The 55,339-nt window shown below is 68.2% G+C and carries 51 protein-coding genes, 2 pseudogenes and 1 riboswitch; of the genes and pseudogenes, 40 read left to right on the plus strand and 13 right to left on the minus strand.

Translation table 11 applies throughout. The features are described 5' to 3' along the window. Window positions 1-496: 496 nt before the first annotated feature. Window positions 497-2,107, plus strand: coding sequence for a Fic family protein (locus AVHM3334_RS09245; protein WP_284411637.1), 1,611 nt, complete (start codon window positions 497-499; stop codon window positions 2,105-2,107). Between the two features lie 8 nt (window positions 2,108-2,115). Beyond that, window positions 2,116-2,544: a hypothetical protein gene (locus AVHM3334_RS09250; protein ID WP_284411639.1), complete on the plus strand. Its 429-nt coding sequence runs from the start codon at window positions 2,116-2,118 to the stop codon at window positions 2,542-2,544. 56 nt (window positions 2,545-2,600) lie between these two features. Here AVHM3334_RS09250 and AVHM3334_RS09255 read toward each other — a convergent pair whose 3' ends face one another. Then, entirely contained in the window at window positions 2,601-3,062 is a 462-nt protein-coding gene (locus AVHM3334_RS09255; protein WP_284411641.1) for a TonB-dependent receptor domain-containing protein, read from the minus strand. Further along, on the minus strand, window positions 3,017-4,207 hold the full coding sequence (locus tag AVHM3334_RS09260) for a TonB-dependent receptor (RefSeq protein WP_284411643.1): 1,191 nt from the start codon (window positions 4,205-4,207) through the stop codon (window positions 3,017-3,019). Before AVHM3334_RS09260 ends, AVHM3334_RS09255 begins: the two co-directional genes overlap by 46 nt. Before the next feature lie 380 nt (window positions 4,208-4,587). Between AVHM3334_RS09260 and lgt the strand changes: the two genes are divergently transcribed. The 7 genes from lgt to AVHM3334_RS09295 all read left to right on the plus strand — a co-directional run bounded on the left by lgt (window position 4,588) and on the right by AVHM3334_RS09295 (window position 13,350). Beyond that, on the plus strand, window positions 4,588-5,409 hold the full coding sequence (gene lgt / locus AVHM3334_RS09265; RefSeq protein WP_284411644.1) for a prolipoprotein diacylglyceryl transferase: 822 nt from the start codon (window positions 4,588-4,590) through the stop codon (window positions 5,407-5,409). Between the two features lie 374 nt (window positions 5,410-5,783). Further along, the gene (locus AVHM3334_RS09270; protein WP_284411645.1) at window positions 5,784-6,470 is read left to right on the plus strand and encodes a GntR family transcriptional regulator; all 687 of its coding nucleotides are present in this window, start codon (window positions 5,784-5,786) and stop codon (window positions 6,468-6,470) included. Then, window positions 6,467-7,921 carry a malonyl-CoA decarboxylase gene (locus AVHM3334_RS09275; RefSeq protein ID WP_284411646.1) on the plus strand — a complete coding sequence of 485 codons (1,455 nt, stop codon included), beginning with the start codon at window positions 6,467-6,469 and terminating at the stop codon, window positions 7,919-7,921. The genes AVHM3334_RS09270 and AVHM3334_RS09275 overlap by 4 nt, the downstream gene beginning before the upstream one ends. A gap of 146 nt (window positions 7,922-8,067) precedes the next feature. Continuing rightward, the gene (locus tag AVHM3334_RS09280) at window positions 8,068-9,063 is read left to right on the plus strand and encodes a Bug family tripartite tricarboxylate transporter substrate binding protein (RefSeq protein ID WP_284411647.1); all 996 of its coding nucleotides are present in this window, start codon (window positions 8,068-8,070) and stop codon (window positions 9,061-9,063) included. 73 nt (window positions 9,064-9,136) lie between these two features. Continuing rightward, the gene (locus AVHM3334_RS09285) at window positions 9,137-10,003 is read left to right on the plus strand and encodes an enoyl-CoA hydratase/isomerase family protein (RefSeq protein WP_284411648.1); all 867 of its coding nucleotides are present in this window, start codon (window positions 9,137-9,139) and stop codon (window positions 10,001-10,003) included. An 8-nt stretch (window positions 10,004-10,011) separates the two neighbouring features. Next, the gene (locus AVHM3334_RS09290) at window positions 10,012-11,601 is read left to right on the plus strand and encodes a malonate--CoA ligase (protein ID WP_284411649.1); all 1,590 of its coding nucleotides are present in this window, start codon (window positions 10,012-10,014) and stop codon (window positions 11,599-11,601) included. 147 nt (window positions 11,602-11,748) lie between these two features. Further along, window positions 11,749-13,350 carry a sensor domain-containing diguanylate cyclase gene (locus AVHM3334_RS09295; protein ID WP_284411650.1) on the plus strand — a complete coding sequence of 534 codons (1,602 nt, stop codon included), beginning with the start codon at window positions 11,749-11,751 and terminating at the stop codon, window positions 13,348-13,350. A gap of 144 nt (window positions 13,351-13,494) precedes the next feature. Here the strand turns inward: AVHM3334_RS09295 and AVHM3334_RS23895 are convergent. Continuing rightward, window positions 13,495-14,118, minus strand: a pseudogene (locus AVHM3334_RS23895) (LysR substrate-binding domain-containing protein); the annotation flags it as partial. Here AVHM3334_RS23895 and AVHM3334_RS09305 point away from each other — a divergent pair. From AVHM3334_RS09305 to AVHM3334_RS09315, 3 genes are all read left to right on the plus strand, one after another. Further along, on the plus strand, window positions 14,031-14,807 hold the full coding sequence (locus tag AVHM3334_RS09305; RefSeq protein WP_284411651.1) for a sulfite exporter TauE/SafE family protein: 777 nt from the start codon (window positions 14,031-14,033) through the stop codon (window positions 14,805-14,807). The pseudogene AVHM3334_RS23895 and the gene AVHM3334_RS09305 overlap by 88 nt on opposite strands. A 157-nt stretch (window positions 14,808-14,964) precedes the next feature. Next, entirely contained in the window at window positions 14,965-16,263 is a 1,299-nt protein-coding gene (locus AVHM3334_RS09310; protein ID WP_284411652.1) for a cyclic di-GMP phosphodiesterase, read from the plus strand. 20 nt (window positions 16,264-16,283) lie between these two features. Next, window positions 16,284-18,731, plus strand: coding sequence for a sensor domain-containing protein (locus AVHM3334_RS09315; RefSeq protein ID WP_502869889.1), 2,448 nt, complete (start codon window positions 16,284-16,286; stop codon window positions 18,729-18,731). Window positions 18,732-18,998: 267 nt separating this feature from the next. Here the strand turns inward: AVHM3334_RS09315 and AVHM3334_RS09320 are convergent, their stop codons facing one another. Continuing rightward, window positions 18,999-19,409: a cell division protein ZapA gene (locus AVHM3334_RS09320; protein ID WP_284411655.1), complete on the minus strand. Its 411-nt coding sequence runs from the start codon at window positions 19,407-19,409 to the stop codon at window positions 18,999-19,001. Then, the gene (locus AVHM3334_RS09325; RefSeq protein ID WP_092745479.1) at window positions 19,406-19,627 is read right to left on the minus strand and encodes a DUF904 domain-containing protein; all 222 of its coding nucleotides are present in this window, start codon (window positions 19,625-19,627) and stop codon (window positions 19,406-19,408) included. Before AVHM3334_RS09325 ends, AVHM3334_RS09320 begins: the two co-directional genes overlap by 4 nt. A gap of 65 nt (window positions 19,628-19,692) precedes the next feature. Then, a riboswitch (cobalamin riboswitch) is annotated at window positions 19,693-19,938 on the plus strand. A gap of 93 nt (window positions 19,939-20,031) precedes the next feature. On the opposite strand from AVHM3334_RS09325, the gene AVHM3334_RS09330 reads away from it, so the two are divergent. From AVHM3334_RS09330 to AVHM3334_RS09385, 12 genes and pseudogenes are all read left to right on the plus strand, one after another. Beyond that, window positions 20,032-21,909 (plus strand): TonB-dependent receptor domain-containing protein, encoded by a 1,878-nt coding sequence (locus tag AVHM3334_RS09330; protein WP_284411658.1) that lies wholly within the window; start codon window positions 20,032-20,034, stop codon window positions 21,907-21,909. A gap of 22 nt (window positions 21,910-21,931) precedes the next feature. Continuing rightward, window positions 21,932-23,386, plus strand: coding sequence for a nucleotide-binding protein (locus tag AVHM3334_RS09335; protein ID WP_284411660.1), 1,455 nt, complete (start codon window positions 21,932-21,934; stop codon window positions 23,384-23,386). Further along, window positions 23,383-23,991 (plus strand): bifunctional adenosylcobinamide kinase/adenosylcobinamide-phosphate guanylyltransferase, encoded by a 609-nt coding sequence (locus AVHM3334_RS09340; protein WP_284411662.1) that lies wholly within the window; start codon window positions 23,383-23,385, stop codon window positions 23,989-23,991. The genes AVHM3334_RS09335 and AVHM3334_RS09340 overlap by 4 nt, the downstream gene beginning before the upstream one ends. 77 nt (window positions 23,992-24,068) lie before the next feature. After that, complete coding sequence (locus tag AVHM3334_RS09345; RefSeq protein WP_284411799.1) at window positions 24,069-24,938, plus strand: ABC transporter substrate-binding protein; 870 nt, start codon at window positions 24,069-24,071, stop codon at window positions 24,936-24,938. Continuing rightward, entirely contained in the window at window positions 24,935-25,951 is a 1,017-nt protein-coding gene (locus AVHM3334_RS09350; RefSeq protein WP_284411664.1) for a FecCD family ABC transporter permease, read from the plus strand. The genes AVHM3334_RS09345 and AVHM3334_RS09350 overlap by 4 nt, the downstream gene beginning before the upstream one ends. After that, entirely contained in the window at window positions 25,948-26,730 is a 783-nt protein-coding gene (locus AVHM3334_RS09355; protein WP_284411665.1) for an ABC transporter ATP-binding protein, read from the plus strand. The genes AVHM3334_RS09350 and AVHM3334_RS09355 overlap by 4 nt, the downstream gene beginning before the upstream one ends. Before the next feature lie 128 nt (window positions 26,731-26,858). Further along, on the plus strand, window positions 26,859-27,428 hold the full coding sequence (gene cobO, locus AVHM3334_RS09360; RefSeq protein WP_284411667.1) for a cob(I)yrinic acid a,c-diamide adenosyltransferase: 570 nt from the start codon (window positions 26,859-26,861) through the stop codon (window positions 27,426-27,428). A gap of 182 nt (window positions 27,429-27,610) precedes the next feature. Beyond that, window positions 27,611-28,285 carry a 5,6-dimethylbenzimidazole synthase gene (bluB, locus tag AVHM3334_RS09365; RefSeq protein ID WP_284411801.1) on the plus strand — a complete coding sequence of 225 codons (675 nt, stop codon included), beginning with the start codon at window positions 27,611-27,613 and terminating at the stop codon, window positions 28,283-28,285. Beyond that, window positions 28,285-29,292 carry an adenosylcobinamide-phosphate synthase CbiB gene (gene cbiB / locus AVHM3334_RS09370; protein WP_502869886.1) on the plus strand — a complete coding sequence of 336 codons (1,008 nt, stop codon included), beginning with the start codon at window positions 28,285-28,287 and terminating at the stop codon, window positions 29,290-29,292. The genes bluB and cbiB overlap by 1 nt, the downstream gene beginning before the upstream one ends. Then, window positions 29,283-30,314, plus strand: a complete 1,032-nt coding sequence (locus AVHM3334_RS09375) for an aminotransferase class I/II-fold pyridoxal phosphate-dependent enzyme (RefSeq protein ID WP_284411669.1) — start codon at window positions 29,283-29,285, stop codon at window positions 30,312-30,314. The genes cbiB and AVHM3334_RS09375 overlap by 10 nt, the downstream gene beginning before the upstream one ends. Before the next feature lie 85 nt (window positions 30,315-30,399). Further along, a pseudogene (locus AVHM3334_RS09380) lies at window positions 30,400-31,185 on the plus strand (HipA family kinase). Then, the gene (locus AVHM3334_RS09385) at window positions 31,172-31,564 is read left to right on the plus strand and encodes a DUF3037 domain-containing protein (protein ID WP_284411671.1); all 393 of its coding nucleotides are present in this window, start codon (window positions 31,172-31,174) and stop codon (window positions 31,562-31,564) included. The pseudogene AVHM3334_RS09380 and the gene AVHM3334_RS09385 overlap by 14 nt, the downstream one beginning before the upstream one ends. Window positions 31,565-31,690: 126 nt before the next feature. On the opposite strand, the gene AVHM3334_RS09390 is transcribed toward AVHM3334_RS09385, so the two are convergent. Both AVHM3334_RS09390 and AVHM3334_RS09395 read right to left on the minus strand, forming a co-directional pair. Next, window positions 31,691-31,828, minus strand: coding sequence for a DUF3224 domain-containing protein (locus AVHM3334_RS09390; RefSeq protein WP_284411672.1), 138 nt, complete (start codon window positions 31,826-31,828; stop codon window positions 31,691-31,693). Next, on the minus strand, window positions 31,804-32,025 hold the full coding sequence (locus AVHM3334_RS09395) for a hypothetical protein (protein WP_284411674.1): 222 nt from the start codon (window positions 32,023-32,025) through the stop codon (window positions 31,804-31,806). The genes AVHM3334_RS09390 and AVHM3334_RS09395 overlap by 25 nt, the downstream gene beginning before the upstream one ends. 126 nt (window positions 32,026-32,151) lie before the next feature. On the opposite strand from AVHM3334_RS09395, the gene AVHM3334_RS09400 reads away from it, so the two are divergent. The 3 genes from AVHM3334_RS09400 to AVHM3334_RS09410 all read left to right on the plus strand — a co-directional run bounded on the left by AVHM3334_RS09400 (window position 32,152) and on the right by AVHM3334_RS09410 (window position 36,291). Further along, window positions 32,152-33,624: a cobyric acid synthase gene (locus tag AVHM3334_RS09400; protein WP_284411676.1), complete on the plus strand. Its 1,473-nt coding sequence runs from the start codon at window positions 32,152-32,154 to the stop codon at window positions 33,622-33,624. 77 nt (window positions 33,625-33,701) lie between these two features. Continuing rightward, entirely contained in the window at window positions 33,702-34,790 is a 1,089-nt protein-coding gene (gene cobT / locus AVHM3334_RS09405) for a nicotinate-nucleotide--dimethylbenzimidazole phosphoribosyltransferase (protein ID WP_284411678.1), read from the plus strand. 370 nt (window positions 34,791-35,160) lie between these two features. Then, on the plus strand, window positions 35,161-36,291 hold the full coding sequence (locus AVHM3334_RS09410; protein WP_284411680.1) for an alginate lyase family protein: 1,131 nt from the start codon (window positions 35,161-35,163) through the stop codon (window positions 36,289-36,291). A 77-nt stretch (window positions 36,292-36,368) separates the two neighbouring features. Here the strand turns inward: AVHM3334_RS09410 and AVHM3334_RS09415 are convergent, their stop codons facing one another. From AVHM3334_RS09415 to AVHM3334_RS09425, 3 genes are all read right to left on the minus strand, one after another. Then, window positions 36,369-36,752 carry a hypothetical protein gene (locus AVHM3334_RS09415; protein WP_284411682.1) on the minus strand — a complete coding sequence of 128 codons (384 nt, stop codon included), beginning with the start codon at window positions 36,750-36,752 and terminating at the stop codon, window positions 36,369-36,371. Window positions 36,753-36,838: 86 nt separating this feature from the next. Continuing rightward, window positions 36,839-37,198 (minus strand): hypothetical protein, encoded by a 360-nt coding sequence (locus AVHM3334_RS09420; protein WP_284411684.1) that lies wholly within the window; start codon window positions 37,196-37,198, stop codon window positions 36,839-36,841. 1 nt (window position 37,199) lies between these two features. After that, a complete protein-coding gene (locus tag AVHM3334_RS09425) occupies window positions 37,200-38,087 on the minus strand; it encodes a DUF6402 family protein (RefSeq protein ID WP_284411686.1) in 888 nt (295 codons plus the stop codon). Window positions 38,088-38,364: 277 nt separating this feature from the next. Between AVHM3334_RS09425 and AVHM3334_RS09430 the strand changes: the two genes are divergently transcribed. From AVHM3334_RS09430 to AVHM3334_RS09455, 6 genes are all read left to right on the plus strand, one after another. After that, the gene (locus AVHM3334_RS09430) at window positions 38,365-39,591 is read left to right on the plus strand and encodes an ABC transporter ATP-binding protein (RefSeq protein WP_284411688.1); all 1,227 of its coding nucleotides are present in this window, start codon (window positions 38,365-38,367) and stop codon (window positions 39,589-39,591) included. Between the two features lie 11 nt (window positions 39,592-39,602). Then, window positions 39,603-40,886: an ABC transporter substrate-binding protein gene (locus AVHM3334_RS09435; protein WP_284411690.1), complete on the plus strand. Its 1,284-nt coding sequence runs from the start codon at window positions 39,603-39,605 to the stop codon at window positions 40,884-40,886. Between the two features lie 89 nt (window positions 40,887-40,975). Further along, a complete protein-coding gene (locus AVHM3334_RS09440) occupies window positions 40,976-41,899 on the plus strand; it encodes an ABC transporter permease (protein ID WP_284411692.1) in 924 nt (307 codons plus the stop codon). A 92-nt stretch (window positions 41,900-41,991) separates the two neighbouring features. After that, on the plus strand, window positions 41,992-42,888 hold the full coding sequence (locus tag AVHM3334_RS09445) for an ABC transporter permease (RefSeq protein ID WP_284411693.1): 897 nt from the start codon (window positions 41,992-41,994) through the stop codon (window positions 42,886-42,888). Next, entirely contained in the window at window positions 42,885-43,682 is a 798-nt protein-coding gene (locus AVHM3334_RS09450; RefSeq protein ID WP_502869887.1) for a GntR family transcriptional regulator, read from the plus strand. The genes AVHM3334_RS09445 and AVHM3334_RS09450 overlap by 4 nt, the downstream gene beginning before the upstream one ends. A 46-nt stretch (window positions 43,683-43,728) precedes the next feature. Continuing rightward, window positions 43,729-44,502 carry an aspartate/glutamate racemase family protein gene (locus AVHM3334_RS09455; RefSeq protein WP_284411807.1) on the plus strand — a complete coding sequence of 258 codons (774 nt, stop codon included), beginning with the start codon at window positions 43,729-43,731 and terminating at the stop codon, window positions 44,500-44,502. Window positions 44,503-44,637: 135 nt separating this feature from the next. Here AVHM3334_RS09455 and AVHM3334_RS09460 read toward each other — a convergent pair whose 3' ends face one another. Further along, complete coding sequence (locus tag AVHM3334_RS09460; RefSeq protein WP_284411694.1) at window positions 44,638-45,966, minus strand: MFS family transporter; 1,329 nt, start codon at window positions 45,964-45,966, stop codon at window positions 44,638-44,640. Here AVHM3334_RS09460 and AVHM3334_RS09465 point away from each other — a divergent pair. Further along, the gene (locus AVHM3334_RS09465) at window positions 45,965-47,416 is read left to right on the plus strand and encodes a DUF533 domain-containing protein (RefSeq protein ID WP_284411696.1); all 1,452 of its coding nucleotides are present in this window, start codon (window positions 45,965-45,967) and stop codon (window positions 47,414-47,416) included. The genes AVHM3334_RS09460 and AVHM3334_RS09465 overlap by 2 nt on opposite strands. 129 nt (window positions 47,417-47,545) lie before the next feature. Here the strand turns inward: AVHM3334_RS09465 and nth are convergent, their stop codons facing one another. Then, entirely contained in the window at window positions 47,546-48,223 is a 678-nt protein-coding gene (gene nth, locus AVHM3334_RS09470) for an endonuclease III (protein WP_284411698.1), read from the minus strand. Between the two features lie 244 nt (window positions 48,224-48,467). Between nth and AVHM3334_RS09475 the strand changes: the two genes are divergently transcribed. From AVHM3334_RS09475 to AVHM3334_RS09500, 6 genes are all read left to right on the plus strand, one after another. Further along, a complete protein-coding gene (locus AVHM3334_RS09475) occupies window positions 48,468-48,782 on the plus strand; it encodes a hypothetical protein (protein WP_284411700.1) in 315 nt (104 codons plus the stop codon). A gap of 10 nt (window positions 48,783-48,792) precedes the next feature. Then, complete coding sequence (locus AVHM3334_RS09480; protein WP_284411702.1) at window positions 48,793-48,927, plus strand: hypothetical protein; 135 nt, start codon at window positions 48,793-48,795, stop codon at window positions 48,925-48,927. A 97-nt stretch (window positions 48,928-49,024) separates the two neighbouring features. Further along, entirely contained in the window at window positions 49,025-51,157 is a 2,133-nt protein-coding gene (locus tag AVHM3334_RS09485; RefSeq protein ID WP_284411704.1) for a prolyl oligopeptidase family serine peptidase, read from the plus strand. 117 nt (window positions 51,158-51,274) lie between these two features. Then, window positions 51,275-52,471 carry an aminotransferase-like domain-containing protein gene (locus tag AVHM3334_RS09490; RefSeq protein WP_284411809.1) on the plus strand — a complete coding sequence of 399 codons (1,197 nt, stop codon included), beginning with the start codon at window positions 51,275-51,277 and terminating at the stop codon, window positions 52,469-52,471. A 109-nt stretch (window positions 52,472-52,580) separates the two neighbouring features. After that, window positions 52,581-52,799, plus strand: coding sequence for a SlyX family protein (locus AVHM3334_RS09495; protein ID WP_284411705.1), 219 nt, complete (start codon window positions 52,581-52,583; stop codon window positions 52,797-52,799). Window positions 52,800-52,865: 66 nt separating this feature from the next. Beyond that, window positions 52,866-53,870, plus strand: coding sequence for an aldo/keto reductase (locus AVHM3334_RS09500; RefSeq protein ID WP_284411708.1), 1,005 nt, complete (start codon window positions 52,866-52,868; stop codon window positions 53,868-53,870). Between the two features lie 26 nt (window positions 53,871-53,896). Here the strand turns inward: AVHM3334_RS09500 and AVHM3334_RS09505 are convergent, their stop codons facing one another. Continuing rightward, window positions 53,897-55,207 carry a DEAD/DEAH box helicase gene (locus AVHM3334_RS09505; RefSeq protein WP_284411709.1) on the minus strand — a complete coding sequence of 437 codons (1,311 nt, stop codon included), beginning with the start codon at window positions 55,205-55,207 and terminating at the stop codon, window positions 53,897-53,899. Window positions 55,208-55,339 lie beyond the last annotated feature (132 nt).

The raw sequence follows: 55,339 nt of genomic DNA on the forward strand, positions 1-55,339 counted from the left end.
GGTCGCGCTGCGGCTTTTATGCGCCCGATTCGGGCTGCCGATGCAGGCGGTCATCGCCGCGTTGTTCGCCGCACACGGTGACCGCCGACCTGTCCGCGGTTGAGAACGGAATTGTTCAGGGCGGACTAATTAATGGTTGATTTAATTTATTAAAATAAATCATCAATTATTTAAATGATATATTTTATTTTTCGTGGTCGTTTCGTTGATTTTGTAATTTCTTCGCGTTAATTTGGTGGACGCGTTTCGTTTTTTGAAAATACTCCAACAAGTCATATCGGAAAACTCTATGAAGCCATCGTCAATCGATTCGTCATCACGTCTCACCCAACCTACGGCGACATCGGGAGAGGGAGCGAGCACGCAGCGCCCGCCATTGAGGTATCGCTCCGCACTCAATCGCCCGGCTGATTTGTCCCCACGTGCCGAGGGAAGCTCATCGAGTTCAAGGTCATCTGCTCCAAGGCGGGCATTTGCGTACGAACCCCGTGGACCTGTGCTGGATCGGCAGAGACTGACGAAAATTGCCGAACGGGTCGTGTCGGAGCCCGGAGCCAGTCGTCTGTTATCCGCCTCGATCAGAGGTCATGCGGGCAGAGCGGAAATCAGGCCGATATTGCCGCAGAGCAAAAGCGAACAAAGAGAAATGCTGCAGGATTTTTTGGCGAATTGGTCAGGGCCTGAATCGGTGAAGACCAAAATTCTCAAAGCCCACCAGCAGGACTCCTTCGTCTTGTCTCTGGAAGAGCAAAATCTGAGCAGTCTTCCCGATGGGCTTTTTCTGTTGCCTCATTTGGGCAATCTCATCGTGAGCGGCAATCCATCGCTTGAAACATTGCCGCCTGATCTGGCTTACGCGCCTGCATTGGCTCGCATCCAGGCAGACGATTGCGACCTGCGTGAGTTGCCGGAAAACATCGGTCTGGCGAGCGAATTGGTCATGCTGGAGGTAAAAAATAACCGCCACCTCACCGCACTCCCCGAGTCGATGGCGGATTTGAAAAAATTAGAAGTGTTCGAGGCAAAGGGTTGTGATTTGTCAGCCTTGCCAGAAGGGGGAATGGGTCCAAAAATCAGGCAGATCGAGCTTTCTGATAATCCAAGGTTTAGCCATTTGCCTGAGAAAATCGGCGAAAGTACTAATGTTGAATATCTGGAGTTAAAGGGTTGTTCGCTGTCGACGATTCCTTCCAGCATTGGGGTCCTCCCAAAGCTGAAGTCGCTGAACTTGGCTGATAACCCGGCCATGCGGGAGCTTCCACCGGGCCTCGACTTCAAAAAGGTGCATGTCGGCACGCGGGGCACGCAAATCCGTCTGATGAACTTGGTTTTAAACCAGCCCATCAGCCCGCAGGTGCGCAAAGAGCAAGAAGCCAAACTCAAGCACATGCAAAAGCGCTGGGGGACGATCCAAAAACTGATCGAAACCGGTGGTGCTAGAACGGCACAGAAGGCAGAGGCAGCCCGCCAGGAAGTGGATCAGGGACGTGCCGGTATTTCCAATACCGCGCAGTCAACGCCATTGGCAGGGCGCAATTGGCAGGCTGCTAATCATCAAGTGAAGGAATGGATGGGGCAGGGCCACCCGTTGGATACCGAGCATCTCAAGCGCCTGAATGCGATGCTGGGCCAGGGCACCATGCCTTTCAATGATCCTGATGCATTTGAAAAATTTGGTGCTCGATTTGGGGAGTTCCGTCGGCAACCGACCGGTTTTCCCCAGGGGCGCGCCGCAGCTGCTCTAGTAGACGAGCGAGAAGTGGGTGCTGAGATGGCTCAGTTCGATGAATGGTTTGAACATGCGTCTGCTCAAGTGGATCAAGGCAGAATGAGTCCAGCTGAATTGTCTGCTGCGACGGTCCAGCGCCTGATCAGCATCCATCCGTTTCCCGACGCCAATGGCCGCGCGGCGAGGCTCGCGGGTGACTGGGTGCTGATGAGCTACGGATTGCCGCCCGTCAACGGCCCGCAACGTCCCATCATCGTGTATTCCAGCGGACGCAATCCAAACGGTCCCGACGATGCTTTGGCCTGGACAGTCGAGAGCATGACAAAGACCGTCGAGATTTATGAGAAACATTTGGGATTGAAAACACCCAGGCGTTAAAACTTGCAATGTCCAAAGAACATCGTTGGAAAAAGCCGGCCTTCGCAGGGCGCTTTCTGCCGAGCACGCTCGTGGCTTGTTTTGTCTCCACCGCGGCGATCACGCACGCTGCGGGAGGCGGCGCCTACCGCTTGGACTGGCCCCACCCTGGCGAAGTGCTCAGCTATCGCTCCTGCGGCTGCGCCGACGCTTGCTGGGTGGCCGAGGTCCGGCACCAGCGCACCAAAGCCTTGAACGCCCGCTTGCGGTGCGATTGCGAGACGCTGCACTTCGCGCAGTCCGCCAACCCTTCGAAAGAAACGGTGCTGGGGAGTTGCGAAGCCATCCGTCGCGATGGGAGCAAGCCGCAAGCGATCCGGCAGACGCTGGAGCAGCTTCTGCATCCCGCCGCCGGTGGGCCGGTGGCGCCCCAAGGTGCGGGATCTTCCGCACCTTGAAGCTGGCCCGGCGAAGTTGAGTGGGCCCCGAATGCGCAGGCGGTCAAGCCCTCGCGTCAGAAGTCCATCGCCGCCGACAGCATCAGCGTGCGCGGCGCGCCCACGGTCACGTAGTTGCTGACCACCCAGTAGTTCTTGTCGAACGCGTTCTCCAGGCTGGCGCGCAGCACCACCGGCTTGCCGGAGACTTTGGTGGCGTAACGGGCGCCGATATCGAGACGCGTCCAGTTGGCCACGCGCAGGCGGTTGGCGGCGTCGGCGTAGACCGGCGAGGTGTGGATGACGCGGCCGTTGAAGCTCAGGCCTTGCACGAAGGGCGTGTCCCAGTCGAGGCCCAGGTTGAAGGTGCGGTCCGGCACCCCGGCCGCGTTGTTGCCCTGGTTCACGCCCCCCGCGGTGCGCGTGAGCTTGGCGTCGTTGAATGCGGCGCTGGCCATCAAGCGCAGGCCGCGCTGGACTTCGCCGTAGGCCGTCAGTTCCAGGCCGCGGTTGCGCTGCTCGCCGCCGAAGCTGTACACGTTGGTGACCGGGTCGGTGACGGCGCCGGGCTTCTTGATCTGGTCGTGTACTGGTCGTAGTAGGCGTTAGAGACATTGAAGTTGCCCAGCGCGTCGGGTCGGCCGCTCGGGAAGGTCTGCTCGTAGTCCATGTCCATGTAGCCCACGCTGCCGTACACGGTGGTGCTGTCTTTCAGGTCGTGCTCGACGCGGGACATGACCGTCTTGACGTTGTCCTGCAGCTTGGTGCCTGGGTAGAAGTTGAGCCGTGCGTCGGGCACGGCCGGAACGGTCGCCGCCGTGCCGGCGAAGTTGATCTGCGGGCGGAACTCCTTGGTTTCGCCGCGCGTGGCGAAGGCGTCGAGCGACCAGCGCGTGCGCGCGCCGGCGTAGTCGAGGCCGATGGAGCCCAGTCCCAGGTTCTGCTTGCCGCCGTCGATGTTGCCCTCGCCGCCGCGCACCAGGCCGTTGACGCGCACGCCCCACTGGTTGTCCTCGCCGAAGCGGCGGCCAACGTCCAGGTGCGTGCCCAGTTGGGCCTTGCCCATGTAGGTGGTGGTCAGGCGCGTGAGCGGCACGTCGCCCGCGCGCTTGGTCACCACGTTGATGCTGCCGCCCACGCTGCCGCCGGGGCCGACGCCATTGGTCAGCGCGCCCGGGCCCTTGAGCACTTCGACGCGTTCGATGGTCTCCAGCGGGATGCTGGTGGACGGCGCGATGCCGAACAGCCCGTTCATGCTGATGTCGCTGTTGGACAGGGTGAAGCCCCGCACCTGGAAGTCGTCGCCGAAGCCGCCGCGCGAGGTGAGCGTGCGCACGGAAGCGTCGTTCATCACCACGTCCGCCACGGTCCGTGCCTGCTGGTTGTCGATCAGCTCGGAGGTGTAGTTGGTCGTGCTGAACGGCACGTTCATCAGGTCGGTGTTGCCCAGAATGCCCAGGTTGCCGCCGCGCGCGAACTGCCCGCCCGAATAGGTTTTCTGCAGGCCGCCGATGGCTTCGGCCTGGTCGGACACCACCACTTCGTCGAGCGTGGTCTTGGCGGCGGTCTGCGCGCCGGCGCCGGCAGCGGCCAAAAGCAGCCCCGCGCCCACGCAGTGGCGGACCAGGCGGGCGAGCGGGGTGGGGGCGAAACGGGGCGTTGCGAGAAGGGCGTGTGGTTGCATGGTGTTCAGGGTTGGCCTGCCGACGGGAGGTGGACGTTCCGGGGCGAGGCGCGTTGAAAACGGCGAGAACGGAGCGTCTTTTGCAGACGGCCGTTGAGAAGCAGGGAGAGAATGAGAAACGTTATCAATTGTGCGAGCCCGCATGGTGCGGGAATTCGACTGTTTCTTTTTCGTGCTATGTATTCGATAGCTGAAGAGTCAAATGAACAGGCGGCGGGAGGCGTATTGGTGTTGAATCCCGCATGGCGGAATGCGGTGATGCACGGCGCTCCGCGACCCGTGCCGCAGCGGTCTCGGCCACCGCCAAGCAGCGTGGCTGCGGCGGCCACCGCTTGGCGGCCAAGGAGCTGCCATGCCGGGCGGGCACAATACCGGCCACCATGCTGACGTACCCCCAAATCGACCCCATCGCCCTGCAAGTGGGCCCGCTGGCCATCCACTGGTACGGCCTCACCTATCTGGCCGCTTTCGGCTTGTTCATTTTCCTGGGGCTGCGGCGCCTTCGGCATGAGCCCTTCGCCTCCATCACCGGCCCCGGCGCATGGACCCGGCGCGACGTGGAGGACATTCTCTTTCTCGGCGTGGTCGGCGTGGTGGTGGGGGGGCGGCTGGGTTACTGCCTGTTCTACAAGCCGGGCTACTACCTCTCGGATCCGCTGGAGATCTTCTACATCTGGCAGGGCGGCATGAGCTTTCACGGCGGGTTGCTGGGCGTGATCGCCTCCATGGTGTGGTTCGCCCACTCGCGCAAGCGGCCATGGCTGCAAGTGGCCGACTTCGTGGCGCCATGCGTGCCGACGGGCCTGGCGGCCGGGCGCGTGGGCAACTTCATCAATGGCGAGTTGTGGGGCCGCTTCAGCAGCCCCGATCTGCCCTGGGGCATGGTCTTTCCGCAAAGCGGCTCGCTGCTGCCACGCCATCCGTCCCAGGTCTATCAGTTCCTGCTGGAAGGCGTGCTGCTGTTCGTGCTGCTGTGGCTGTATGCCCGCCGTGAGCGCCGGCAGGGCGAAGTGGCCGCGGCCTTTCTGGTGGGGTACGGCACCTTCCGGTTCATCGCCGAATACTTCCGCGAGCCGGATGCCTTCCTGGGCATCCTGTCGCTGGGCATGAGCATGGGGCAGTGGCTGTGCGTGCCGATGATCGTGGCCGGCATCGTGATGTGGGTGTGGGCGCGCCGCCAGCCGGTGTTGCAAAGGGCTTGATGCCTCATAGGCCCCCAGCGCAATAAGGACGTGCGCTGGGCGCTATGAAAATAGTAGCTTTGGCGTGGCCTGCATGAGGGCGACGCCACCGGTCATCTGCCATCGGCGCCTCGCCCGCACGCAGGCCGATGCGGTCAACGCGCGCCTATGAGTGGCACGCGCACCCGGCAGAACGACCTCGAAACCGCCTGTGGCGCGGTGTGATCACCCGCTTTTACGGCTTAGGGAACCCCTCAGGGCCAAAAGCCTGGACCGGTTGCCATAATTATGCGAAATTACATGCAATGTCGTGCGATGCCGGCGTGTTGCTGCATGTTGCACTGCGTTTTCAACGTTCTCGAGGTCGATCACTCCATCCATCACCGATTGCCGCCATGAACCTGCCCGCCGTTGTGCGCTCCCAAGCCCCTTCTCTGCATGCCGAAGCCGCAGAGCGCATTCGCGAGCAGATCTTTGCGGGCCAGTTGCCGCCGGGCAGCTTCGTGGACGAGGTCGCGCTGTGCGACCGGCTGGCCATCTCGCGCACGCCGCTGCGCGAGGCGCTCAAGGTGCTGGTGGCCGAGGGCCTGTTGCGCCACGAGCCCCGCCGGGGCTGCTTCGTGGCCGAGGTGACCGAGCGCGACCTGGACGAGATCTTTCCCGTCATCGCGCTGCTGGAGGGCCGGGCCGCGCACGAGGCCACCCTGCGCGCTGGCGAGGCCGATATCGCCGCGCTCGAGATCCTGCATGAACGCCTGCGCGAGCACGCCGCGGCCGGGCGCATCGCCGAGTACTACGCGGCCAACCATGCCATTCACGAAGCGCTCATCACGCTGGCCGACAACCGCTGGCTCGCCCAGGTGATCGGCGACCTGCGCAAGATCCTGCGCCTGGCGCGCCTGCAGCAGCTGCGTGCGCCGGGCCGGCTGCAGCAAAGCCTGGCCGAGCATCTGGAACTGTTCGACGCCATCAAGCTGCGTGCGCCGGAGGTGGCCGAAGAGGCCATGCGCACCCATCTCGTGCGCCAGCGCGCCGCGCTGCGCGACATCGCCCGCAACCAACACTCGAGGATCACGCCATGAATGCCGCCGCCGAATGGATCACGCGCAGCGTTTCCCGCCTGCGCCCCGCAGACAGCAAGACCGAATCGGCCGATGGCGCCGGCAGCGCCCCGGCCAAGCCGCCCCCGCCGCGCTCCACGCACGAGCGCCTGCAGGCCACGCTGCGCCGCGGCAAGGAAGCCCTGTCGCCGCGCGCGCTGCGGCGGCTGCTGGCCGATCTGCAGGAGGTGGCGGCACCGCAGGTGAGCGAGGTGGAGGGCGGGCGCCGCGCGCAGACCGTTGCCGCCTGGTACGCCACGGCCGAGCCCGAAGAGCGCCGGGACATGTGGCTGCTGCTGTGCGAGCAGTTCTCGCCCGACGTCACGCGGTTCAAGTCGGCGCGCCAGCGCTACGAGGCCGCAGCCGGCACCGCCGAAGAGGCGCATGCCGAAATCCATCTGCGCCGCGCGCTGGTGTCGCCGCGCACGCGGCTGCTGCAGCGGTTTGCGGTGTTCCCGAACGGCATGCGCTTTTTGCTCGACCTGCGGGCCGAGCTGCTGCCCCAGCTGAAAGGCGACAAGCGGCTGGTGGCGCTCGATGCCGAGCTGGAGCAGCTGTTTTCCACCTGGTTCGACGTGGCGTTTCTGGAACTCAAGCGCCTGTCGTGGGACTCGCCCGCGTCGCTGATCGAAAAGCTCATCAAGTACGAGGCGGTGCACGACATCCGCAGCTGGGCGGACCTGAAGAACCGGCTGGACAGCGACCGCCGCTGCTACGGCTTCTTCCACCCGCGGCTGCCCAACGAGCCGCTGATCTTCGTCGAGGTGGCGCTGGTGACCGATCTGTCCGCCAGCATCACGCCCCTGCTGGACGAGGGCGCCGCGCCGGCCGACCTGTCGAAGGCGACCACCGCCATTTTCTATTCCATCAGCAACACGCAGACGGGGCTGCGAGGCGTCAGCTTCGGCGATTCGCTCATCAAGCATGTGGTGGAAACGCTGACGGCCGAGTTTCCGCGCCTGCGCACGTTCGCCACGCTGTCGCCCATTCCGGGCTTTCGCTCCTGGCTTTCCAAGCACTGCGCCGCCGCGCTGGACCAGCTGGACGAAAAGCGCCGGACCGAACTGGGCAAGGCGGTGGGCTTCGAGCCGCCGCAGGCTGCGCACGTGCTGGCCGCGGCCGAGCAGGCGCTGGACCTGCCGCTCAAATCGCCCGTGCGCCAGTTGCTGCTGCAGTGCGCCGCCCGCTACCTGGGCCGCGAGCTGCACGAGGGCAAGCCGATCGACCCGGTGGCGCGGTTCCACCTGGGCAACGGCGCGCGCGTGGAGCGGCTGAACTGGGCGGGCGACCCCTCGCCCAAGGGCGTCAAACAATCGTTTGGCCTGATGGTGAACTATCTTTACGATCTGAAGCGGATCGACAAACACCGCGGCCTGCTGGCGCAGGGCCGCGTGCCGATGTCGGGAGACATCGAAAGCCTGTGCCGGGACTGACCCGCGGGCGGGGGTAGAAAAAGGGCCGGCGCGTGCCACGGGACGCGCGCCAGGCTTTTCGCCCCTGCCGTGGAGGCCGGCGCCGGCGCGGTGGAGCGCGCCTTCCTTGCAAGCACAACAGAGACAACGACAGGAGACAAAAAACCATGAGCGATTCCTCTTTGCAGCGCCGCGGCGTGCTGCGCGGCGCGGCTGCGGCCGGCCTCGCCTTCGCCACCGGCCAATCCTTCGCGGCCGACCCGGCATGGCCCTCGCGGCCGGTGAACCTCGTCGTGCCGTTCCCGGCCGGCGGCGGCACCGATGCCTTCGCGCGGCCCTTCGCGGCGCAGTTCGCCAAGTCCACCGGCAAGACGCTGGTGATCGACAACCGCGGCGGGGCGGGCGGCACGGTGGGCGCCAGCTTCGCGGCGAAGGCGCAGCCCGACGGCTACACGCTTTTCATGGGCGGCACGCACCACGTCATCGCGCCGTCGATGTACCCCAAGCTCGACTACGACATCGAGAAAGACTTCATTCCCCTGGCGCTGCTGGCCAACGTGCCGCAGGTGGTGGTGGTCAACCCCCGCACGGTGCAGGCCACCAACATGCCGCAGTTTTTGGATTTCCTGCGGCGCAATCCGGGCAAGCTCAACTACGCCTCGGCCGGCGCGGGCACCTCGCACCACCTGGCGGGTGAGCTGTTCAAGCTGCAGACCAACACCTTCATCACGCACATCCCCTACCGCGGCGCGGGCCCGGCGCTGCAGGACCTGATCGGCGGCAACGTGGACATGATGTTCGACGGCCTGGGATCGTCCGCCGCGCACATCAAGGGCGGCCGCATCAAGGCGCTGATGGTGGCCGGCACCAAGCGCAACCCGGCCTTTCCCGACGTGCCCTGCGCCGCCGAAGTGGGCCTGCCGGACTACACCGTGACCACCTGGTACGGCCTGTGGGCGCCCAAGGGCACGCCGGCCGACCTGCAGGCGCGCATCGTCGAAGAGGCACAGCGCCTGGGCACGGCCGAAGAGCTGAAGGCCGTGTGGGCCAAGAACGGCGCCGACTACGGCGGCATGACCCAGCCGCAGTTCGCCGCGATGGTGAGCTCCGAAGTGCGGCGCTGGGCCAAGGTGGTCAAGGAATCGGGCGCCAAGCTCGACTGACCGGGCCGTTCGGCGCAGGCAGAGTGAAGCGGGACCGGCAGGGTCGGCGGTCAGCAAATCGGAGATCGGGTCAATGGCGGGTGACATCCTGGTGGAGCGGATGGAGGCGGCGGACGGCGCGGCAGGGATCGTGCGCGTGCTGCTGCGCCACCCGGGCCGGCTCAATGCCATGTCGCGCGCGATGTGGCGGCAGCTTCGCTCGGTGTTCGAGGCCGTGCAAGCCGACGCCGCCGCCCGCTGCGTGCTGATCGAAGGCGAGGGCGATGCCTTCTGCGCCGGCGGCGACATCTCGGAATACCCCGGCTTTCGCTTCGACCCGGCGGCGCTGCGCGACTTCCATGAAACCGAGGTGTGGGGCGGGCTCGCCGCCATGCTACAGTGCGATGTGCCCATCGTCGCGTGCATGCGCGGTGCCTGCATGGGCGCGGGCGTGGAGATCGCCAGTGCCTGCGACGTGCGCCTCGCGGGCACCCACGCCCGCTTCGGTGCGCCCATCGCCAAGCTGGGCTTTCCGATGGCCCCGCGCGAGGCGCAACTCGTCGCTGGCGCGGTGGGCGATCTCGTCGCCCGGCAGATGCTGCTGGAGGCGGCCACCTTCGGCGCCGACGACATGGCGGCGCGCGGTTTTCTGAACCGAGTGGTGCCCGAGGAAGCGCTGGCCGCCGAGGCGCTGGCGAGCGCGCGCCGCATCGCCGCGCTGGGCCCGGCCGCCGCCCGCATGAACAAGCAAACGCTTCGGGCATTGAAATGGCCTGCAGCGCATATTCCTCTAGGGGGTGGTGCTATTAAAAATGTAGCATCAAGCCCTGGCGAACCCGCCGCATCCACCCCGGCCACCGCATCCGCCCATCCGGTGGCCGACCCCTACGCCTACGCGGACAGCCCCGAGCACCGCGAAGGCATCGCGGCCTTTCTGGCCAAACGTCCTCCTGTCTTCTGAATGCTTCCATGAGCCAACACAACCTGTTCACCGCCCTGCGCGCGGCCTTTCCGGACGACCTGGACACCGTGGCCGTCGAAACCACGGCCGCCGACGGCACGCCGCTGCACTACACCTGGAGCGACCTGGAGCGCGCTAGCGCCCGCATCGCCAACCTGCTCGATTCGCTGAAGCTGCCCGAGGGCAGCCGCATCGCGGTGCAGGTCGAGAAATCGGTCGAGGCGCTCATGCTGTATCTGGGCACACTGCGCGCCGGCCACGTCTTCCTGCCGCTCAACACCGCCTACCAGAGCGCCGAGATCGAATACTTCGTCGGCAATGCCGAGCCTGCCGTGGTGGTGTGCACGCCGGCCAACTTCGGCTGGGTGTCCAAGATCGCGTTCACGGCCGGCACGCAACATGTGTTCACCCTGGGCGACGACCGCACCGGCAGCCTGCTGGAGCGCGCGTCGCACCACGGCGATGCGCAACTGCCCGCCACCCGCGCCGCCGACGATCTGGCCGCCATCCTGTACACCAGCGGCACCACCGGCCGCAGCAAGGGCGCCATGCTCACGCACGGCAACCTGCTGTCCAACGCGCAGGTGCTCAAGGACTACTGGGGCTGGACGAAGACCGGCGGCCCCGACGGCCGGGGCGACGTGCTCATCCATGCGCTGCCCATCTTTCACGTGCACGGCCTGTTCGTGGCCATCCACGCGGCGCTGCTCAACGGCAGCAAGATGATCTGGCTCGCCAGGTTCGACCCCCGCGCCGTGATCGCCGCGATGCCGCGCGCCACCGTCTTCATGGGCGTGCCCACGCTGTACGTGCGCCTGCTGGCCGAGCCGGGGCTCACCCGCGAGGCGGTGCGCCACATGCGCCTCTTCATCGCCGGCTCCGCGCCGCTGCTGATCGAGACCTTCCGCGAATGGCAGGAGCGCACGGGCCACACCATCCTGGAGCGCTACGGCATGAGCGAGACCATCATGCTCACCTCCAACCCCTATGCGGCCGACAGCCGGTACGGCGGGCAGGACGAGCGCCGGGGCGGCACCGTGGGCTTCGCGCTGCCGGGCGTGGACCTGCGCGTGGTGGACGATGCGGGCCAGCCGCTGCCCGTGGGCGAGATCGGCAACATCCAGGTGCGCGGGCCCAACGTGTTCAAGGGCTACTGGCGCATGCCCGAGAAGACGCAGGAAGAGTTCAGCACCGATGCGCAAGGGCACCGCTGGTTCAAGACGGGCGACGTGGGCAAGGTGGACGAGCGCGGCTACGCGAGCATCGTGGGCCGCAGCAAGGATCTCATCATCAGCGGCGGCTACAACGTCTATCCCGCCGAGATCGAGGGCTACATCAACGAGATGCCCGGCGTGGCCGAAAGCGCGCTCATCGGCGTGCCGCACCCGGATTTCGGCGAAGTGGGCGTGGCCTTGGTCACGCCGAAGCCCGGCGCGCAGCTGGATGCCGACGCCATCGTGGTCCAGCTCAAGTCGCAACTGGCCAACTTCAAGATTCCCAAGCGCTGCTTCATCGCTGCGGAGCTGCCCCGCAACACCATGGGCAAGGTGCAAAAGAACCTGCTGCGCGAGCAGCACAAGGGCCTTTTCGCGGGGTGACGGCGCGGCCGCCCCGGGCGCCGCGACCCGGCCCCCCGGCGGGCGGGCCCGGTGGCCCCAAGCGGTGGAGTCGAGGGGAAAGCCGCTTCACCGCAGCGGCGGTGGGTGCTAACCTGAAAGCGCCTTCGCCCTCTGGAACCGTGCTGAATGCCTGTCGCTTTGCCCCGATCCCCGGTGGCCCCTCTGCCCCCAGACCGTCCTGACAAGGACCGCTCCGTCGCTTCGACGGTGCTGTTCGTCGTGCTGGTCGCACTGCTGCTCGTGGCCTCCAACGTGTGGCTGGCCTGGCGCGCGCGCGACGCCGCATGGCAGCAGGCCACCGGCTCGGCGCGCAATCTCACGCATGCCGTCTCGCAGCAGACCGATGCCATGTTCGCTGAAGTCGGCCGGGTGGTCAGCAGCGTGGTGTACGAGCTGGAGCGCACCGACATGACGCCCGAGGCGCTGGAGCGCCTGCAGCCGGTGCTGGTCACGCACATCGCCCAGTCGGACCACCTGCACGGCATGTTCATCTTCGGGCGCGACGGCAGCTGGCTCGTCAACTCGCAGCCGGTGCAAAACCCCCATGCCAACAATGCCGACCGCGCTTATTTCATCCACCACCGCGACAGCCCCAGCACGAGCGTGTCCATCGGCAAGCCGATCGTCAGCCGCTCTTCGGGCGTGTGGGTGATTCCCGTGTCCCGCCGCATCGACGACGCCGATGGCCAATTTGCGGGCGTGGCGCTGGCGACGATCCGCGTGGACTACGTGCTCGGCCTTCTGAACGGGCTGGAGGTCGGGCAGCGGGGCGCCATCGCGCTGCTGCTGGGCGAGGGCACCGTGCTGGCGCGCCGGCCCTTCTTCACCGAAGACCTGGGGCGCAATCTGGGCGCCTCCGCGTACTTTCGCACCCTGGCGGAAAACCGGTCCGGCATCACGACGGTGCCCTCGCCCATCGACGGCGTGCGCCGCCTGGTGAGCTTCGAGCACGCCCGGAGCAACCCGCTGCTGGTCTCCGTGGCGCTGGCGGAAGACGAGGTGCTGGCCGAGTGGCGCCGTGCCGCCACCGTGCAGGCCCTGGGCATCCTGCTGCTGGTGTCCGTGGTCGGGCTGTCGGGCGGCTACGTGATCCGGTCGGTCCGGCACCGCCGGGATGTCGAGCGCGACCTGACGGCGGCGCGCGATGCGCTCGTGCTCGCCAATGACAAGCTGGAGCACCTGGCCGAGCACGACGGCCTGACGGGCCTCTATAACCGCCGCGCCTATGACAAGCGGGTCGCCGACGTGATGGCCCGCTGCCGCCGCAGCCGCCAGCCGGTGTCGGTGGTCATGTTCGACGTGGACTTCTTCAAGACATACAACGATGCCCTCGGCCACCCACGGGGCGACGAATGCCTGCGCCAGGTCGCCCGCGCGCTGGAGGCCTCGGTGCGCCGGCCCGGCGATCTGGTGGCGCGCTATGGCGGCGAGGAGTTCGTCATCGTGCTGCCCGAAACGGACGTGTCCGGCGCCGCCCTGGTGGCCTCCGCCGCGCGTGCCGCTGTGCGGGCGCTGCACATACCGCACCCCGAAAGCCCGTTCGACTGCGTGACGGTGAGCGGCGGGCTGGCCTGCTGCGACTGGACAGCCGCCACGCCTTCGACGGCGCAGGATCTGCTGGCCGAGGCCGACACGGCGCTGTACGCCGCCAAGCAGGCCGGTCGCAACACCGTGCGATCGGTGGGCGAGGGCGGGGCTGGGCCGGACACCGGCATGGGCACTGCCTGAGCGCCTGAACACCAGCGCACCCACTCTCTGCTCAAGAGGGCGTTGCCGGGTCCGCTCCGCAGAAGATGCAGCCCGGCGCAGGCGCCGTGCGTTCGCCCGGATCGGTGCCTGCCGCGTGGCTGCAGCAGTGCTCCAGCCAGCGCCGGTGTCGCCGCCGTTGGCCACCATCCAGTCGTGCCAGGCCAGCGGCACCTCGATGTGCTGCAGCAGCGTGGCGCGCTGCAGGTCGGCCTGCGTGCGCAGCGGCAGCGTGTCGCGCAGCTGCGGGCTGCAGACGATGCTGGTTTCCTGCCCGATCAGGTAGCGCGCATTGGCGCTGGGCCAGTTGCCGTAGCCGTACTGGATGGCCGCGTCGAATTCGTGCGGCACCGCGAAGTCGTGCGCGTGCTGGTAGCGCACGAAGTTCAGCGACACCTGCGGCAGCGTGCGCTTGAAGTGCCCCAGGCGCGGAAACAGCCACTGCGCCGCGAAGGTGGGCGGCACCGACAGATTGAGCGCGCCGCCATCGCCGCCGTAGGACATGAGCTGCGCGGTGGCCGATTCGAGCGCCGCCATCGCGGGGCGCGTGGCATTGAGGTAGGTGGCGCCCGCATCGGTCAGCTCCAGCCCCGAGGAGCGGCGGATGAAGAGCTTTTGCCCCAGGTAGTCTTCCAGCGATGCGATGTGGCGGCTGATGGCGCTTGGCGGGCGGGCCCCATTGCCTGGCCATGTGCGCGGCACCCTGCGGGATGATCTTGCGGGCTGGCGGCAGGGAGGGCAGAGCGGCACTGCCCGCCGAGGTTCACCCCTTGCGGTTCGCAGCCCGGCCGTGGGTCGGAAGGCAGGCGGGAGGCGCCAGCACCGGAACCAGCGCGGGCGAAGCGGGCGCCGCGCCTTTCCCCGGCGGTGCTGGGGCGAGGCCGCTCGTGTTCCACCTGGGGCCGCTTGCCGGCTATGCCTTGGCGGGCGCCATGGCAGCGTGGGCCATGGACCGCCTCACATGGCTGACCCAGCAGGCCGCGGCGCTTCGGCCCGCCTGGACCTTGCTGCATGTCGCGGTGCTGGCCTGGGCGGCGCTGCTCGTGCTGCAGGCGCGCCAGCCGGCATGGATCGACCGCGCGGGCCAATGGCTGTGGCAGCGCGTGGCGCCCTGGGTGCGCCCGCCCGGCGGCCTGTTCTCCACGGGGATGGCCTTGGCCTGCATGCCGTGTGGCCTGCTTTACTCCGCGCTGCTGGTGGCGGCGTTGAGCGGCGATCCCGGGCGAGGTGCCCTGGCCATGGTCTGCTTCGGACTGGGCGGCACCGCCTGGCTGATGGCCGGGCAGTGGCTCTGGCAACGCCTTCGGCGAGGGGGACCAGCGGCAGGACTTCGTGGCGCCTGGGGCGTCCGCATCGCGGGGCTCATGCTGTTCGCCATCGCCGCCTGGGGGCTTTGGATGGACGTTTTCCACCGCCAGGCCCAGCCCTGGTGCCTGTAGGAGGCCGCAAAACAGAGGATTCCAGCACCTTCGGGAAACACCTATCGACCAGCCCTCGTGTGAAGATTTTGACATTTGATACGAGGATGCATTAACTGGTGATAATGGTTACGAATACCCCGGCGCCACCGTGGCGCCTCGTTGGTGCCCCCCGAAAGTGACTACTCCTCTCCTCATCGATGTCGGCCGGCTGCGTGTAGGCATGTACATCCAGCTCGACCTCGGCTGGATGAATCACCCCTTTCCGGTCAGCAGCTTTCGCATCGCTTCACCGGAGCAGATCAGTACGCTGGCCGCGCTGGGCTTGTCCCAGGTGCGTTGGCTTCCCTCCAAAAGCGATCCGGCCGTGCAGGGGCTCCTGCCTCCCGGCCATCCCTCCGCACCCGACCCCGTCACTGAAGCGGCGCGCGTTCCCGTCGCTGCCGGCCCCTCGATCGCACAGTCTTCCATGGTGGAGTTTCGCGAACGCATCAAGGCGCAGAGCCGCTCCCTGGCCGCCTGCGACGAGCGATTCGCCCGCGCCACCCGCGTGTACGAACGCCTGGCCACCAGCGCCGAGCAAGACCCGGCCGAAGCCTGCACCTCCACGCATGCCCTGGTGGCTTCGTGCGTGGACGAACTGCTCGACAAGGGAGATTCCGCCATCCGCCTGCTGTCCGAGCGGGTCGGCACGCGGGCGGCGCTGCATTCGGTCAACGTGATGGTGCTGTCGCTGCTGTTGGGCAAGGCCCTGGGCATGCTGGGCGACGACATGCAGGCGCTGGGCTCGGCCGCGCTGCTGCACGACCTGGGCAAGATCACGCTTCCTCCGCACGTCGCCCAGCCGCATTCGGTGCTCGGCCCGGCCGATCAGGCCTTGTATGAGGCCCACGTGGGCGAGTCCGTCGTGCTGGCCGAGCGCATGGGCCTGAGCCGCACGGTGATCCAAGCCATCGCGCAGCACCATGAGATGGCCGACGGCAGCGGGTTTCCGCTGCAGCTCAAGGGGCACGACATGTCCCGGGGCGGCCATGTTCTGGCGCTCGTCAATTACTACGACCGCATGTGCAACCCGCTGCGGGGCACCAACGCGCTCACTCCGCACGAGGCCTTGTCGGTGATCTTTGCGCAGCACAAGCAGCGCTTCGACGCGGTGGTTCTGCGGGCCTTCATCCGCATGATGGGCGTGTACCCGCCCGGATCGATCGTGCAACTGGTGGACGACCGCTACGCCATCGTGACGGCCGTGAACTCGGCCCGCCCGCTGCGCCCCAAGGTGATCGTGCATGAATCGGGCGTCTCCAAGGACGACGCCCTGGTGGTCGATCTGGAAGACCAGCCGGCGCTGGGCATACGGCGCAGCCTGAGGCCCGCGCAACTGCCGCGCGACGCGCTCGATTATCTCTCGCCCCGCAAAAGAATCTGCTACTACTTCGAGCGCGCCGTGGACGCGGCACCGGTCGGGGCCCGAGCGTGATCCGCGGCGCACAGGGCGACGTGTGGCGCGCCGTGTTCGACGGCTTGCTGGAGGCCGTCTGGCTGGTCGATCCGCAAACGCTCACGGTCCGTTTCGCCAACCGCGGGGCATCCGCGCTGCTGGGGCGATCCGCCGAGACGATGGAAGGCGCGGATGCCGTCGAGCTGCTGGCCTGCACTCCCGAAGACTTGTATTTCTGGGCACAGGACCGCGATGCCTTGCTGCGCGGCATCCACTCGCATTCCGGGTTGCTGGGCGGCGATGGCCGGTTCATCGCGGTGGACCGGCGCGTATCGCGCGTGGATTCACCCGCGGGCGAAGCGCTGCTGCTGGTGACCATGATCGACCGGCGCGAGCAGGCCTCGACCGAGCGCGAGCTGGAGATCCTGCTGTCCGAACTGCGCGCCACGCTCGATTCCGCAGCGGACGGCATGCTCGTGTACGACTTGGGCGGGCGCATGCGCGCATTCAACCAGCGCCTGGCGCAGCTGTGGGACATGCCGGACGAGCTGCTGGTGCAGCGCAACGACGCCGCCGTGGTGGCCCACATGCAGCAGCAGGTGGCCGATGCCGATGCCTACCGCGCGCGGCTGTCTTCCATCGCACTCGAACCGGACCGGGACACCACCGACATCCTGCACCTGCGCAACGGCACCATCATCGAACGCCGCTCGGTGCCGCAGCTCAGCCAGGGGCGGCCGGTGGGACGGGTTTTTTCGTTCCGCGACGTGACGTTGAACGCCCAGGCGCAAGCCAGCCTCCGGCTGGCCGCGCGCGTGTTCGACTCCAGCCTGGATGCCATCTTCATCGCCGACGACCGGCACCAGATCGTGCGCATGAACCCGAGCTGCGAGCGCCTGATCGGCGCACCTGCGATCGCGCTCCATGGCGCGCCCGCGACCTCTCTGTTCGGGGCCGAAGGTTCGCAAGGCTGGCTGGACCGGGTGCTGGCCGCGTGGGAGCGCGACGGTTTCTGGGAGGGCGAGTTGCACCTGCCCGAAGGCCGCTCTGACGGCGCCGCGCAGCCCGCCTGCGCCGTGCACCTGTCGTGGGTGGTGCTGCGCAGCGAAGAGGGCAATGCGCTGCAGAGCATCGGCTTCATGCGCGATCTCACGCAGCAGCACGCAGCCCGCACACGCATCGAAGAGCTCGCCTACAGCGACGTTCTCACTGGCTTGCCCAACCGCCTGCGGCTGTCCCGCCGCGTGGGCGAGGCCTTCGACGCCATCCAGGGCGCACGCGCGGACACGGCCGGTTTCGCCATCCTGTTCGTGGACCTGGACCGTTTCAAGATCATCAACGACTCCCTGGGCCACCTGTTCGGCGACCGGGTGCTGCAGATCGTGGCCCAACGCCTTCAGGGCTGCCTGCGCCAGAGCGACATGCTGTGCCGCCTGGGGGGCGACGAGTTCGTGGTGTACCTGCATGGCGGCGATGCCGCGGTGGCGGAAGGCGTGGCGCGCCGCATGCTGGAAGACATGCTGCGGCCCTTCATGCTCGACGGCATGGGCTTTTCCATCCAGTGCAGCATCGGCGTCGCGCTGTACCCGCAGGACGGCGAAACGCTGGACGACCTCATCAAGCAGGCCGATACGGCCATGTACCGCGTCAAGGAACGCGGCCGTGGCAGCTACGGGTTCTATCAGCCGCAGATGAATGCCGACCTGCTCTCGCGCATGAAGCTGGAGCACGCCATGCGCCAGGCCCTGGGGCAGCAACGCATGGTGGTGCACTACCAGCCTCAGGTGGCGATGGCGACCGGTGGCGTGGTGGGGGCCGAGGCACTGCTTCGCTGGAACGACCCCGAGCTGGGCCCCATCTCTCCAGGCGTGTTCATTCCGCTGGCCGAGGAGTCCGGCTACATCATCACGCTGGGTTCATGGGTCATGGAGCAAGCCGTGCAGGAGGCGGCGCGCTGGCTGCATTCCGGCTCGCCGCTCGTGATGGCGGTGAACGTCTCGGCCCTCGAATTCCGCCAGCCCGACTTCGTGGAGCGGCTCACGCGCCTGTTGGTCAAGCACGCCCTGCCGGCCACGCTGCTCGAACTCGAACTGACCGAAACCATCTTGCTGCAGGACGCGCAGGAAATGGAGCAGCGCCTGGTCGCCCTGGCCGAGCTGGGCATCGGCCTCGCCATCGACGATTTCGGCACAGGCTATTCGAGCCTGGCCTACCTCAAGAAGCTGGCGATCCACAAGCTCAAGATCGACCAGTCGTTCGTGCGGGGCCTGCCGGACGACGACGGCGACCGCGCGATCATCAATGCCATCGTGCAAATGGGGCGTGCATTGCACATCGAGGTGGTGGCGGAAGGGGTCGAGACGCACCCGCAGCGCGTGGCGCTGGAGCAGATGGACTGCCGCTATTTCCAGGGATTTCTGTGTGCGCCGGCGTTGCCGGCCGAAGAGTTCAGGCGCCTTCTGGCAAGCCGCCAGAGCTATTCGTGGGCCCCTTCGGCGTCGGCGTGAAGGCCGCCGGGCCGCAAGAAAAATAGGTGTCTGCGAATGCCACCGGACCGGCATCCTGAACCGGGGGTTCAGGTGGGCGAGGGCAGCCAGGCGTTGGGTTCATCTGACGCGAGATGATCACGCTCACCAGGCAATTTACCAAGCCCGTGCTCAGTGAGCATTGGTTCAAGGAAATATAAAGCCCGGCAGCACCGCAGACGTCTCCATTGTAGGCGCTGCTTTCGCAACGCGCGAGGGGCCGTTGCGCAACGTTTCAAAGACGGGTCTTCAAAGAAGGCGGGCGTCGTCGCCCAGGGCGTTGTCGAGACGGCGCAGCAGCAGTTGCAGTTGCCCGGCAGAGTCGCCATGGAGCGATGACGGCGCTGGCTCGGCCGCCAGGGCGGCAGGGGCGACGACCGCGGTGTCCGCTTCGGGCGCCAGCGGCGTGGGCTGGGTCTGTGCCTGCGCGGCCGAGGCGAGGTCTGCCAGGTCGGCCTCTTCGCGGTCGGCGATCTCGAAGGCCAGGTTGAGCGCGGCCAGCACCGCGATGCGCTCGCGTGCCCGCACCTTGCCGGCATCGCGGATGCGCGTCATGGCGGTGTCCACGCGCTCCACGGCCTGCAGCAGGCGCGATTCATGGCCCTCGGGGCAGCCCAGCAGATAGCTCTGCTGCATGATCTGGACTTCGATCTGTTTCATTCGGCGTCCTTCGCAGGGGGCGTCGCGGGCAGGCTTTCCAGCAGCGCGTCCACGCGGGCGCGAGCGGTATTGAGCCGGGATTTGAGCGAGTCACGCTCTTGCGTGAGATGGACCACCTGGGCGGTCAGCAAGGCATTGGCGCGTTGCAGTTCTGCATGGCGCAACAGCAGCCGCTCCACGCGTTCGGCGATCTGGTCGATGGGGGAGGTTGGGTCCATACAGCGAGGATTGTAGGGTTGGCGCCACCGCATGCCCATCCGGCGGCGTTTACAGCTTGCAACGGTCGTAAAATCCGCGGGTTGGTGCTCGCTGCATGGTTCGCATGCCGCAGTTCAACGGGAAGCAGGAAGGTGTCGCGCTCGCCAGAGCGCATGCCGTGCCTGCGCTGCCCCCGCAACGGTCAGCGGACGAGTCGGCCTTCGCCGACCCACTCTTCAGCACAAGCCACTGGGCGCCTTGAACAAGCGCCTGGGAAGGCGCTGCAGGGCGTTCCGCCAGCCCGGATACCGGCCAACAACGTGGCCGCGCTCGTCGAATCTTCCATGGTTCGTAAGGCGCGGCCGTTTCGCCCAATGCCGGCGGGGAAGCCGGCGCGGGGATGTTTGCCAGCCTGTCTGTTCCCATGAAAAAGCCTTCTTTCCGCGTGCGCTCCCTCGCTGCCGCGCCGTCGCCCCTGCGGCCCGTCGCCCTGGCCCTTGCGGTGGCCGCCTTGTCGTGCGCCGCGCACGCGCAGGATGCGCCCGTGCTCCTTGCGCAAAACCAGCGCCTGCCCTCGATGGGAGAGACCGTGGTGGCGGCCACGCGCACGCCCCAGCCGTTGTCCGACCTCGTGGCCGACGTGTCCGTGCTGGACCGCGAAGCCATCGAAAACAGCGGCGCGACCGGCCTGGCCGACGTGCTGGCGCGATTGCCCGGTGTCGAGATGGTGCGCAACGGCGGCCCTGGCAGCGCCACCAGCCTGTACCTGCGCGGCGCCGAAACGCGCTTTACCGCCGTGTACATCGACGGCGTTCGCATGGATTCGCAGTCCACCGGCGGCGCGCCGTGGGAGGCGATTCCGCTGTCGATCATCGACCGCATCGAAGTGCTGCGCGGCCCGGCCGGTGCGGTGTACGGCTCGGACGCCATCGGTGGCGTGGTGCAGATCTTCACGCGCCGCGGCGAGGCCGGCACCGCCCCCTACGTGGGCGTGGGCGTCGGCAGCCAGGGCACCTACAAGGCCGAGGCCGGCGTGAGCGGTGCCAGCGGCGCGGTGGATTACGCCCTGGGCCTGGTGCGCGAGACCAGCGAGGGTTTCAACGCCCGCACCGTCGCCACGCAGAACCCCGACAAGGACGGCTACCGCCGCACGTCCGGCAACGCCCGCCTGGGCTTGCAGATCGATCCGGTCCACCGGCTGGAAGCCACGCTGGTCGCCAGCGAGATGAACTCCGGCTACGACACCACGCCGCTGGGCAACGACGACCGCAACCTGCACAAGATGCATGCCCTCGGCCTGAACTGGGCTGCGAAGTGGACCCCGCAGTACACGACCCGCGTGTCGGTCACCGACTCGCGCGATCAGTACGAGACCAAGCCTTCCGTCTATCTCAGCGACACGCGCCTGCGCGGCTACCTGTTCCAGAACGAATGGCGCCAGGGTTCGCACCTGGTGACCGCCGCCCTGGAGCGCCGCGAAGACCGCCTGGAGAACGCGCCCATCGACAGCAAGCGCTCGCAGGACGCGCTGGCGCTGGGGTATGGGTTCAATGCCGGCGGCCACACGTTCCAGTTCAACGTGCGCCACGATTCCGACAGCGAGTTCGGCGGGCAGAACACCGGCAGCGCCGCCTACGGCTATGCCATCACGCCGCAGTGGCGCGCCACCGCATCCGTCGGCACTTCGTTCCGCGCCCCCACGCTGTACCAGCGTTTCAGCGAATACGGCGTGGCCTCGCTCAAGCCGGAAGAAGGCCGCAATGCCGAAGTGGGCCTGCGCTGGGCCGAGGGTGCCGGCACCTTCTCGGCGGTGGCCTACCGCAACCGCGTGAAGAACCTCATCGTGTTCGGCGGACCGGGCGGCTGCCCGTCCACCTTGGGCTGCTACGCCAGCACGGCGCGCGCCAAGTACGACGGCGTGACGCTGTCGGGCTCGTACAAGCTGGCTGGCGTGCAACTGCGCGGTTCGGTGGACTTCCAGAACCCGCGCGACGAAGACACCGGCCGGCTGCTCGCGCGCCGCTCCAAGCGCCACGGCACCTTCGGCGCCGACACGCAGATCGCCGGCTGGACGCTGGGCACCGAAGTGCAGTCCTCGGGCCGGCGTTTCGACACGGCGGCCAACACCACCGTGCTGGGCGGCTACACGCTCGTCAACCTGTACGCCAGCACACGCGTCGCACGCGACGTCACGCTGCTGGCGCGGGTGGACAACCTCGCCGACAAGGACTACCAGCTGGCGCGCACCTATGCCACGGCCGGCCGCACGTTCTATGCGGGCCTGAAATGGGCGCCGCAATGAGCCGGCCGGCGACGAAGAACCCATGAGGGCGAGGGGAGAAGCGGCAAGCGCAGAAGACGCGGCGGGCATGGCGGGCAGCGTGCGCTGCCCCGCCATTGCCATCGCCGCGCCCGCCTCCGGCCAGGGCAAGACCACGGTGACTGCGGCGCTTGCGCGGCTGCATGCCCGCCAGGGGCGGCGGGTGCGGGTCTTCAAGTGCGGGCCGGATTTTCTCGACCCCTGCTGGCACCAGCTGGCCAGCGGCGCCCCGGTGCACCAGATCGATCTCTGGATGACGGGCGAGGCCGACATCGCCCAGCGCCTGCACGCGGCGGCGTGCGAGGCCGACCTGATCCTCATCGAAGGCGTGATGGGCCTTTTCGATGGCGAGCCCAGCCTGGCCGACCTCGCGCAGCGCTTCGGGCTGCCGGTGCTGGCCGTGGTGGATGCCTCCGCCATGGGCGGCACGCTCGGGGCGATCGTGCATGGCTTGCGGCACTACCGCGCCGGCCTGCCGTGGGCCGGCGTGCTGGCCAACCGCGTGGCGACCGAACGCCATGCCGACCTGCTGCGCGCCGGGCTGAACGACCCCGGGGACTGGCTGGGCGCCTTGCCGCGCGTGCAGCCATCGGCCTTGCCGCAAGACGCTGCGCGCGCCTCGGAGCCTGCCGCGGCGCGATCGCGCACCGGGCTGCTGCCCGAGCGCCACCTCGGCCTGGTCGCCGCGCACGAGCTGGCCGACGGCCTGGCGCGGCTGGACGCCGCGGCCGATGCGCTGGCGAACACGCCGCTGGGCCGGCTGTCGCCCGACGAGTTGCAGCGCTGGGCCGTCCGCTTCGCGGCGCCCGAGGCCGCCGACGCGGTGCCGCCGCTGCTGCAGGGCCGCACCGTGGCGGTGGCCGACGACGCGGCGTTCTGCTTCATCTACCAGGCCAATCTGGACACGCTGCAGGCGCTGGGCGCGCGCGTGGTGCGGTTTTCGCCCCTGGCCGATGCTGCGCTGCCGCCGTGCGATGCCGTGTGGCTGCCCGGTGGCTACCCCGAGCTGCACGCCGACCGGCTTGCCAGCCAGACCGGCATGCAGGCCAGCCTGCGGGCCCACGTGGAAGCCGGCCGTGCGGTGTGGGCAGAATGCGGCGGCATGATGGCCCTGTTCGAATCGATCACCCTGGCCGACGGCCAGCAGCGGCCGCTGTGGGGACTGCTGCCCGGCCGCGTGGCCATGCAAAAGCGGCTGGCCGCCCTGGGGCCGCAGCAACTGGCCGTGGATGGCCATGTGCTGCGCGGCCACACCTTTCACTACTCCACCTGCGACAGCCCGGCGCCGGTGCGTGCGCGCACCGAGCGGCCTGCGCACGCGGGACCGCCGGGCCCGGGCGAAGCGCTGTACCGGCACGGCAGCATTCACGCCAGCTATTTCCATGCGTGGTTTCCATCCAGCCCGCGGGCTGTGGCGGCGCTGCTGGGCGCGGCCCCGGCGAAGGAGCCGCACGCATGACCGGGCCCGGCACCATCGCGCCGAGCGAGCTGATCCTCGGCGGCCAGAAGAGCGGCAAGTCGCGCCGCGCCGAACTGCTGGCACGCCAGTGGCTGGCCGATTCGCCCACGCACCGCGCGCTGCTGGTCGCCACCGGCCAGCCGTGGGACGATGAGATGCGCGAGCGCATCGCGCGCCACCAGCGCGACCGTGCCGAGCGGGTGCCCGGCCTGCGCACGCTGGAAGAGCCGCTCGATCTGGCCGGTGCGCTGGCCCGGCATGGCGGCCCCGACACGATGATCGTGGTGGACTGCCTCACGCTCTGGCTCACCAACTGGCTGATGCCGGCCACGCCCGACGGCGGCGAAAAGGATTTGGAGTCAAAACGGCCTCCAGCGCATGATTGGCTAGGGCAGTGTGCTATGTTTTTAGGAGCAATCCGCCAGGCACTCGGCCCCGTGGTGCTGGTGGGCAACGAGATCGGCCTGGGCGTGATCCCGATGGGCCGCGAGGTTCGCGCCTTCGTCGATGCGCTGGGCGTGCTCAACCAGCGCACGGCCGAGGCCTGCCAGCGCGTCACCCTGGTGGCGGCGGGGCTGCCGCTCACGTTGAAGGACGGGCCATGAGTGTTTCTTTCGCTTTTGCTTTCCGGTGGTTCTGGCAGCGGCCGGATCGCGCGGGCCGCCGTGCCGCGCGCCTGCCGATGGTGGCCGCTCTTGCGCTGGCCGCGCTGGTTTTTTGGGCGGGGGCCGCATCGGCCGCGCTGATCGAGGTGACCGACGCGCGGGGGCGCACCGTGTCGTTCGCCCAGCCGCCGCAGCGCATCGTGAGCCTGCTGCCCTCGCTGACGGAGAGCGTGTGCGAGCTGCAGCAGTGCCAGCGCCTGGTGGGCGTGGACCGCTATTCCAACTGGCCCGAAGCCGTGCAGCGCCTGCCGCAGCTGGGCGGCGGCATCGATCCGAACATCGAGGCCATCGTGGCCCTGCAGCCCGACGTGGTGCTGCTGGCCACCAGCTCGCGCGCCAGCGACCGGCTGGAGGCGCTGGGCCTGAAAGTGGTGGCACTGGAGCCCAAGACCCATGCCGACGTGCGCCGCGTGCTCGCCACGCTGGGCCAATTGCTCGGCGTGCCGCAAGCGCAGGGCGCCGACCGGCTGTGGCGCGTGATCGATGCCGGCGTGCAGGCGGCCACGCAGTCGCTGCCGGCGCGTGCGCGCGGCGCGCGCGTGTATTTCGAGGTGAGCCGCGGGCCGTATGCGGCCGGCACGGCCTCGTTCATCGGCGAGACGCTGACGCGCCTGGGCGCGCGCAACGTGGTGCCGCCCGAGCTGGGGCCGTTCCCCCGGCTGAACCCCGAGTTCGTCGTGCGGGCCCGGCCCGACGTGATCATGATCGGCAACCGCAGCATGCAGGCCATGGCGCTGTACCCGGGCTGGAGCAGCCTCAAGGCCGTGCGCGAAGACCGCATGTGCCTCTTCGGCCCCGGTGAGGCCGACGTGGTGGTGCGGCCCGGCCCCCGCATGGCCGAGGCCGCGCGCCTCATGGCCCGGTGCCTGGCGGACAAGGCGCCATGAGCGCTGGTGCGCCGGGAGGGCGCCGCGCCGCGTGGCTGGGAGCCGGCCTGCTGGCCGTCAGCGCCGTGCTGCTGATGGCAGGCGCGTGCGTCGGCAGCACCGGCTTCGAAAGCCTGCTGCGCATGGGGCAGGACCCGGTCGCCTGGCAGATCGTGTGGGAGATCCGGCTGCCGCGCACCTTGGGCGCCTGGCTCGCCGGCGCGCTGCTGGGGCTGGCGGGCGCGGTGGCGCAGGGGCTGTTTCGCAATCCGCTGGCCGACCCGTATCTGCTGGGCTCGGCCTCGGGCGCGGCGCTGGGCGGCGCGGTGGCGATGGCGCTGTTCGGCGTCTCGCCCATGGCGGCGCAGTGGCTGGCGCGGCTGGGCGTCACCGGCATGGCGTTTTTGGGCGCGGCGGGGGCCGTGGCCCTTACCCTTTTGCTCGCGCGCGGGGTGCAGCACACGCTGCGGCTGCTGCTGGCCGGCGTGATCGTGGGCGTGGTGCTGGGCGCGCTGCGCGATCTGGTGGAACTGGCATCGCCCGATATTCTTCAAGCCATGCAGGCTTTCACGCTGGGCAGCACCAGCTTCGTCGGCTGGGTGTCGTGCGCGCTCATGGCCGGGGCCTGGGGGCTGTGCAGCGTCGCCGCATGGACCCTGTCGCGGGCGCTCGACGGCCTCACGCTGGGCGAGGCCACGGCCGCCAGCCTGGGGCTGCCGCTCGGTCCCATGCGCATGGGGCTGGTGGCGGCCATGGCGCTGGCCACCGGCACCGCCGTGGCGCAGACCGGCCTGATCGCCTTCGTGGGACTGGCCGCACCGCACCTGGTGCGCTCCATCGTCAAGGCGACGCACCAGCGGCACATCGTGCTCTCCAGCTTGATGGGCGCATCGCTGCTGCTGGCCGCCGACATTCTGGCGCGCTGGCTGCTCGCGCCGCAGGAACTGCCCGTGGGCGTGCTCACCGCCGCGCTGGGCGGCACCTACCTGCTGTGGCTCATGCACCGGCGCTCCGCCTTGGGGCATTCGCTGTGAAGAAAATAGCGCTTCAGGCGAGCGGCGTCACGGCCCGCATCGGAAATGCCCCGGTCCTGAACGGCATCGGCCTTGCCGTGCAGGCCGGCCGCTGGACCAGCGTGGTCGGCCCCAACGGGGCCGGCAAATCGACCCTCCTCAAGGTGCTTGCCGGCTTGCTGCGCGGCGCGGCGGTGCAGGGCGAGGTGCAGCTGCTGGGTCGGCCGCTCTTGTCCGTTGCGGCCCGCGAACGCGCGCGCCGCCTCGCGTGGCTGGGCCAGAACGAGGCCTCGGCGGACGACCTGACCGCCTACGACGTGGCCATGCTCGGCCGCCTGCCGCACCAGCGCTGGATGGCCCCGGCCAGCCCTGCCGACCATGCCGCCGTGGAGCAGGCCCTGCGCACCACGCAGGCGTGGGAGTGGCGCCACCGCCCGCTCGGCCAGCTGTCGGGCGGCGAACGCCAGCGCGTGCTGCTGGCCCGGGCGCTGGCCGTGCAGGCCGAGGTGCTGCTGATGGACGAGCCCCTGGCCAACCTCGACCCGCCGCACCAGGCCGACTGGCTGCACGCCATGCGCGCGCTGGCCGCCAGCGGCGGCACGGTGGTGAGCGTGCTGCACGAGGTGTCGCTGGCGCTGCAGGCCGACGACATGGCCATCATGGCGGGCGGGCGCATCGTGCACTTCGGCGCCTGCGCCGACCCGGCCACGCACGCCGCGCTGCAGGCCGTGTTCGACCAGCGCATTCACGTGCAGCAGGTGGCCGGAATGTGGGTGTCGCTGCCGCGCATCGACCGCTGAGCCTGAAAACACCAACGAACTGACGCACTGACGCACTGACGCACGACCGAACTGCACCTGCTGCGCCGCCGCCTGCCGCCAACCCGCCAAACCCTTCCGATTTTTCGACCCGACCCCGAGAACCTCGCATGCAGATCGAAACCCCTCCCGCCGAACGGCGCTCCGAAAAACCCGACGGCGAACGCCGCGGCATCGTGCTGGTGAACACCGGCAACGGCAAGGGCAAAAGCACCGCAGCCTTCGGGCTGGCGCTGCGCGCCCACGGCCGTGGCAAGCCCGTCAAGATCTTCCAGTTCATGAAAGTGCCCACCGCGCGCTTCGGCGAGCACCGCATGTTCGAGCAACTGGGCATTCCCATCGAAGGCCTGGGCGACGGCTTCACCTGGAAGAGCCGAGACATCGACAACTCGGCCGAACTGGCCCGCGCCGGCTGGGAACGCGCCCGCGCCGCGGTGCTGGGCGGCGAATTCTTCCTGGTGGTGCTGGACGAGATCACCTACCCGCTCATCTACGGCTGGCTGCCGCTCGAAGAGGTGCTGCAGGTGCTGCGCGACCGCCCGCGCCATGTGCACGTGGTGCTCACCGGGCGCCGCTGCCCGCCCGAGGTGATCGAGGTCGCCGATACGGTGACCGAAATGGGCATGGTCAAGCACGCGTTCCAGGCGGGTGTGCCGGCGCAGCGCGGCATCGAGGATTGAGCCGCTATCGCGATCGTTATCAGCTTCACGAAGACGCCGTGACCGCCCCCGCCATTCCCGCCGATGCTTCGGCGCCTGACGCCTTGCCCCCCAGCCAGCCCAGCCAGCCCGGCCAGCCCGGCACGGCGTTTTCCCCGCAGGAGCGCGAGGCCGTGTACCGCGCCATCCGCGAGCGGCGCGACATGCGCCACTTCGCGGGCGGGCAGGTCGCGCCCGAGGTGCTGGCGCGGCTGCTGCAGGCCGCGCACCTGGGCCCCAGCGTGGGCTTCATGCAGCCCTGGCGCTTCATCCGCGTGGCCGATCCGGCGCTGCGCGGGCGCCTGCATGCGTGCGTCGAGGCCGAGCGCCAGTGCACCGCCGAAGCCCTGGGCGAGCGTGGCGGCGAATTCTTGCGGCTGAAGGTCGAAGGCCTGCGCGATGCGGCCGAATGCATCGTCGTGGCCCTGGCCGACGGGCGCGAGGCGCACGTGTTCGGCCGCCGCACGATGCCGCAGATGGACCTGGCCTCCGTCGCCTGCGCCATCCAGAACCTCTGGCTGGCCGCGCGCGCCGAAGGCCTGGGCATGGGCTGGGTGTCGCTGTTCGATCCCGTCGCCGTTGGCGATCTGCTGGGCCTGCCGCCGGGCGCCGAGGCCGTGGCGCTGCTGTCGATCGGGCCGGTGCACGGCTTCTACGAAGAACCCATGCTCCAGCGCGAGCGCTGGGCGCGCCGCGCGCCGCTGGAATCGGTGGTGTTCGACGACGCCTGGGGCCAGCCGGCGCCCTGGCTGGCCGGCATGCTGCCCGAGCCACCCGGCGCCGCTGCCCGCCCGGGCCCGGGCTCGGTCCCTCGCGCCGATGGGGAGGAGGGCCGCTGATGGACGCCGCGAGCAGCGCCGCCGCCGGTGCGTTCATGGCCGCCTGGCCCATGGCCCTGGCCCCCGCCGCCGCCGTGCCGCTGGCGCTGGCGATCGACCGCTGCTGGGGCGAGCCGCCCGTGGCCGTACACCCCGTCGTCTGGATGGGCCGCGCGCTGCAAGCCTGCGGTGACCGGGCGGCGCCGCTGCAACCCACGGGGCGGGATTTGAAGTCTTTTTGGCTTGCAGCGCTACTGTGGTGTGCGGTGGCAGCTATTGTTTTGATAGTGGCCTGTGCCGCGCAAGTGCTGGTGCTGCGGTATGCGCCGCCATGGCTGGCGGCGGTGCTGATGGCGCTGCTGCTCAAGCCGCTGCTGGCCTGGCGCATGCTGCGCGACGAAGTGCTGGCGGTGGAGTCGGCCTTGGCGCAATCGCTGCAGGCGGGGCGGGCGCGCCTGGCGCGGCTGGTGAGCCGCGACGTGAGCGGACTCGACGCCTGCGAGGTGCGCGAAAGCGCCATCGAATCGCTCGCCGAGAACCTCAACGACTCGGTGGTCGCGCCGCTGTTCTGGTTCGCGCTGCTGGGCTTGCCGGGTGCCGCGCTCTACCGGTTCGCCAACACGGCCGACGCCATGTGGGGCTACCCCGGCATGCGCGGCGGACGCTACTGGCAATGGGCCGGCAAATGGGCGGCCCGTGCGGACGACGTGCTCTCGTGGCTGCCTGCGCGCATCACGGCCTGCCTGCTGTGGGCCATTGCCGGCCGGCCACGCTGGCGCACGCTGGTGGCCGAAGCGCACCGCACGCCATCGCCCAACAGCGGCTGGCCGATGGCCGCCATGGCGCTCTCGCTCGGCGTGCACCTGGCCAAGCCCGGCGTGTACACGCTGAACGCGCCCGGCCGCAACCCCGGGGCGCATGACACGCCGCGGGCGGCACGTTGGGCATCGAATGTGGTCATTGCCGCCGGATTCATTGCCTTGATTGCTCATTTTTCGATAGCAATTTGGTGGCTGCGATGGATGTGACGCATGGCCCCCTGCATGGCGGCCCGGATGCACTGGGCGTGCCGCTGCATGACTTTTCCACCAACAGCAACGCCTGCGGGCCATGCCCCGATGCGCTCGAAGCGCTGCGCAGCGCGGACGCCACCCGCTACCCCGACCCGGCCTACACCGCGCTGCGAGAGCGCCTGGGCGCGTTCCACGGCGTGGCCCCGGCGCGCATCGTGATCGCAGGCAGCGCCAGCGAATTCATCCACCGCATCACCGCCTTCGCGGCCCGCCACGGCGCGCGCGCCGTGGCGGTGCCGATGCACGGCTACGGCGACTACGCACGCGCAGCGAACGCCTGGGGGCTGGAAGTGGTGCCCGCTGCGCCCGGTGCCAGCCATGAGGCCGCCGGCCTGCACTGGGCCTGCGACCCCTCCAGCCCGCTCGGCACGCCGGACCCGGTGCTGGCCGGGTGGAGCAGGTCGGCCGCGGACGACGGCGCGCTGCGCGTGCTCGACTGCGCCTACGCGCCCCTGCGCCTGAACGGCACCGCCGCCGCTCCCATGCCCGCCGACGCCTGGCAGCTGTGGACCCCCAACAAGGCCCTGGGCCTGACCGGCGTGCGCGCGGCCTATGCCATCGCGCCAAAGGCCCAGCCGCCGCAAGACCTTGCCGCGCTGCAGTCGCTGGCCCCGTCCTGGCCCACTGGCGCCCATGGCGTGGCGCTGCTGTCGTCGTGGACCGCTCCCTGCACCCAGCAATGGTTGCACGGCAGCCTGGACACGCTGCGCGCCTGGAAGGCGCAGCAGCAGGTGCTGTGCGAATCGCTGGGCTGGACCGTCTCGCCCGGGAGCCTTGCCAACTACTTCGTGGCGCGGCCTGCGGTCAACGACCTGCCAGCTGCGCTGGCGTCGTTGCGCGAGGACGGTATCAAGCTGCGGGACTGCGCATCCTTCGGCTTGCCGGGGCAGGTGCGGCTGGGGGTGCTGCCGCTGCAATCCCAGCAGGCGCTGCGGCGGGCTTGGCATGGGGGCCGGTGGACCGCGAGCCTTCGATGAGCGCTCGGCCATCGGCCTGCCGGTGCAGCCGCTGCCGCTAACATCCCCGCTCGTTTCGCCGCTCATTCCAAGGAAGCTCCCCGCCATGCGCACCATCACCGTCAGCCGCTACGTCACGCCCTTGCGCGAAGGCGGCTCCATGCCCGCCGTCGTCGAGGGCGACGACCTGGGCCTGTACGTGCTCAAGTTCCGCGGTGCGGGGCAGGGCGTGCGGGCCCTGCTCGCCGAGATGATCGCCGGGGGCATCGCCCGCGCGCTGGGCCTGCCCGTTCCCGAGATCGTGCTCGCGCAGCTGGATGTGGCCCTGGCCCAGACCTAGCCGGACCCCGAGATCCAGGACCTGATCCGTGCCAGCGGGGGGCTGAACGTGGGGTTGGACTATCTGTCGGGCGCGGCCAACTTCGATCCGGCGGTGGACAGCGTGACGGACGACTTCGCCTCGCGCCTGGTGTGGTTCGACACGTTGGTGGGTAACGTGGACCGCACGGCGCGCAATACCAATCTGCTGGTGTGGCACCGCCGCCCCTGGCTGATCGACCATGGCGCGGCGCTGACCTTCCACCATGCCTGGAGTGGCACGGTGGCCGTGCCCGCCAAGCCCTTCGCCCCGATTGCCGACCACGTGCTGCTGCCCCGTGCCACGGCGCTGGCTTCGGTCGATGCCGAGTTGGCCGGGCGCCTCACGCCCGAGGTGCTGCAGGGCATCCTGGCCGAGGTGCCGGACGAATTTCTGGAGCTGGCCGGAGCGGACCATGCCGAGGGCCCGCTGACCGCGCCGGCCACACACCGGCAGGCGTACGCGGATTATTTCGCCGCGCGACTCGCGGGCCGCCAGACCTGGCTGCAAGGAGCGATCGATGCACGCGGCTGATGTCTACGACTACGCCATCGTGCGCGTGGTGCCGCGCGTGGAGCGCGAGGAGTTCGTCAACGCCGGTGCCATCCTTTCGTGCCAGCGCACCGGCTTTCTGCAGGCCGCCATGGCGCTGGACGAATCGCGCCTGCTCGCCATGGACCCGGCTGCCGATCTGGACACGGTGCGCCGGCATCTGGCTGCCATCGTCGCCATCTGCGCGGGCGAAGCAGGCTGCGGGCCCATCGCGCAAATGCCTTACCGCGCCCGCTTTCACTGGTTGACCGCGCGGCGCAGCGGCATCATCCAGACCTCTCCGGTGCATACCGGCCGCTGCACCGATGCGGGCGTGGCGCTGGAGCACATCATGGATCGCATGGTCCGGCCCTTGCGGTAACGGAGCCGTGCAGCGCTGAGAGGCGGGCAGGGCGGTGGACTGCTGCTGCTGCTGCTGCGCGCGCCATGTGCGGCGCTGGTTGACAGGCGAACAGGCGAACAGGCGAACAGGCGAACAGGCGAACAGTCACCTGGGCGATGCCGGGTGCGAGTCATGCCTTGAAAGATGGAAATCCAGCCGCGCCACGCCGCACGCCATCATCGAGCCGTGCTGCAGCACGAAGCTGCCTTGGCGGCCATTCAGGCTGCCGTGCACGGTTTCCATCGCGACGTAGCCGGCCGAGCCTGCGTGGCGCTGCGAAAAGCCAGCATCTCGCCCGTGCCCGTGGCGTTCAGCTTGCCGTGAAAGCGTTTGTCCAGCGGCATGCGCCAAAGGCCGCTGCCGCCTGCGATCTCACTCAATGCATGCGGTGCGGTCTTGACGTTGCCGTCCGCGCGCGGGGCGGGCTGGCCGGGGGACAATACGGCTCCTTCGCCAATCGAACTGCGCCGTGCATTCCGCTTCCTTCGCCTTCGCTGCCTGTTTCCCCTCCGTTGCGTTTTCGCATTGCTGCCACTGCCGGCCCAGTGCGCGGGCCGCGCGCTGACATGGCGGCGCGTTGCGTCATGGTGCTGGGCACGACCAGCGGCGCCGGCAAGAGCTGGCTGGCCACCGCCCTGTGCCGCTGGTACGGCAACCAGGGCCTGAAGGTGGCGCCCTTCAAGGCGCAGAACATGAGCAACAACGCGCGCGTGGTGGCGGGGCCGGGAGGCGGCTATGGCGAGATCGGCAGCGCGCAGTATTTCCAGGCGCTCGCGGCGCGGGCCGAACCGGATGTGCGAATGAACCCGCTGTTGCTCAAGCCCGAGGCCGACACGCGCAGCCAAGTGGTGCTCATGGGGCAGGTGAGCGAAGAGTTGTCCGCCTTGCCCTGGCGCGGCCGCAGCGCCCGCGTGTGGCCCGAGATTGCCGGGGCGCTGGATGCGCTGCGCGCCGAAAACGACGTGGTCGTGATCGAAGGCGCGGGCTCGCCGGCCGAGATCAACCTGCACGCGAGCGACGTGGTCAACCTGCGCGTGGCGCGCCATGCGGGCGCCAGCTGCCTGCTGGTGACCGACATCGACCGGGGGGGCGCGTTCGCCCACCTCTACGGCACCTGGGCCCTGGTGCCCGAGGACGAACGCGCGTTGATCAAGGGCTTCGTGCTCAACAAGTTCCGGGGCGATGCGGCGCTCCTGGCACCGGCCCCCGAGATGCTGCAGCAGTTGACCGGCGTGCCCACCGTGGCCACCATTCCCATGCAGTGGCACCATGGCTTGCCGGAGGAAGACGGGGTGTTCGACGACGCCTCGCGCGCCAGTGGCACGGTGCACACGACCATCGCCGTGGTGGCCTATCCGCGCATCAGCAACCTCGACGAATTCCAGCCCTTGAAGGCCGTGCCCGGCGTGCGCCTGCTGTGGGCGCGCAGCCCGGCCGACGTGGCCGCGGCCGACTGGATCGTGCTGCCGGGCTCCAAGGCCACTGCCGCCGACCTCGCCTGGCTGCGCGCGCAGGGGCTGGATGCGGCCGTGGCCGACCATGCCGCGCGCGGCGGCCGGGTGCTTGGCATTTGCGGCGGCCTGCAGATGCTGGGCGAGGCACTGATCGACACGCACGGCGTGGACGGCAACGCACCCGGCCTGGGCCTGCTGCCGCTGGTGACGGCCTTCGAGCCCGCCAAGACCGTGCGGCACACCCGCAGCGCGTTCGGCGCCGCGCAGGGCGCTTGGCAGGCGCTGGCTGGCGTGCCCGTGCACGGCTATGAGATCCACCACGGGCAGACCGCTCAGCACCCCGCCATGGCGCAGGCGGGCGATGTGGCCCGCGAGATCATTCCTGGCCTGGCCTGGCAGAACGCGCGGGGCAATGTGCTGGGCCTGTACCTGCATGGCCTGTTCGAGGACCCGGCGGCGCTGCGCGCGCTTTTCGGCGCGGGTGTGCCCACGCTCGATGCGGTGTTCGAACGCCTGGCCGGCGGTATCGACACCTGGTTCAGCCCTGAGTGGCTGCGAACGCACCGGGGTGCGCAGTGCGCATGACGGATTGCGCGCTGCCCGCTCTGGCGCATTGCGCTGCCCTTTTTTGTTTGTGATCGCTTTCTTGGAGTGAATGACCGATGCCGCTTGCCCCTGATGCCCTTCATGCCGTTGCCCTTGCGTTGCCCGAGGTGGCCCCGCTCGCCGAAGCGGCGCTGACCGCGCGCCTGAAGCACCTGCTGGACCACAAGACCAAGCCGTTGGGCGCGCTGGGCCGGCTGGAGTCTCTGGCCCTTCGCATCGGCTGCATCCTGGGCACCGAGGCGCCCGTGCTGCAACAACCGCAGATGCTCGTGTGCGCGGCCGACCATGGCCTGGCGGCGCGGGGCGTGTCGGCGTTTCCGAGCGATGTCACCTGGCAGATGGTGGAGAACTTTCTGGCGGGCGGCGCAGCGGTGAGCGTGCTGGCGCGCCAGCACGGCCTTGCCCTGACCGTGGCCGACTGCGGCGTGGCGCGCGCCATTGCGCCGCGCGACAGTGCGCCGGGCCAGCCGCGTTTGCTCAGCCACACCCACGTCGCAGCCGGGACGGCCGATGCGTCGGTGGGGCCGGCCATGACCGCGGACCAGTGCGCCCAGGCGATTGCCAACGGGTGCGGGATCGTGCGCGGCTTGCCCGGCAACGCGCTGTTGCTGGGCGAGATGGGCATCGGCAACACCTCGGTGGCATCGCTGCTGGTGTCTCGCCTGTGCGGCCTGCCCATCGGCGACTGCACCGGCGCCGGCACCGGCCTGGACGCGGAGGGCGTGGCCCGCAAGCGCGCCGTGCTGCAACAGGCGCTGGCCGCCAATGCAGAGGCGACGCAGCCCCTGGAAGCGCTGGCCGCCTTGGGCGGGCTGGAAGTGGCCACGATGGTGGGCGCGGTCCTGCAGGCCGCGAGCGAGCGCCGCGTGATCGTGGTGGACGGCTTCATTACCAGCGCCGCCGTGCTGGTGGCGAGCCGCCTGGCGCCTGCCGTGATGGAGCGCTGCGTGTTCGCCCACAGATCGGGCGAGCGCGGCCACACGCTGCTGCTGGGCGAATTGCAGGCCGAGCCGCTGGTGGACCTGGGCCTGCGATTGGGGGAGGGCTCCGGCGCCGCATTGGTATGGCCACTGCTGCAATCGGCCTGCGCCCTGCTGCGCGAGATGGCGAGTTTCGAAGAGGCGGGCGTCTCGGGCAAAGGCTGACGTGAAGGCCGTCGCCGGCCGTTTCCCTTGGAGCGCCCCCTGCACAACCCATGCCTTCAACGATGGCCTCCGTCACCGTGAACGCCGCTTCGGCCACCCCGCCCCGGTCCATGCGGCTGAAACCGTTGGAAGCATCGATGTGGCCCGCAACCATCATGATGGGTTGATCGCTTGCGTCGGCCCCGGCCGTCATCGATCCATGGTGCAACGCTTTTTTACGCGGCGTCTTCGCGGCCAGCCCATCGCTTCTGCCACAGCCCCCTTCTGGCGATGATCCGATGCCAACGTCGGTGGCGCTCCGTTGGGTCGTGGTGTGCCGTGATGTGTCCGCACCAGTCCGGTGGCGGACCCGAACCAGGAGGTTATTTCAATGGTCATGTTCCGAATGCGCCACGCCAGGAGCGCCTTTGCGCGAGGGTGCGCGCTGGTGGCGGGAGCCACGTTGCTTGTCTTCGCGCCGCTGGCTGGTGCGCAAACCCTCTGGCCCACCGCCCGGCAGTGGGACCAGGCTCGCGTGCAGTCGGCCTCTGTCCCCGCATGGCGCACGGTCATCGCAGCCCAGCGGCGCATCGCCGACGCGGCGCTGACGAGCGAGCCCAAGCCGGTCGCCGTGCTGACCACGGGCGGCCGGCTGCGCGGCGATCCGCTCAAAGCCCGGACCGAAGAGGGCTTGCAGGACATGGACAAGATCCAGGCGCTGGCCATCACGTACCGGCTCGGCCACGACCCTCGCCATGCCGCCAAGGCAGGCGACTACCTGCTGCGCTGGGCGCAGGTGAATCGCCCGACCGGCCAGCCCATCGATGAGACCGGCCTGGAGCCCGCCATCTTCGGCTACCGGCTGGTGCGGGCCGATTTGGCATCCGCCACGCGCGAATCGGTCGATGGCTGGATGCGGCGCATCGCCGAGGCCGAGATGGGCTCGCGGGAGTTGAAGAAGAAAACCGCCACCAACAACTGGCACAGCCATCGGCTGAAGATCGTCGGCCTCATCGGCTTCGCCCTGGGCGATGCACGGTTGATCGCCTATGCCCGGGACGGCCTGCGCGCGCAGATCAACGACAACCTGCTTGCCAGCGGCGAAAGCGTCGATTTTCAGGAGCGTGATGCGCTGTCGTACCACGTGTACGACCTGCGTCCGCTCGTCACGCTGGCCTTGGCCTTCGGGGAGCAGGGCGAAGACTTCTACCACTGGAAGGCGGCGAACGGCGCCTCCATCGCCCACAGCGTGGCGTGGCTGATGCCGTATCTGAAGGGCGAGAAGACGCATGCCGAGTTCGTGCGCAGCGACGTGCGCTTCGACAAGGCGCGCTCGGACAACGGCGAGCGCGGCCACGTGGTCGGCAGCCTGTACGCGCCGCGCGACGCACTGCCGCTGCTGTTTCTGGCCGCTGCCTACGACCTCGACTGCGCCGCGCTGGCGGAGCAACTGAGCGATGGCCGCCCGAACTGGCGTTTGGCGTTCAACCTTCTGCCTGCGGCAGGCGCCCCGGGAGGGTGAGCGGCAGATGCCAGCCCCCTGCATCAACATGCTGCGGCACGCAGGGCACATGCCGGAGCGCGCTGGTCAGAAGCCGTTCAAGGCTTGGCCTCCAGCCGCACGCGATGGCGGTCCGTGCTGACCGTGACCGACAGGCAATCGTCGGCCCACACCGGACGAAGCGCGTCGGCGTCCGAGTGCTCCGCGCGCCCGTACGATCGGCCGGCCCGGTCCACCAGCTTCACGTAGCCGGCGCCATCGCTGTAGTCGTAGAACTCCAGGCTGTAATCGCCGCCTCCGCACACGTCGGTGTGCATGAGTTCCGCGGTATTGAAGGCGCGGGAGGAGAGCAGGGAGCCGGCCAGCAGGGCCAGCGGCATGCCGGCAAGCAGCAGCCATATCCACCGCGGCCAGGTCTGCCAAAAGCGTGGCTGGCGGAATGCCGAGCGGTGGGTGGAGAGTGACGAGGTGTGGTGTTTCATGGGCAAGGTGTGGAGCAGGCGTCGATGTTCGGGATGGCGGGCATCGACCGCCGTGACGACCGGGGCAGGTGAGGGATGGGTCAGCCTCATGGCTCCACGCTCAACAAGACAGGGTCTTTGTCTGTATTGACGCTGACCTGCTTGCAATCATTCGACCAGATAGGTCCCAGGTCAGTCCCTTCTGAAAAAAGCGATTGAGCATGTGTCCGTCCTGCTCGATCCACCAGCTGAACGTAGCCGTCCCCATTCCGGTAGGCGAATGTGAGCAAACGGTAATCCCCATTGCCGCAAACGTTTGTGTTCTCCAGCTCTGCAATTTTGAACGGGTCATTGAATTGACTCATGATCAAAATTCCGATTGCGCCCAATATAAAAAAAATGATCAAGACCTTGGAAAATTTTCGCTTTTGCCCGACTGGCATTGCTTCGCGGATGGGAGGGGACATGTCAAAAAGCCTTTAAATCCCAGGTCATTGGAACGCTGAGTTTTTCTCTATGGATGTCTGAAAAGATAAGAAAGTCGCCTCCTTTTCGATGAGCGTCTCTCCACTGTCGAAAACTCGCGTTTTCAGCCATATAAAGATTTGAGGTTAGAAACGTGCGGATATCGGTACCGGTCCAATTTCCCAACATTTGATCGCCTGAAAAATCGTAGCAATCACGAAGATAGAAGTTCAGACAGTGGACTTCAACGCGATGAGATGCTTGCCCAAACTTACCCTGGAGTGGCGTGACGACGCCTTCAGCAGCAGCATGGAGCGTGAATGCGCCCAGTGCGCAGTACATGTCATCTATAGGGTCCGTCAACTTTTCGACGCTGTTAGCGCTGACGTTTCGAGAATTGACGTGTGCGGTTTCATGCAGATCCACGGCGGATTGGCTATTGCCGAATGGCACTGCCTGTGCGCCTAACTTTCCTGCTCGTTTCAGTCTATTTGTCAGCCTGTCTTTGGAGGTTTGATAACTTTTAGGCGACATTTTTCCTGCAATCGTGCGCATCAATTCATCCAAAACTTCCTGGGTGCGGCCGAATCGCAGAGCCCAAGCCATAGTGACAATTGTTTGATCAATGTACTGAGGACTGATCAAGCGGTGATCGAAGCCGGTCGCGTCAGTTCTTTTCCAGCCCGAAGGCATCGTGAATGCAGAACTGGAAAACCATCTGCGCATCAGTGCTGCACCTATCCTGAATCCCTTTTGCTCCATAACTCCTGGGATATCTGCCAACTGCACATTTTTGAAGCATTGAGAGGCTGGATATTCCGCAGTGAGTCCAATCGGCTGAGCTATGACGCGATTGGCACGAAGGGCCGCTTCTTCCCATATGTTTGTCATTTTTCTCCCTGATGCCATAGCATTATTTGTTCGTCGTCGCGGGCTCGCTGAACAGCAACCGCGCGGCGCATCTTAAAAGTCCCTCCGCAGTAATGGATCCTTTGCAACGCACTCTTACGTTATTTGCATAAAAATCACGTAACCACCGAACAAATGGCGCCCTTGGTGCCTTCAGTCGCCACAGCGGTGCATTGGCGGCTTTGGCGCCCCGTTTTGTATACAAAACGGGGTGAAAACCGTATTCCAGCCTGGCACAGCCTTTGCGTAGTGCCTTGTCATGGACGCCACTCCCCACCCCTCGGCCCCCGCCGCCATCGAGATCGTTGCGCTGACCAAGCGGTACGCGCAGGGCAAGCCTGCTGTCGATGGCATCGATCTGCGCATTGCCAGCGGCAGCTACTGCTGTCTGCTGGGGCCTTCGGGCTGCGGCAAGAGCACCACGCTGCGCATGATCGCGGGGCACGAGTCGGTGACCAGCGGCGATGTGCTGCTGGAAAACCGCAACATCACGGATCTGCCAGCGGCTGCGCGGGGCACGGCGATGATGTTCCAGAGCTTCGCGCTGTTTCCCCACCTGTCCGCGCTGGACAACGTGGCGTTCAGTCTCAAGATGAAGGGCCTTGGCAAGGCCGAGCGGCAGGGCCGGGCGCGGGCGCTGCTGGAGCGCGTGGCGATGGGGCATCTGGCCGACCGCAAGCCGGCCGAGCTGTCGGGCGGGCAGCAGCAGCGCGTGGCGCTGGCGCGGGCGCTGATCACCGAGCCGCGAGTCCTGCTGCTGGACGAGCCGCTGTCGGCGCTCGACCCGTTCCTGCGTATCCAGATGCGGGCCGAGCTACGGCGCTGGCAGAAGGAATTGGGGCTGACGTTCATCCACGTGACCCATTCGCAGGAAGAGGCGATGGCCCTGGCCGACACCATGGTGGTGATGAACCATGGCCGCATCGAGCAGGTGGGCTCTCCGCACGAGGTCTACAACCGGCCCGCGAGCGAGTTCGTGGCGCGGTTCATGGGGGGGCACAACGTGATCGCGACACCGGCCGGCAAGGTGGGCGTGCGCACCGATCACTTGCAGATCGCTTCCGTGGGCGAAGCGTTGCCGGCAGGCTCCAGCCACATGGGCGCGGTGGTGACCGACGTGGAGTACCAGGGCACCTATGTGCTGCTCGGCCTGCAGGACGAGGGCGCCGTGGTGTCGTCCAGCACCACCGCCGCGTACTCCGTGATGGTGTCCGAGGCCGCCTATGCGGCCCGTCCCTATCGGGTGGGCGATGCCGTGCGCCTGCACTGGCAGCCTGAGCGCGCGCATCCGCTGGAGCCAGGGGCCGGCGCGGAGGCCCGTGTGCATCGGCCCCGGCATTCATGGCCCCTGCCGCGGTGGCGGCCTGAGGCCCTGAGCGGCGCAATCCTCGTGGCCGTCCCCGGTTTCAACCCTTTCTCTTTCGCTTTTTCGCCCTTCTGTCCGTCCTTCCTTTTTCGTCTCCCCCGTGCCTCTGTCTCAACCTAGGAGCTTTCACCATGTCCGATGCGCTTTCCGAATCCCACGCTGCCCCGTCGTCCGCCGTGCAGCGCCGCTCGCTGCTCAAGGGCACGGCCGGCATCCTGGCCGCCGGCATGTTTCCGGCCATCCATGCGCAGGAAAAGATCGTGCTGCGCTACCTGGGCACGGCGGTGAACCAGGACAAGGCCATCGCTGAAAAATTCAAGGCGGACACGGGCATCGAGATCCAGTACGTGGCCGTGACCACGGACGACGTGACCAAGCGCGCCGTGACCGCGCCCAACAGTTTCGACCTGATCGATACCGAGTATTTTTCGCTCAAGAAGATCGTGCCCACCGGCAACCTGAAGGGCATCGATACCAAGCGCATCAAGAACGCCGACAAGATCACTCCGCTGTTCACCACCGGCATGGTGGGCGGCAAGGCGGTGGGCGATCAGGGCACCGCGCCCAAGAAGGTGATCTATCTCGAAGGTGAAAAGAGCAAGGTGTTCGCCAAGAGCCCGACGCAGTTCATGAGCCTGATTCCCACCGTGTACAACGCCGACACGCTGGGCATTCGCCCCGACCTCATCAAGCGCCCCATCGATTCGTGGGCGGAGCTGCTGAACCCCGAGTTCAAGGGCAAGACGGCCATTTTGAACATTCCTTCGATCGGCATCATGGACGCGGCGATGGTGGTCGAGGCCATGGGCCTGTACAAGTACCCCGACAAGGGCAACATGACCAAGAAGGAGATCGACCTCACGATCAAGACCTTGATCGAAGCCAAGCGCGCCGGCCAGTTCCGCGCGCTGTGGAAGGACTTCAACGAGTCGGTCAACCTGATGGCCTCGGGCGAGGTGGTGATCCAGTCCATGTGGAGCCCGGCCGTGACGGCCGTTCGCACCAAGGGCATCGCCTGCAACTTCCAGCCGCTCAAGGAAGGCTACCGCGCCTGGGCCGCGGGCTTCGGCCTGCCGGCCACGCTGTCGGGCAAGAAGCTCGATGGCGCCTACGAGTTCATCAACTGGTTCCTCGACGGATGGGCGGGCGCTTACCTCAACCGCCAGGGCTACTACAGCGCCGTGCTGGAGACCGCCAAGGCCAAGATGGAAGCCTACGAGTGGGCCTACTGGATGGAAGGCAAGCCCGCCACGCAGGACATCAAGAGCCCCGGTGGCGATCTGCTGGCCAAGGCCGGCAGCGTGCGCGACGGTGGCAGCTACGAATCGCGCATGGGCGGCATCGCGTGCTGGAACGCGCTGATGGACGAGAACAACTACATGGTCCAGAAATGGAATGAGTTCGTCGCGGCCTGACCGATGAAACCGGGCGGCATCCGCAGCCCGGGCCCATCGATCGGCCCGTCTCAGAAGCCCTTCTTCCCTTCAGCACGTTCCACCGCACCATGAGCCCTCCTTCGACCTCCCATACCGCCGCCGTGGCCGCCGTGGCCGCCGCGCCCGGCCGCGGCATCGCGGCCTGGTGGCAGGCTGCGCCCTTCACCGCGGTGTTCGTGCTGTTCTTTCTGGTTCCGCTCGGGCTCATCCTGATGGTGAGCTTCTGGGACTTCAACGAATACGAACTGCTGCCCGGCTTCACGTTCAAGAACTATCTGTCGATCTTCGAGGGCTGCGGCGACACGGCCGACCTGTGCACCACGCTGCGCACCTACCTGTCCACCCTCAAGTTCAGCCTGCTGGTGTGGGGCATCACGCTGGTGCTGGGCTTTGCGGTGGCGTACTTCCTGGCCTTCCACGTGCGCTCGCCGGGCATGCAGACGCTGCTGTTCGTGCTGTGCACCATCCCGTTCTGGACGTCGAACGTGATCCGCATGATCTCGTGGGTGCCGCTGCTGGGGCGCAACGGCCTGGTGAACCAGACGCTCATCGACCTGCACCTGATCCAGACGCCCATCGAGTGGCTGTTGTTCTCCGACTTTTCCGTGGTGCTGGCCTTCGTGCACCTGTACACCATGTTCATGATCGTGCCGATCTTCAACAGCATGATGCGCATCGACCGCAGCCTGCTGGAGGCCGCGAACGACTCGGGCGCCTCGGGCTGGCAGACGCTGTGGAACGTGATCGTGCCGCTGTCGCGCACCGGCATCATCATCGGTTCGATCTTCGTCATCACCATCGTCATGGGCGACTTCGTCACCATCGGCGTGATGGGCGGGCAGCAGATCGCCTCGGTGGGCAAGATCATCCAGGTGCAGACCTCTTACCTGCAGTTTCCGCTGGCGGCGGCCAACGCCGTGATCCTGCTGGCGGTCGTGCTGATGATCATCTACGGCCTGACGCGGCTCGTGGACATCCGCAAGGAGCTTTGAGCCATGGCCGTTCACGCAAGCATTCCCCGCTCCGCGGTGCCCCGCGCGGGCATCTCCCCTTTCGTCCCTGCCTCGGCATGGAGGGCCCTGCCATGAAAACCCGCCTGCGCGAGCCGCGCCCGCTCAGCTTCTGGCTGCTGGCAACCGTGTTCGTTCTGTTCGTGCTGTTCATGTACGGCCCCATGCTGGTCATCTTCGTGCTGAGCTTCCAGGGCCCCGGGGGCGGGCTGACCTTTCCGATGCGCGGCCTGTCGCTGCACTGGTTCCGCCAGTTGGCCGAGGGGCTCGGTGTGGTGGACATCGGCGCGGCGCTGCGGCGCTCGCTGGGACTGGGGCTGGCCGTGATGGCCTGCACCGTGGTGCTGTCGGTGCTGGCGGGCCTGGCCTTTCGCAAGCGGCTGGCGGGCGGCAACACGCTGTTCTTCGTGGTGGTGGCCAGCCTCATCATGCCGTCCATCATCGTGTCGCTGGGCATCGGGCTGGAGTTCCGCCTGATCGATTCGGCCATCAAGGCGGTGCTGGGCTGGCTGGGCTTGCAGGAGACGCTGGAGGGCTTCGGCACCTCGCTGGGCCTGTTCACCTCGGCGCTCGGCGCGCACCTCACGTGGACGCTGCCGTTCGGCCTGCTCATCATGTTCGCGGTATTCAACCGCTTCAACCCGGCGTATGAAGAGGCCGCGCGGGACCTGGGCGCCACGCCCTGGCAGGGCTTCGCGCACGTGGTGCTGCCGCTGGTGGCGCCGTCGGTGGTGGGCATCGGCATGTTCGGCTTCACGCTGAGCTGGGACGAAATCGCCCGCACCTCGCAGGCCATCGGCGACGTGAACACGCTGCCGCTGGAACTGCAGGGCCTGACATCGACGGTGACCACGCCGTCGATCTACGCGCTGGGCACGCTGACCACGGTGGTGTCGTTCGTGGTGATGGGGCTCACGCTGGCGCTGGTGTGGCTGCTCGGGCGCGGGCGGCGGGCGAGGGCGGGCGAATGAAGGCCCCTGCGCCGTCCAGGCGTGCGGCCCGTCAGCCCGGCGCCGTGCTGCCAGCGCCCCATGCCGCCGTGGTGCCTGCGGCCCATGCCGACGATGGCCTGCTGACCGACAACGACATGTACGAGCGCATGGTGTCGGCCATCCTGGACCACCGGCTGCCGCCCGGCACCAAGCTGGTGGAGGACAAGCTGGCCACGGCCTTCGGCGTCTCGCGCACCCGCGTGCGGCCGGTGCTGGTGCGGCTGGCGGGCGAGCAGGTGGTCACCCTCACGCCGCGCCGCGGCGCCTCCATCGCGCAGCCCACGGTGCAGGAGGCACGCGAAGTGTTCGAAGCCCGGCGCCTGATCGAACCGCGCCTGGTGTCGCTGTTCGTGGAAACCGCCACCGCGCAGGACGTGGCCTGGCTGGTGCAGAGCGTGGCCGACGAAGAGGCCGCGCGCCGGGCGGGCGACATGCGCCGGGCGATCCGGCTTTCGGGGGACTTTCACCTGCACATCGCGCAGGCGGCCGGCCACCAGACGCTGGGGCGCATCCTGCGCGAGCTGGTGTCGCGCACCTCGCTCATCCTCATGACCTACAGCCCCAGCCATGCGCAGGCCCGCGAAGAGGCCACGGCCTGCGGCTGCCGCGAGCACCGTGCGCTGATCGACGCGATCCGCCTGCGCGATGCGGGCGAGGCCGCGCGCCGCATGCTGGACCACCTGGCCCGCATCGAATCGCAACTCGAATTCACTCCGCCCCAAAACGAGGCGCCCGATCTGGTGCAACTGCTCGGCCTGGGCCGCGCGGCCTGACACCGGCACGACCGGCCCCGGCATGGCCGACACCGAAAAGAACCGCATGCGCCAGTTGCTCGTCATCAACCCCAACACCTCGGCCAGCGTGAGCGCGCTGCTGCAGCGCCACGTGCAGGCGGCTGCCGGCTCGCACGTGCAGGTGCGCACGGCCACGGCGCGGTTCGGCGCCCCCTACATCGCGTGCGAGGCCAGCTATGCGGTGGCCTCGCACGCGGCGCTGGATGCCTGGGCCGCGGCGCTGGCGGACGGTGGCAGCGCGCCCGATGCGGTGCTGGTCGGCTGCTTCGGCGATCCGGGCCTGATGGCGCTGCGCGAGAGCAGCCCCGTGCCGGTGACCGGCCTGGCCGAGGCGTCGTTCATCACCGCAGCGCGGCATGGCCGTTTCGGCATCGTCACGGGTGGCGAGCGCTGGGGGCCGATGCTGCAACGCCTTGCCCAGGCGCTGGGGCATGCGCCCATGCTGGCGGGCATTCACACCGTGGCGCCCACTGGCGCGCAACTGGCGGCGGACCCCCCTGCGGCGCGGGCGCTGCTCGCCCACGCCTGCCGCGACGTGGTGCGGCAGATGGGCGTGCAGGCCGTCATCCTGGGCGGCGCAGGCCTGGCCGGAATGGCGGGCGCCGTTCAGCCCGAGGTGGGCGTGCCGGTGATCGACAGCGTGGTGGCGGGCGCGCAATGGGCGCTGCGCACGCCCGCATTGCCGAGCGAGCGCGCGCAGCCCCGGTGCGACGTGGCCTGGGAACGGGTGTCGCCCGAGCTGGCTGCGCTGGGGCTGGCGCCGCCGATGGCCGTGTTGACCCCGCCGAACCAGGCATAGGTGGGCGGGTTCAGCACGAGCGGCGCCGCCAGGGCGAGCCGGCTGGCGGGGACCTTAAAAGTTTGAATTCGGCGGCTCGGGCGCTCGGCGGCAGAGGGCGCTGGGCGACGCGCTTGCGCGCCGGCCCCGTCGCTCTCAATGGTCGTGGTGCAGGTAGCTCGCCTGGCGCGGCAGGCGCAGGCTGACCACGAACGCCAGCACCATCATTCCCGTCACGTACCAGAAGAACGCCGTCTCATGGCCAATGGACTTGAGCCCCAGCGCCACGTATTCGGCCGAGCCGCCGAAGATCGCGTTGGCCACGGCGTAGGCCAGGCCCACGCCCAGCGCGCGCACTTCGGGCGGGAACATCTCGGCCTTCACGATGCCGCTGATGGAGGTGTAGAAGCTCACGATGGCCAGGGCCAGCGCGATCAGCACGAAGGCGACGTAGGGGCTGGTCGTGTGCTGCAGGGCCGTGAGGATGGGCACGGTGGCCAGGGCGCCCAAAGCGCCGAACAGCAGCATGTTGTTGCGCCGGCCGATGCGGTCCGACAGCGCCCCGAACAGCGGCTGCATGCACATGTACACGAACAGCGCGCACGTCATCACGTAGCTGGTGGTCTTGATCGGCAGGCCCACGGTGTTCACCAGGTACTTCTGCATGTAGGTGGTGAAGGTGTAGAAGATCAGCGAGCCGCCGGCCGTGTAGCCCAGCACGGTGAAGAAGGCCGCCTTGTGGTGGCGGAACAGCCCGCCCATGGTGCCGGCCTCCTTGTTCTGCCTGGCGGCGTCGGTCTGCGTCTCGTGCAGGGTGCGGCGCAGCAGCAGCGCGACCACGGCCGAGATGGCGCCGATCACGAAGGGAATGCGCCAGCCCCAGGCTCTGAGCTCGGCCTCGCTCAACAGCGTCTCCAGGACCACGATGACCAGCACGGCCAGCAGTTGCCCGCCGATCAGCGTCACGTATTGGAACGAGGAGAAGAAGCCGCGCTGCCCGCGCAGCGCCACCTCGCTCATGTAGGTGGCGGTGGTGCCGTATTCGCCGCCCACCGACAGCCCCTGGAACAGGCGGCACATCAGCAGCAGGAAGGGCGCCCACGCGCCGATGGCGGCATAGGTGGGCAGGCCGGCGATGACCAGGGAGCCCGCGCACATCATGGTGACCGAAATCAGCATCGAGGTCTTGCGCCCGTACTTGTCGGCGATGCGCCCGAACAGCCAGCCACCGATGGGCCGCATGAGAAAGCCCGCGGCGAACACGCCGGCGGTGTTCAGCAACTGGGCGGTGGGATCGGATTTGGGGAAGAACGCCGGCGCGAAGTAGAGCGCCGAGAAGGCATACACGTAGAAGTCGAACCATTCGACGAGGTTGCCCGAGGAGGCCGCCATGATCGAGAAGACGCGGTGGCGTTTCTCTTCGGCGGTATAGGCGCGTGGCGCCGGTGCGTCGGCCTCGGCCGTGGGTGTGGCGGGTGCGGTCATGGAAGACGAGCCTTTCTGGGCCGCATGCGGGCGCGTGCGGCAGGGTGTTGTTGTGGCAGGCCGCATTGTCGTGCGGGCGACGAAGTGCCGCTGTCAGCAAAATCCGGCATCGCTGGCCGCCGGCCTTGAAAACCGGCCGTTCGCACCGAAATGCGGTGCGGAGTCGGCGCGGCTGCCAAAGTGGCTGCGCACCCTTTTCCTCTGCAAAACCCAAGCACACAGCGCAGCGGGAACCGGATCGGCAGCGAGCCCGTCACCTGCCGGGCCCAGCGCCGGTCCTGTCCGTCTCCCCCCTCGTATTCACGTTTTTTGCCGACCCAAGGAAACCCGATCCATGCAGCCAGAACACACCCGCGCCGTCATGGCCATCAGCCTGATGGCCGCCTTTGCCGACGAACACAAGGACGAGCGCGAGCGCGAGCATCTGCGCGAGATGGCGGAGTCGCTCAGTGCGGGCACCGGCCTGGACCTGATGAAGCTCTACCAGGACGTCCTGCTGAAGCGCGTGCGCATCGAAGACGCCGCGCAGGCGCTCGATACCCCGTCCCTGCGCCAGCTCGCCTATGAAATGGCCGTGGGCGTGTGCGATGCCGACGGCGTGTGCAACGCGCAGGAAAAGGCGTTCCTGCAGCGCCTGGCCACCGCCCTGCAGATGGCGCCCGACGAGGCCGCCGCCGTGGTGCGCGATGCCGACGCGCTGGCTGCCGCCCCGTTGCGCGATGCCGACGCGCTGGCTGCCGCCCCGTTGCGCGATGCGCCCATTGCGTCACAGGCTGCATCACAGGCCGCGCCGACGGACTGGGCAGAGCCTTCCTCCTTCACCACGGCCGGGGCGGGTGCCGCCGCCGCGGTGGCCGCAGGGGCCGCGGCGGTTGCCGCCCCCGGGGGCGTGCTGGCACCGGTGCCCGCCGGCACGCCGGCACCGGCCACCGATGTCCATTCCGCCGAGATCGACTCCATGGTGATGAACGCCGCCATCCTCAACGGCGCGCTGGAACTGCTGCCGCAGTCGCTCGCCTCCATGGCCATCATTCCGCTGCAGACGCGGCTGGTGTACCGCATCGGCAAGCTGTACGGCTATGAGCTGGACAAGGGCCACATCACCGACTTTCTCGCCACGGTGGGCGTGGGGCTGACCTCGCAGTACGTGGAGCAGTTCGGCCGCAAGCTGGTCGGCGGCCTGCTGGGCAAAATGATGGGCGGCATGGGCCGCGCGGTGGGCAGCGCCGCCACCGGCTCGGCGTTTTCGTTCGCCACGACGTACGCGCTGGGCAAGGTGGCGCAGCGCTACTACGCCGGGGGCCGCACGCTGGGCAAGGACGCGCTCAAGGCGTCGTTCTCGCGCACGGCGGAAGAGGCCCGCAACCTGCAGCAGCGCTACACCCCGCAGATCCAGGAGAAGGCCAGGGGCCTGGACGTGGGCAAGCTGCTGCGCGAACTGCGCGCCTGAGTGTGAACCTTGCCGAGGCGCCGGTCGTTACTGGCGCGCAGGACGGTTCGAGCCAGGCGGTGCGGCCTTTCCACCAGGGTGAGGTGATGGCTATCGTGCTATTGATTTAATAGCAACATCCCCTAGTACTTATTGCGGTGGAGGCACTTTTGATGCAGAGCCTTCTTGCCAGGGCGCAGGCGTCTTCGGCTGGTAGTCGCAGTACTGCGTCACCACGCATTCCCAGCAGCGCGGCTTGCGGGCCTGGCACACATAGCGGCCCAGCAGGATCAGCCAGTGGTGCGAATCCACCGCGTACGCCGGGGGCACGCGCTTCATGAGTTGCAGTTCCACCGCCAGCGGGTTCTTGCCCGGCGCGAGTCCCGTGCGGTTGCTGACCCGAAAGATGTGCGTGTCCACCGCCATGGTGGGCTGGCCGAAGGCCACGTTCAGCACCACGTTGGCGGTCTTGCGGCCCACGCCGGGCAGGGCCTCCAGCGCCTCGCGCGTGCGGGGCACCACGCCGCCGTGCTGCTCGACCAGGATGCGGCAGGTCGCCATCAGGTGCCGGGCCTTGCTGCGGTAAAGGCCGATGGTCTTGATGTAGCCCTCCAGCCCCTCCAGTCCCAGGTCGAGAATGGCTTGCGGCGTGCCCGCCACCGGAAACAGCTTGCGCGTGGCCTTGTTCACCCCCACGTCGGTCGCCTGGGCCGACAGCAGCACGGCGGCCAGCAACTCGAACACGGTGGTGTATTCCAGCTCGGTGTTGGGCATCGGGTTGGCGGCCTTCAGCGTGGCGAAGAAGGGTTCGATCAGCGCAGTCTTCATGGGGGTCTTTTCGTCGGGAGGGGCGGGCAGGCGCAGGCAAGCCCGCATTGTCCCGCAGCCGGCCGCGCTGTCGTGCGTGGCCGCGAGGCGCCGCGGCAGTTAGCTTTTGATGGGGATTCGACCCGCACCGGCGCAATTTTTACGATGTTTTTACGCCGCGGCTCCTAGACTGCGGCGCATGTTCCACCCGCTGCCCGCCACCCTTCGCCGATCCGCGAAACGCCCCGTGGCGCCGAGCCGTTCCATGCCGCCCTCCACCCCATTCCCAGGCCTGCACCGCGTGGCCTTCGCTCCGCGGCCGCCGGCCGACAGCGACATCGTGGCGTTGCCGCTGCGCGTGTTCCATACCGACGTGCTGGAGGCTCGCCGATCACTGCACCGCATCCTGGGCACACGGCTGCAAGGCTATGCCGTGGATGTGCAGGCGGCGCGGCATTGCATTCGCGTGTCCCTGCACGTGCGCCGCGGCGAGCTGGCCACCTGCCTGCGCCTGCTGACCGCCAGCATGCCGCGCGCGGAGTTCGGCCGCATCGCCAGGCCCTCCCATTGGATGCACTGACCGGCCGGCCATGAACGGCGTCGCACTCCAGGTTCTGCTGGCCTGGCTCGTCATCTTTCTGCCGCTGGGCGCGGCGGGGTACCTGGTGTGGTGGCTCGACCGCGCTCGTGCGTCTCCCCGCGCCACGGAACGCCCGCTGGAGTGAACCAAAATCCCTGACCCGGCATGGGCCCAACCGGGTGCGGGGAGAATCAGCGGGCCCCGGCATCGCCGGCCCGCAACGCACCGCCCCGAAGGAATCCATGCCCGAACCCACGCAGCCCGCAGAACTCCCCGTTGACGATCCCGTGCAGGACGAAGACCCCTACCTGTGGCTGGAAGCGGTGGACAGCGACCGGGCCCTGGCCTGGGTGCGCGAGCGCAATGCCCATTCCGAAGCGGTGCTGACGGCCCGGCCCGAATACGCCCCCACGCGCGAGCAGCTGCTGGGCATTCTCGATGCGCAGGACCGCATTCCGAGCGTGGTGCGCCGCGCGCAGTGGCTCTACAACCTGTGGCAGGACGGCCACCACCGGCGCGGCCTGTGGCGGCGCACCACGCTGGCCGAATACCGACAGCGCGAGCCCGCCTGGGAGACCGTGCTCGACCTGGATGCGCTGGCCGAGGCCGAGGGAGAGAACTGGGTCTGGGGCGGCGCCGAAGTGCTGGGGCCGGCATACCGCCACGCGCTGGTGTCGCTCTCGCGCGGCGGGGCCGACGCCACGGTGATCCGCGAATTCGATCTGACGACGCGGCAGTTCGTCGAAGGCGGCTTTCACTTGCCCGAGGCCAAGTCGGACCTGGGCTGGATCGATGCGGATACGGTGTACGTGAGCACCGATTTCGGCGAGGGCTCGATGACCGAATCGGGCTATCCGCGCATCGTCAAGCGCTGGCGGCGGGGCACGCCGCTGGCCGATGCGGTGACCGTGTTCGAGGGCGAGGTTTCGGACGTGGGCGTAGGGGTCGGCGTGGACACCACGCCCGGCTTCGAACGCACCGTGTTCACCCGCATGATCGACTTCTACCGCCACGAGGTCTGGCTGGCCGAAGGCCCCGTGGCTGCGCCCCCGGCACCCGTGCGGCTCGATGTGCCGGACGATGCCATTCCCGACTTCCTGCGCGGCACGCTGCTGCTGCAGCTGCGCAGCGACCTGGTGCTGGGCGAACAGCGCTTCGTCGCCGGCTCGCTGCTGCATGCCGACGCCGCGGCATGGCTGCGCGGCGAGCGCGTTGCCGCGGCGCTGTTCACGCCCACCGACGCGCGGTCGCTGGCCGGCTACGACACCACGCGCGATCACGTGCTGCTGCAGGTGATGGACAACGTGGCCGAGCGGCTGGAGCTGTGGCACCGCACGGGCGCAGACACCGGCCCCTTCACGGGCCGCACGGTGGATACGCCGTTCCCCGGCCAACTGGGCGTGACGTCGCTGTACGACCCGCTGCTGGCCGACGATCCGCTGGCCGAGCACTACCTGCTGTCGTACACCGACTTCATCACGCCGGGCTCACTGTTCCTGGCCAGCACCGCCCAGGATGAGCGCGAATGGCTCAAGGCCGGTGCGGCGCGCTTCGACGCCCAGGGCATGCGCACCGAGCAGTGCTTCGCCACCTCGGCCGACGGCACGCGCGTGCCGTACTTCGTGCTCTGGCCGCGCGGTGCGCAGGCCGATGGCCGCAACCCCACGCTGGTGTATGGCTACGGGGGCTTCGAGCAGGCTCTCACGCCCTGGTACGCCGCCGACTACGGCCGCGCGTGGTGCGAGAAGGGCGGCGTGTTCGTGGTGGCCAACCTGCGCGGCGGCGGAGAGTTCGGCCCCGCATGGCACCAGGCCGCGGTGCGCGAGCACAAGCAGCGCAGCTACGACGACCTGATCGCGGTCGCGCAAGACCTGATCGCGCGCGGCGTGACGCAGCCCCGCCACCTGGGCATCCAGGGCGGCAGCAACGGCGGGCTGCTGGTCGGCGCGGTCATGGTGCAGCGGCCCGATCTCTTCAACGCGGTGGTGTGCCAGGTGCCGCTGCTGGACATGCGCCGCTATCACATGCTGCTGGCCGGGGCCTCCTGGATGGCCGAGTACGGCGATCCCGACGATCCGGCCGACTGGGCCTTTCTGGCGCAGTACAGCCCCTACCACCGGGTGCGCCCCGACGCGCGCTACCCGCGCGTGCTCTTCACCACATCGACGCGCGACGACCGGGTGCACCCCGGCCATGCACGCAAGATGGCCGCGCGCATGCTGGCGCAGGGGCACGACCTGCTGTATTACGAAAACACCGAAGGCGGCCACGGCGGCGCGGCCGACAACGCGCAGCGCGCGCACCTGCTGGCGCTGGAATTCGCCTACCTCTGGCAGCAACTGGGGGTATCGCCGGGCACATCGCCGAGCGCATAGCTTTGGCGCAGCGGCAGGCCCCCGGCTGAGCCGGCCGGGCCTGACCCGCCACACGCAGGAAAACAGCGTGCGGATTTGGCGACAATCGCACCCAGAAAGTGAGACCCGACCATGCCCTTGCAATTCGCCGACCGACTGAACAACGTAGAGACCTCCGCCATCCGCGAGCTTTTCAAGCTGCTGGGCAAGCCCGGCATCATCAGCTTTGCCGGGGGGTTTCCGGACAGCGCCATGTTCGATGTGGACGGCATCCGCGAGGCATCCAACCAGGCCCTGGCCGAAGAGCCGGGCGCGGCGCTGCAGTACGGCGCCACCGAGGGCTACAACCCCTTGCGCGAGCAGCTGGCGGCCTTCATGGGCTCCAAGGGCGCCCAGGCCGTGGCTGCCGACAACCTCATCGTGACCACCGGCAGCCAGCAGGCGCTGGACTTGCTGGGCAAGACGCTCATCAGCCCCGGTGACAAGGTGATCGTCGAAGGCCCCACCTTCCTGGCCACCATCCAGTGCTTTCGCCTCTATGGCGCCGAACTCATCAGCGCGCCGGTCGATGGCGAGGGCGTGCAGACCGACGCGCTCGAAAAGCTCATTGCCGAGCATCACCCCAAGTTCGTCTACCTCATTCCCACCTTCGGCAACCCCAGCGGTGCGCTGCTGAACCTGGAGCGCCGCAAGAAGGTGCTGGAGATGGCCGCCCGCTACCAGACGCTCATCGTCGAGGACGACCCCTACGGCGACCTGTACTTCGGCGAGGCACCGCCTCCCAGCCTGCTGGCACTGTCGGCCCAGGTGCCCGGCAGCCGCGATCTGCTGGTGCACTGCGGCTCCCTGAGCAAGGTGCTGAGCCCCGGCCTGCGCGTGGGCTGGCTCATCGCCCCGGCCGAGCTGCTGGCCAAGGCCACCATGTGCAAGCAGTTCAGCGATGCGCACACCAGCACGTTCGCGCAGGCCACGGCCGCCCAGTACCTCAAGGCCGGCCGCATGCCCGCCACGCTGGCCAAGGTGCGTGCGGTGTATGCCGAGCGCGCGCAGGCCATGGGCGATGCGCTGCGCAAGGAACTGGGCGACGCCATCGAGTTCGTGCAGCCGCAGGGCGGCCTTTTCGTCTGGGCCCGCCTCACCGGCGCGCGGGGGCAGGTGGCGGACGGCAATGTGCTGGCCAAAAAAGCCATCGAGCAGGGCGTGGCCTTCGTGCCGGGCACGCCGTTTTTCTGCGCGCACCCCGACCACGCCACACTGCGCCTGTCGTTCGCCACGGCCGATGTGGACAAGATCCGCGAGGGCGTGGCGCGCCTGGGGCAGGCGGTGCGCGCCTGAGCGCCAGGCCGGCCGCCACCATGGGCCAAAGACACCAGGGGCGCTTCGGCGCCCTTTCTTTTTGCCCGGGCTTGCGCGCGGGGCCGGGGCGATCGGTTTCAATAGCGGGATGCCAGACACCCATTCCACCGAAAACCGCCTGAACGAGCTGGAGATCAAGGCCAGCTACACCGAAGACATGCTGGACCAGCTCAACCTCACCATCTATCGGCAACAGCAGCAGATCGACCGGCTGATGGCCGAAGTGCTGCAATTGCGCCAGCAGATCCCCGAGGGCGGCGGCGCGGGCGTGCGCAACCTGCGCGACGAACTGCCACCGCACTACTGACCGGGCGACGGCGCTCTGCCGTTTTTTCGCTTTCGTTCCCTTTTTTCTCATCGAAAGGTTTTTGCCATGCAATACCGCCGCCTTGGCCGCAGCAACCTGAAAGTCTCCGCCCTTTGCCTGGGCACCATGATGTTCGGCGACCAGACCGGGCGCGACGAGGCGGCTTTCATCGTGGCCGATGCGCGCGAGCGCGGCGTGAACTTCATCGACACGGCCGACGTGTACACGCGCGGCGCTTCGGAAACCATGCTGGGCGAACTGCTCAAGGGCCAGCGCCACGACTGGGTGCTGGCGACCAAGCTGGGCAACAAGATGTCCGACCGCGTGAACGAGGCGCAGTATTCGCGCACCTGGATGCTGCGCGAGGTGGATGCCAGCCTGGCCCGCCTGCAGACCGACCACGTGGACATTCTTTACCTGCACCGCGACGAAAACGGCATGGACCTGCAAGAGCCGCTCTTCGCCATCGACGCGCTGCTGCGTGCCGGCAAGATCCGCTACTGGGGCGTGTCCAACTTCCGCGCCTGGCGCATCACCGAACTGGTGCACCTGGCGGCGCGCATCGGCATGCCCGGGCCGGTGGTGTGCCAGCCGTACTACAACTTGCTCAACCGAATGCCCGAGGTGGAAATCCTGCCGGCCTGCGAGCACCATGGGGTCGGCGTCGTGCCCTATAGCCCGGTGGCGCGCGGCGTGCTCACCGGCAAGTATCTGCCGGGCCAGCCGCCGGCCGAGGGCACGCGTGCCGCGCGCGGTGACAAGCGCATGGCCGAGACCGAGTTCCGGGAAGAATCGCTGCAGATCGCACAGCGGTTGAAAGGCCATGCCGAGGAGCGCGGCGTGACGCTGGCGCAGTTCGCCACGGCCTGGGTGCTGGCACACCGCGCGGTGAGCTCGGTCATCGCCGGCCCGCGCACGCTCGCGCAGTGGCAGGACTACGCGCCCGCGCTCGGCGTGGCCATCACTGTTGAGGACGAAGCACTGATCGACGAACTGGTCGCGCCGGGCCACCCGTCCACGCCGGGCTTCACCGATCCGGCCTACCCGCTGTACCCCCGCACCCGCAGCTGACCTGGGGGGCGGAAGCGGGGGCTGCGTCAGTCGTCCGTACCGCCGTCGCCGCTGTCGTTGCCGTCGTTGTCGGTGGCGCCGTCGTCGCCTTGCCGGGCCGCGGCCGCCGCCCGCAATTTGTCTTTTTTACTGGGGCGCTTGCCCTTGATGCCGCCATTGCCCGAAGGGGCCTCGGGTGCGGTTTCGGTGGGTTCGAACCCTGGAATCAGCTCAAGCGGCAGATTCAGGCGCTGGCGCTTTTCGATCAGCCGCCAATGCGCTTCGGTGCTGCCGCTCACGAAGCTCACGGCCGTGCCGGCTTCGCCCGCGCGGCCGGTGCGGCCGATGCGGTGCACATAGTCGGTGACGGAGCGGGGCAGGTCGAAATTGACCACCACGGGCAACTGCGCGATGTCGATTCCGCGTGAAGCCAGGTCGGTCGTCACCACCACCTGCCAGCGATCGTCCTTGAACTCCTGCAGCACCTGCTTGCGCGCTCCCTGGCTCAACCCGCCGTGGAAGGGCGAGGCGAAGATGCCGGCTTGGTAGAGCTTTTCGGCGACATGCTCGGCCGCGTACTGCGTGGCTACGAACACCAGCACCCGCGACCACTCATGGGTCTTAACCAAATGCCGCAGCAACTGCGTGCGCCGGCCCGGGTCCACCGCGATGGCCCGTTGCGCGATGTCGGGCGTGGTCTCGGGTGTGTGGGCCACTTCGATGCGCACGGGTTCGCGCAGCAACCCGTCGGCCAGCGCCGCCACGGCCGGCGCGAAGGTGGCCGAAAAAAGCAGGTTTTGCCGCTGGCCGGGCAGCAGCGCCAGCACGCGGTTCAGTTCGTCGGCAAAGCCCAGGTCGAGCAGGCGGTCGGCCTCGTCGAGCACCAGGGTCTGCACGGCGGACAGCGCCAGTGCGTTGTGGTCCACCAGGTCCAGCAGCCGGCCCGGCGTGGCCACGACGATGTCGGCCCCGCTGCGCAGGCCCATCATCTGCGGATTGATCGATACGCCGCCGAACACCACCGCGACCGCCAGACGCTGGGGCAGCAGGTGTCGCGCCAGGTCGCGCATGACTTCGCCGACCTGTTCCGCCAGCTCGCGGGTGGGCACCAGCACCAGTGCGCGAACGCGGCGTGCATCCCGGCCGGGCTGGGCCATGGCATGCGGCAGGCACTGCTGCAGCAGCGGCAGGGCGAAGGCGGCCGTCTTGCCCGAGCCCGTCTGCGCGCAGGCCCGCACGTCGGCACCGCTCAGCACGGCCGGAATGGCCTCGGCCTGGACCGCCGTGGGCGTGGTGAATCCCATCGCGTCGGCAGCGTGGGCAAGGGCGGGCGAGAGGCCGAGAGAGGCAAAAGGCATGGCAGGCGCGCATGGGAGCGCGTAAGAGAGCAACCCGCGATTGTGCCGCCCCAGGCCGGCACGCGGATAATTCGCGGTTTTTGCAGCCTCGTGATTGCTGCGCCAGGCAGACGCCGTTGGCCTGGCGAGCCT

This window comes from Acidovorax sp. SUPP3334 (assembly GCF_030159055.1).
Classification (GTDB): Bacteria; Pseudomonadota; Gammaproteobacteria; order Burkholderiales; family Burkholderiaceae_C; genus Paracidovorax.

Coding starts and splice junctions, on each gene's coding strand:
- cobO (WP_284411667.1), top strand. CDS start 26,859: ATGCAGATCGAAACCCCTCCCGCCGAACGGCGCTCCGAAAAACCCGAC.
- AVHM3334_RS09340 (WP_284411662.1), top strand. CDS start 23,383: ATGACCGGGCCCGGCACCATCGCGCCGAGCGAGCTGATCCTCGGCGGC.
- AVHM3334_RS09475 (WP_284411700.1), top strand. CDS start 48,468: ATGCCGCCCTCCACCCCATTCCCAGGCCTGCACCGCGTGGCCTTCGCT.
- AVHM3334_RS09495 (WP_284411705.1), top strand. CDS start 52,581: ATGCCAGACACCCATTCCACCGAAAACCGCCTGAACGAGCTGGAGATC.
- AVHM3334_RS09250 (WP_284411639.1), top strand. CDS start 2,116: ATGTCCAAAGAACATCGTTGGAAAAAGCCGGCCTTCGCAGGGCGCTTT.
- AVHM3334_RS09500 (WP_284411708.1), top strand. CDS start 52,866: ATGCAATACCGCCGCCTTGGCCGCAGCAACCTGAAAGTCTCCGCCCTT.
- AVHM3334_RS09285 (WP_284411648.1), top strand. CDS start 9,137: ATGGCGGGTGACATCCTGGTGGAGCGGATGGAGGCGGCGGACGGCGCG.
- AVHM3334_RS09435 (WP_284411690.1), top strand. CDS start 39,603: ATGTCCGATGCGCTTTCCGAATCCCACGCTGCCCCGTCGTCCGCCGTG.
- cobT (WP_284411678.1), top strand. CDS start 33,702: ATGCCGCTTGCCCCTGATGCCCTTCATGCCGTTGCCCTTGCGTTGCCC.
- AVHM3334_RS09260 (WP_284411643.1), bottom strand. CDS start 4,207: ATGCAACCACACGCCCTTCTCGCAACGCCCCGTTTCGCCCCCACCCCG.
- AVHM3334_RS09440 (WP_284411692.1), top strand. CDS start 40,976: ATGAGCCCTCCTTCGACCTCCCATACCGCCGCCGTGGCCGCCGTGGCC.
- AVHM3334_RS09290 (WP_284411649.1), top strand. CDS start 10,012: ATGAGCCAACACAACCTGTTCACCGCCCTGCGCGCGGCCTTTCCGGAC.
- AVHM3334_RS09350 (WP_284411664.1), top strand. CDS start 24,935: ATGAGCGCTGGTGCGCCGGGAGGGCGCCGCGCCGCGTGGCTGGGAGCC.
- AVHM3334_RS09450 (WP_502869887.1), top strand. CDS start 42,885: ATGAAGGCCCCTGCGCCGTCCAGGCGTGCGGCCCGTCAGCCCGGCGCC.
- lgt (WP_284411644.1), top strand. CDS start 4,588: ATGCTGACGTACCCCCAAATCGACCCCATCGCCCTGCAAGTGGGCCCG.
- AVHM3334_RS09390 (WP_284411672.1), bottom strand. CDS start 31,828: ATGGAAACCGTGCACGGCAGCCTGAATGGCCGCCAAGGCAGCTTCGTG.
- AVHM3334_RS09480 (WP_284411702.1), top strand. CDS start 48,793: ATGAACGGCGTCGCACTCCAGGTTCTGCTGGCCTGGCTCGTCATCTTT.
- AVHM3334_RS09445 (WP_284411693.1), top strand. CDS start 41,992: ATGAAAACCCGCCTGCGCGAGCCGCGCCCGCTCAGCTTCTGGCTGCTG.
- AVHM3334_RS09430 (WP_284411688.1), top strand. CDS start 38,365: ATGGACGCCACTCCCCACCCCTCGGCCCCCGCCGCCATCGAGATCGTT.
- AVHM3334_RS09420 (WP_284411684.1), bottom strand. CDS start 37,198: ATGTCCCCTCCCATCCGCGAAGCAATGCCAGTCGGGCAAAAGCGAAAA.
- AVHM3334_RS09325 (WP_092745479.1), bottom strand. CDS start 19,627: ATGGACCCAACCTCCCCCATCGACCAGATCGCCGAACGCGTGGAGCGG.
- AVHM3334_RS09375 (WP_284411669.1), top strand. CDS start 29,283: ATGGATGTGACGCATGGCCCCCTGCATGGCGGCCCGGATGCACTGGGC.
- AVHM3334_RS09385 (WP_284411671.1), top strand. CDS start 31,172: ATGCACGCGGCTGATGTCTACGACTACGCCATCGTGCGCGTGGTGCCG.
- AVHM3334_RS09345 (WP_284411799.1), top strand. CDS start 24,069: ATGGTGGCCGCTCTTGCGCTGGCCGCGCTGGTTTTTTGGGCGGGGGCC.
- AVHM3334_RS09415 (WP_284411682.1), bottom strand. CDS start 36,752: ATGAAACACCACACCTCGTCACTCTCCACCCACCGCTCGGCATTCCGC.
- AVHM3334_RS09455 (WP_284411807.1), top strand. CDS start 43,729: ATGCGCCAGTTGCTCGTCATCAACCCCAACACCTCGGCCAGCGTGAGC.
- AVHM3334_RS09425 (WP_284411686.1), bottom strand. CDS start 38,087: ATGACAAACATATGGGAAGAAGCGGCCCTTCGTGCCAATCGCGTCATA.
- AVHM3334_RS09295 (WP_284411650.1), top strand. CDS start 11,749: ATGCCTGTCGCTTTGCCCCGATCCCCGGTGGCCCCTCTGCCCCCAGAC.
- AVHM3334_RS09410 (WP_284411680.1), top strand. CDS start 35,161: ATGGTCATGTTCCGAATGCGCCACGCCAGGAGCGCCTTTGCGCGAGGG.
- AVHM3334_RS09275 (WP_284411646.1), top strand. CDS start 6,467: ATGAATGCCGCCGCCGAATGGATCACGCGCAGCGTTTCCCGCCTGCGC.
- AVHM3334_RS09280 (WP_284411647.1), top strand. CDS start 8,068: ATGAGCGATTCCTCTTTGCAGCGCCGCGGCGTGCTGCGCGGCGCGGCT.
- AVHM3334_RS09485 (WP_284411704.1), top strand. CDS start 49,025: ATGCCCGAACCCACGCAGCCCGCAGAACTCCCCGTTGACGATCCCGTG.
- AVHM3334_RS09460 (WP_284411694.1), bottom strand. CDS start 45,966: ATGACCGCACCCGCCACACCCACGGCCGAGGCCGACGCACCGGCGCCA.
- AVHM3334_RS09270 (WP_284411645.1), top strand. CDS start 5,784: ATGAACCTGCCCGCCGTTGTGCGCTCCCAAGCCCCTTCTCTGCATGCC.
- AVHM3334_RS09505 (WP_284411709.1), bottom strand. CDS start 55,207: ATGCCTTTTGCCTCTCTCGGCCTCTCGCCCGCCCTTGCCCACGCTGCC.
- bluB (WP_284411801.1), top strand. CDS start 27,611: ATGCGCCACTTCGCGGGCGGGCAGGTCGCGCCCGAGGTGCTGGCGCGG.
- AVHM3334_RS09330 (WP_284411658.1), top strand. CDS start 20,032: ATGAAAAAGCCTTCTTTCCGCGTGCGCTCCCTCGCTGCCGCGCCGTCG.
- AVHM3334_RS09320 (WP_284411655.1), bottom strand. CDS start 19,409: ATGAAACAGATCGAAGTCCAGATCATGCAGCAGAGCTATCTGCTGGGC.
- nth (WP_284411698.1), bottom strand. CDS start 48,223: ATGAAGACTGCGCTGATCGAACCCTTCTTCGCCACGCTGAAGGCCGCC.
- AVHM3334_RS09465 (WP_284411696.1), top strand. CDS start 45,965: ATGGAAGACGAGCCTTTCTGGGCCGCATGCGGGCGCGTGCGGCAGGGT.
- AVHM3334_RS09335 (WP_284411660.1), top strand. CDS start 21,932: ATGAGGGCGAGGGGAGAAGCGGCAAGCGCAGAAGACGCGGCGGGCATG.
- AVHM3334_RS09400 (WP_284411676.1), top strand. CDS start 32,152: ATGGCGGCGCGTTGCGTCATGGTGCTGGGCACGACCAGCGGCGCCGGC.
- cbiB (WP_502869886.1), top strand. CDS start 28,285: ATGGACGCCGCGAGCAGCGCCGCCGCCGGTGCGTTCATGGCCGCCTGG.